The 48790-nt window shown below is 57.7% G+C and carries 51 protein-coding genes (1 of these 51 cut by a window edge); 24 read left to right on the forward strand and 27 right to left on the reverse strand.

Annotated features, from left to right (window positions below):
• From GV827_RS09160 to GV827_RS09170, 3 genes are all read right to left on the reverse strand, one after another.
• Nucleotides 1-97, reverse strand: the 5' end (the start) of a protein-coding gene (locus tag GV827_RS09160) for an efflux RND transporter periplasmic adaptor subunit (RefSeq protein ID WP_164353482.1). Its footprint begins 1355 nt before the window's first position; the window shows 97 of its 1452 coding nt (coding positions 1-97); the start codon lies at nucleotides 95-97; its stop codon lies off the left edge, out of view.
• A gap of 119 nt (nucleotides 98-216) precedes the next feature.
• Nucleotides 217-759, reverse strand: coding sequence for a molybdenum cofactor biosynthesis protein B (gene moaB, locus GV827_RS09165; RefSeq protein WP_164353483.1), 543 nt, complete (start codon nucleotides 757-759; stop codon nucleotides 217-219).
• A complete protein-coding gene (locus tag GV827_RS09170; protein ID WP_164353484.1) occupies nucleotides 756-1541 on the reverse strand; it encodes a uracil-DNA glycosylase in 786 nt (261 codons plus the stop codon). The genes moaB and GV827_RS09170 overlap by 4 nt, the downstream gene beginning before the upstream one ends.
• A gap of 131 nt (nucleotides 1542-1672) precedes the next feature.
• On the opposite strand from GV827_RS09170, the gene GV827_RS09175 reads away from it, so the two are divergent.
• From GV827_RS09175 to GV827_RS09210, 8 genes are all read left to right on the forward strand, one after another.
• Complete coding sequence (locus GV827_RS09175) at nucleotides 1673-2620, forward strand: aspartate carbamoyltransferase catalytic subunit (protein WP_164353485.1); 948 nt, start codon at nucleotides 1673-1675, stop codon at nucleotides 2618-2620.
• Between the two features lie 13 nt (nucleotides 2621-2633).
• Nucleotides 2634-3161: a hypothetical protein gene (locus GV827_RS09180; protein ID WP_164353486.1), complete on the forward strand. Its 528-nt coding sequence runs from the start codon at nucleotides 2634-2636 to the stop codon at nucleotides 3159-3161.
• Nucleotides 3162-3364: 203 nt separating this feature from the next.
• Nucleotides 3365-3736, forward strand: a complete 372-nt coding sequence (locus tag GV827_RS09185; protein ID WP_164353487.1) for a hypothetical protein — start codon at nucleotides 3365-3367, stop codon at nucleotides 3734-3736.
• Nucleotides 3737-3812: 76 nt separating this feature from the next.
• On the forward strand, nucleotides 3813-5093 hold the full coding sequence (gene pyrC / locus GV827_RS09190; protein ID WP_164353488.1) for a dihydroorotase: 1281 nt from the start codon (nucleotides 3813-3815) through the stop codon (nucleotides 5091-5093).
• On the forward strand, nucleotides 5093-5701 hold the full coding sequence (gene plsY, locus GV827_RS09195) for a glycerol-3-phosphate 1-O-acyltransferase PlsY (protein ID WP_164353489.1): 609 nt from the start codon (nucleotides 5093-5095) through the stop codon (nucleotides 5699-5701). The genes pyrC and plsY overlap by 1 nt, the downstream gene beginning before the upstream one ends.
• A 14-nt stretch (nucleotides 5702-5715) precedes the next feature.
• Nucleotides 5716-5976: a hypothetical protein gene (locus GV827_RS09200; RefSeq protein ID WP_164353490.1), complete on the forward strand. Its 261-nt coding sequence runs from the start codon at nucleotides 5716-5718 to the stop codon at nucleotides 5974-5976.
• On the forward strand, nucleotides 5973-6596 hold the full coding sequence (locus tag GV827_RS09205; RefSeq protein WP_164353491.1) for a LysE family translocator: 624 nt from the start codon (nucleotides 5973-5975) through the stop codon (nucleotides 6594-6596). The genes GV827_RS09200 and GV827_RS09205 overlap by 4 nt, the downstream gene beginning before the upstream one ends.
• A gap of 96 nt (nucleotides 6597-6692) precedes the next feature.
• The gene (locus GV827_RS09210; protein ID WP_164353492.1) at nucleotides 6693-7613 is read left to right on the forward strand and encodes a DUF805 domain-containing protein; all 921 of its coding nucleotides are present in this window, start codon (nucleotides 6693-6695) and stop codon (nucleotides 7611-7613) included.
• Here GV827_RS09210 and GV827_RS09215 read toward each other — a convergent pair.
• From GV827_RS09215 to GV827_RS09225, 3 genes are all read right to left on the reverse strand, one after another.
• Nucleotides 7610-8980, reverse strand: a complete 1371-nt coding sequence (locus GV827_RS09215; protein ID WP_164353493.1) for a glutamate--cysteine ligase — start codon at nucleotides 8978-8980, stop codon at nucleotides 7610-7612. The genes GV827_RS09210 and GV827_RS09215 overlap by 4 nt on opposite strands.
• Nucleotides 8981-9042: 62 nt before the next feature.
• Complete coding sequence (locus GV827_RS09220; RefSeq protein WP_164353494.1) at nucleotides 9043-9570, reverse strand: hypothetical protein; 528 nt, start codon at nucleotides 9568-9570, stop codon at nucleotides 9043-9045.
• Between the two features lie 39 nt (nucleotides 9571-9609).
• Nucleotides 9610-10341, reverse strand: a complete 732-nt coding sequence (locus GV827_RS09225) for a 16S rRNA (uracil(1498)-N(3))-methyltransferase (protein WP_164353495.1) — start codon at nucleotides 10339-10341, stop codon at nucleotides 9610-9612.
• Between the two features lie 11 nt (nucleotides 10342-10352).
• On the opposite strand from GV827_RS09225, the gene ubiA reads away from it, so the two are divergent.
• From ubiA to GV827_RS09240, 3 genes are read left to right on the forward strand one after another with little or no spacing between them, the layout of a single operon-like run.
• Nucleotides 10353-11315, forward strand: coding sequence for a 4-hydroxybenzoate octaprenyltransferase (ubiA, locus tag GV827_RS09230; RefSeq protein ID WP_164353496.1), 963 nt, complete (start codon nucleotides 10353-10355; stop codon nucleotides 11313-11315).
• Between the two features lie 60 nt (nucleotides 11316-11375).
• A complete protein-coding gene (locus GV827_RS09235; protein WP_164353497.1) occupies nucleotides 11376-13283 on the forward strand; it encodes an OmpA family protein in 1908 nt (635 codons plus the stop codon).
• Nucleotides 13270-13632 (forward strand): hypothetical protein, encoded by a 363-nt coding sequence (locus GV827_RS09240; RefSeq protein ID WP_164353498.1) that lies wholly within the window; start codon nucleotides 13270-13272, stop codon nucleotides 13630-13632. The genes GV827_RS09235 and GV827_RS09240 overlap by 14 nt, the downstream gene beginning before the upstream one ends.
• Before the next feature lie 3 nt (nucleotides 13633-13635).
• Here the strand turns inward: GV827_RS09240 and GV827_RS09245 are convergent, their stop codons facing one another.
• The 13 genes from GV827_RS09245 to GV827_RS09305 form a co-directional block, all read right to left on the reverse strand.
• Nucleotides 13636-14076 (reverse strand): molybdenum cofactor biosynthesis protein MoaE, encoded by a 441-nt coding sequence (locus GV827_RS09245; RefSeq protein WP_164353499.1) that lies wholly within the window; start codon nucleotides 14074-14076, stop codon nucleotides 13636-13638.
• A 1-nt stretch (nucleotide 14077) separates the two neighbouring features.
• Nucleotides 14078-14326 carry a molybdopterin converting factor subunit 1 gene (gene moaD, locus GV827_RS09250; protein ID WP_204325816.1) on the reverse strand — a complete coding sequence of 83 codons (249 nt, stop codon included), beginning with the start codon at nucleotides 14324-14326 and terminating at the stop codon, nucleotides 14078-14080.
• Complete coding sequence (gene pgsA / locus GV827_RS09255; RefSeq protein WP_164353501.1) at nucleotides 14323-14988, reverse strand: CDP-diacylglycerol--glycerol-3-phosphate 3-phosphatidyltransferase; 666 nt, start codon at nucleotides 14986-14988, stop codon at nucleotides 14323-14325. Before pgsA ends, moaD begins: the two co-directional genes overlap by 4 nt.
• Before the next feature lie 121 nt (nucleotides 14989-15109).
• Nucleotides 15110-16975 (reverse strand): excinuclease ABC subunit UvrC, encoded by a 1866-nt coding sequence (gene uvrC / locus GV827_RS09260; RefSeq protein WP_164353502.1) that lies wholly within the window; start codon nucleotides 16973-16975, stop codon nucleotides 15110-15112.
• Nucleotides 16976-17262: 287 nt separating this feature from the next.
• Nucleotides 17263-18042: an SDR family oxidoreductase gene (locus GV827_RS09265; protein ID WP_164353503.1), complete on the reverse strand. Its 780-nt coding sequence runs from the start codon at nucleotides 18040-18042 to the stop codon at nucleotides 17263-17265.
• Between the two features lie 10 nt (nucleotides 18043-18052).
• On the reverse strand, nucleotides 18053-18994 hold the full coding sequence (locus tag GV827_RS09270) for a calcium/sodium antiporter (RefSeq protein WP_204325817.1): 942 nt from the start codon (nucleotides 18992-18994) through the stop codon (nucleotides 18053-18055).
• Nucleotides 18995-19164: 170 nt separating this feature from the next.
• Nucleotides 19165-19962: a S49 family peptidase gene (locus GV827_RS09275; RefSeq protein WP_164353505.1), complete on the reverse strand. Its 798-nt coding sequence runs from the start codon at nucleotides 19960-19962 to the stop codon at nucleotides 19165-19167.
• A gap of 50 nt (nucleotides 19963-20012) precedes the next feature.
• Entirely contained in the window at nucleotides 20013-20774 is a 762-nt protein-coding gene (locus GV827_RS09280) for an ABC transporter permease (RefSeq protein WP_164353506.1), read from the reverse strand.
• The gene (locus tag GV827_RS09285) at nucleotides 20771-21715 is read right to left on the reverse strand and encodes an ABC transporter ATP-binding protein (protein WP_164353507.1); all 945 of its coding nucleotides are present in this window, start codon (nucleotides 21713-21715) and stop codon (nucleotides 20771-20773) included. Before GV827_RS09285 ends, GV827_RS09280 begins: the two co-directional genes overlap by 4 nt.
• A 59-nt stretch (nucleotides 21716-21774) precedes the next feature.
• Complete coding sequence (locus GV827_RS09290; RefSeq protein WP_164353508.1) at nucleotides 21775-22290, reverse strand: CoxG family protein; 516 nt, start codon at nucleotides 22288-22290, stop codon at nucleotides 21775-21777.
• 69 nt (nucleotides 22291-22359) lie between these two features.
• Nucleotides 22360-23322 (reverse strand): NADPH:quinone oxidoreductase family protein, encoded by a 963-nt coding sequence (locus GV827_RS09295; protein ID WP_164353509.1) that lies wholly within the window; start codon nucleotides 23320-23322, stop codon nucleotides 22360-22362.
• A gap of 86 nt (nucleotides 23323-23408) precedes the next feature.
• Nucleotides 23409-24758, reverse strand: coding sequence for a sensor histidine kinase (locus tag GV827_RS09300; RefSeq protein ID WP_164353510.1), 1350 nt, complete (start codon nucleotides 24756-24758; stop codon nucleotides 23409-23411).
• Nucleotides 24755-25426 (reverse strand): response regulator, encoded by a 672-nt coding sequence (locus tag GV827_RS09305; protein ID WP_164353511.1) that lies wholly within the window; start codon nucleotides 25424-25426, stop codon nucleotides 24755-24757. The genes GV827_RS09300 and GV827_RS09305 overlap by 4 nt, the downstream gene beginning before the upstream one ends.
• 152 nt (nucleotides 25427-25578) lie before the next feature.
• Between GV827_RS09305 and GV827_RS09310 the strand changes: the two genes are divergently transcribed.
• The 8 genes from GV827_RS09310 to GV827_RS09345 all read left to right on the forward strand — a co-directional run bounded on the left by GV827_RS09310 (nucleotide 25579) and on the right by GV827_RS09345 (nucleotide 33747).
• On the forward strand, nucleotides 25579-26682 hold the full coding sequence (locus GV827_RS09310; RefSeq protein WP_164353512.1) for a Do family serine endopeptidase: 1104 nt from the start codon (nucleotides 25579-25581) through the stop codon (nucleotides 26680-26682).
• A 256-nt stretch (nucleotides 26683-26938) separates the two neighbouring features.
• On the forward strand, nucleotides 26939-27535 hold the full coding sequence (locus GV827_RS09315) for a hypothetical protein (protein WP_164353513.1): 597 nt from the start codon (nucleotides 26939-26941) through the stop codon (nucleotides 27533-27535).
• Nucleotides 27536-27793: 258 nt separating this feature from the next.
• A complete protein-coding gene (locus tag GV827_RS09320; protein WP_164353514.1) occupies nucleotides 27794-30667 on the forward strand; it encodes a monovalent cation/H+ antiporter subunit A in 2874 nt (957 codons plus the stop codon).
• Between the two features lie 7 nt (nucleotides 30668-30674).
• Nucleotides 30675-31028, forward strand: coding sequence for a Na+/H+ antiporter subunit C (locus GV827_RS09325; RefSeq protein ID WP_164353557.1), 354 nt, complete (start codon nucleotides 30675-30677; stop codon nucleotides 31026-31028).
• Nucleotides 31025-32575, forward strand: coding sequence for a monovalent cation/H+ antiporter subunit D (locus tag GV827_RS09330; protein ID WP_164353515.1), 1551 nt, complete (start codon nucleotides 31025-31027; stop codon nucleotides 32573-32575). Before GV827_RS09325 ends, GV827_RS09330 begins: the two co-directional genes overlap by 4 nt.
• 1 nt (nucleotide 32576) lies before the next feature.
• The gene (locus tag GV827_RS09335) at nucleotides 32577-33077 is read left to right on the forward strand and encodes a Na+/H+ antiporter subunit E (protein ID WP_164353516.1); all 501 of its coding nucleotides are present in this window, start codon (nucleotides 32577-32579) and stop codon (nucleotides 33075-33077) included.
• A complete protein-coding gene (locus GV827_RS09340) occupies nucleotides 33074-33361 on the forward strand; it encodes a K+/H+ antiporter subunit F (protein ID WP_164353517.1) in 288 nt (95 codons plus the stop codon). The genes GV827_RS09335 and GV827_RS09340 overlap by 4 nt, the downstream gene beginning before the upstream one ends.
• A complete protein-coding gene (locus GV827_RS09345) occupies nucleotides 33358-33747 on the forward strand; it encodes a Na+/H+ antiporter subunit G (protein WP_164353518.1) in 390 nt (129 codons plus the stop codon). Before GV827_RS09340 ends, GV827_RS09345 begins: the two co-directional genes overlap by 4 nt.
• Nucleotides 33748-33870: 123 nt before the next feature.
• On the opposite strand, the gene GV827_RS09350 is transcribed toward GV827_RS09345, so the two are convergent.
• From GV827_RS09350 to GV827_RS09365, 4 genes are all read right to left on the reverse strand, one after another.
• Nucleotides 33871-34638: an SDR family NAD(P)-dependent oxidoreductase gene (locus tag GV827_RS09350; protein WP_164353519.1), complete on the reverse strand. Its 768-nt coding sequence runs from the start codon at nucleotides 34636-34638 to the stop codon at nucleotides 33871-33873.
• A 75-nt stretch (nucleotides 34639-34713) separates the two neighbouring features.
• Nucleotides 34714-36165, reverse strand: a complete 1452-nt coding sequence (locus GV827_RS09355) for a glutamine synthetase family protein (RefSeq protein ID WP_164353520.1) — start codon at nucleotides 36163-36165, stop codon at nucleotides 34714-34716.
• 32 nt (nucleotides 36166-36197) lie between these two features.
• Nucleotides 36198-37517 (reverse strand): aromatic ring-hydroxylating dioxygenase subunit alpha, encoded by a 1320-nt coding sequence (locus GV827_RS09360; protein WP_164353521.1) that lies wholly within the window; start codon nucleotides 37515-37517, stop codon nucleotides 36198-36200.
• Between the two features lie 115 nt (nucleotides 37518-37632).
• Nucleotides 37633-38502, reverse strand: coding sequence for an alpha/beta hydrolase (locus GV827_RS09365; RefSeq protein ID WP_164353522.1), 870 nt, complete (start codon nucleotides 38500-38502; stop codon nucleotides 37633-37635).
• A 166-nt stretch (nucleotides 38503-38668) separates the two neighbouring features.
• Between GV827_RS09365 and GV827_RS09370 the strand changes: the two genes are divergently transcribed.
• From GV827_RS09370 to GV827_RS09390, 5 genes are all read left to right on the forward strand, one after another.
• On the forward strand, nucleotides 38669-39829 hold the full coding sequence (locus tag GV827_RS09370; RefSeq protein ID WP_164353523.1) for a sensor histidine kinase: 1161 nt from the start codon (nucleotides 38669-38671) through the stop codon (nucleotides 39827-39829).
• Complete coding sequence (locus GV827_RS09375; protein ID WP_235930295.1) at nucleotides 39826-40257, forward strand: response regulator; 432 nt, start codon at nucleotides 39826-39828, stop codon at nucleotides 40255-40257. The genes GV827_RS09370 and GV827_RS09375 overlap by 4 nt, the downstream gene beginning before the upstream one ends.
• A 64-nt stretch (nucleotides 40258-40321) precedes the next feature.
• Nucleotides 40322-41368: a pyridoxal-phosphate dependent enzyme gene (locus tag GV827_RS09380; protein ID WP_164353524.1), complete on the forward strand. Its 1047-nt coding sequence runs from the start codon at nucleotides 40322-40324 to the stop codon at nucleotides 41366-41368.
• A complete protein-coding gene (locus GV827_RS09385) occupies nucleotides 41365-42528 on the forward strand; it encodes a M24 family metallopeptidase (protein WP_164353525.1) in 1164 nt (387 codons plus the stop codon). Before GV827_RS09380 ends, GV827_RS09385 begins: the two co-directional genes overlap by 4 nt.
• Nucleotides 42525-43268 (forward strand): maleate cis-trans isomerase family protein, encoded by a 744-nt coding sequence (locus GV827_RS09390; RefSeq protein ID WP_164353526.1) that lies wholly within the window; start codon nucleotides 42525-42527, stop codon nucleotides 43266-43268. The genes GV827_RS09385 and GV827_RS09390 overlap by 4 nt, the downstream gene beginning before the upstream one ends.
• Here the strand turns inward: GV827_RS09390 and GV827_RS09395 are convergent.
• From GV827_RS09395 to GV827_RS09410, 4 genes are all read right to left on the reverse strand, one after another.
• A complete protein-coding gene (locus GV827_RS09395) occupies nucleotides 43265-44158 on the reverse strand; it encodes an ABC transporter permease (protein ID WP_164353527.1) in 894 nt (297 codons plus the stop codon). The two genes, GV827_RS09390 and GV827_RS09395, sit on opposite strands and share 4 nt — an antisense overlap.
• 3 nt (nucleotides 44159-44161) lie before the next feature.
• Entirely contained in the window at nucleotides 44162-45679 is a 1518-nt protein-coding gene (locus tag GV827_RS09400; protein WP_164353528.1) for an ABC transporter permease, read from the reverse strand.
• A 100-nt stretch (nucleotides 45680-45779) separates the two neighbouring features.
• Nucleotides 45780-46886 (reverse strand): extracellular solute-binding protein, encoded by a 1107-nt coding sequence (locus GV827_RS09405; RefSeq protein WP_164353529.1) that lies wholly within the window; start codon nucleotides 46884-46886, stop codon nucleotides 45780-45782.
• A 90-nt stretch (nucleotides 46887-46976) separates the two neighbouring features.
• Nucleotides 46977-48071 carry an ABC transporter ATP-binding protein gene (locus GV827_RS09410; protein WP_164353530.1) on the reverse strand — a complete coding sequence of 365 codons (1095 nt, stop codon included), beginning with the start codon at nucleotides 48069-48071 and terminating at the stop codon, nucleotides 46977-46979.
• Nucleotides 48072-48790: the final 719 nt, after the last annotated feature.

The raw sequence follows: 48790 nt of genomic DNA on the forward strand, positions 1-48790 counted from the left end.
GCACCGCGTCACCAATCAGCGTAATAGCAAAAACCAGCAGGCCCAGCGTCATTGCCGCCAGGAAAAGGCCAATCATGCTTTGACGCAGAAACCGCATCTTCGTCCTATCTTTCAAAGAAGTCTCAGCAAACTAACTTAATAGCCCGTCAGAAAATACCAAGTCATAGCTATTGAACGGGGATGGGGCATTTTTCCGTCGCCGCATAGCAAATTTTATTATTTGCGACGCCGATGTTCATCCAGTCGCGGCATGATTTCCACGAAATTGCAGGGGCGGTGGCGGTAATCAAGCTGCTTTTGCAGGATTTCATCCCACGCGTCCTTGCAGGCACCCGGCGATCCGGGCAAGGCAAAGAGGTAGGTGCCGTTAGCGACGCCACCGGTAGCGCGACTTTGTACCGCAGAGGTGCCGATCTTTTGCATGGAAACGATCGTGAACACCGTACCGAACGCGTCGATCTCTTTCTCATAGACATCACGGTGTGCCTCGACCGACACATCGCGGCCCGTCAAACCGGTGCCGCCTGCGCTGATCACCACATCGATACCGTCATCCGCACACCACAAGCGCAATTGATCAGCGATCTGATCCCGCTCGTCAGGCAGAATGTGCCGTTCAACAAGCGTGTGACCCGCGTCCTCGATCCGCGATTGCAGCACATCGCCAGATTTGTCCTGAGACCGGTCGCGCGTGTCTGAAACGGTCAGAACCGCGATGCGGACCGGAATGAATTCCATCGTTTCATCAATGCGGCTCATGGGGTCTCCTTCTCATTCAGTTTGGCCTGAAGGTTCAGCAAATCGGCCCATGCCTCGCGTTTGAACTCTGGTGAGCGCAGCAGGTAGGCCGGGTGGAACATCGGTATCGCCGGGCGGCCTGCCGCTTCGGTCCAGATGCCGCGCAGGCGGGTGATGCCGCGTTTGCCCAGCAGGGCCTGACACGACCAATTTCCGACGATGACCAGCACCTCGGGCGCGGCTAGTTCAATATGGCGCAGCAGAAACGGTTTCATCATCGCGATTTCATCAGGCTTGGGATCGCGGTTCTGGGGCGGGCGCCATGGCAGGACGTTGGTGATATAGACCGGGGCCTGTTCATCGGCACGACCCATGTTGATCGCGGCAAGCATCTTGTCCAGCAGTTGTCCGGCCCGGCCCACGAAAGGACGGCCTTCGCGGTCCTCATCGCGGCCCGGCGCTTCGCCCACCAGCATGACGCGCGCGCCCGGCACACCATCAGAGAAAACAAGATTGCGCGCGCCTTTCTTGAGGTCACAATGCTCGTAAGCCGCCATCGCCGCACGCAGTTCCTCTAGTGTTTGTGCAGCCATTGCAGCCTGTTCGGCAACGGCGACAGCATCCACCTTTGCGGGCTCAGCATTCATCGGCGTGGCCGCAGGCGAGGATGCTTTCTTTGGCTTTTCCACTGCCGCGGGCACATCATAGCGGTTGACTGGTGCATCCCCGATCGCCTCGGTCGCGCCAAGTTCAATCTGCCAGTCAAGCAGGGCAAGGTCATGATGAAAACTGGTTGATTCCATACATGCAGCGTACCGCCCAACGCAGCCGAGCTAAATCCCTCATCGCGCGAGACCGTAAACTGTCGCGGCGCCTTGCCGCCGCTGCATCCGGACCTTTATAAGACCTCAACAGCATCAGGGGTTGCGCTTTCATGACTTTCGCTCACCGCCATCTGCTTGGCATCGAACACCTTAGCCAAAGCGATATCACCGCGATCCTTGATCTGGCCGATACCTACGCCGATCTGAACCGCCGCCCCGATAAACATGCGGACGCGCTGACGGGGCTGACGCAGATCAACATGTTCTTTGAGAACTCCACCCGCACGCAGGCCAGCTTTGAAATCGCGGGCAAACGGCTGGGCGCGGATGTGATGAACATGGCGATGCAGGCGTCCTCCATCAAGAAGGGTGAAACTCTGATCGACACGGCCCTGACGCTGAACGCCATGCACCTGGACCTGCTGGTGGTCCGCCATCCGCAGTCGGGTGCAGTGGACCTGCTGGCGCAAAAGGTAAATTGCGCTGTGCTGAATGCGGGCGACGGGCGACACGAGCATCCCACGCAGGCGTTGCTGGATGCGCTGACAATCCGGCGTGCGAAGGGCCGTTTGCACCGCCTGAGCATCGCGATTTGCGGCGATATCGCGCACAGCCGGGTGGCGCGGTCAAACATCATGTTGCTGGGCAAGATGGAGAACCGCATCCGGCTGATTGGTCCGCCGACGCTTATGCCATCAGGCATTTCCGAGTTCGGCGTAGAAGTCTTTGACAATATGGAAGAAGGCCTGAAGGACGTCGATGTGGTCATGATGCTGCGCTTGCAGCGCGAACGCATGGATGGCGGGTTTATCCCGTCAGAGCGTGAGTATTACCACCGCTACGGGCTGGACGCGGAAAAACTGGCCCATGCGGCGGATGACGCGATTGTCATGCACCCCGGCCCGATGAACCGCGGGATTGAGATTGACGGAACGCTTGCCGACGACATCAATCGCAGCGTTATTCAGGATCAGGTAGAAATGGGTGTGGCGGTGCGTATGGCCGTTATGGACCTTTTGGCCCGCAATCTGCGTTCCTCTACGATGGAACCAGCCTGAAAGGACCACGGCCATGATAAAGATACCGCGTCACGAACAAGGGACCACCCGGCTGTTCAGCCTATCTATGCCAGAAGACAAGGCGCGTGCCCTGGGAGATGACCCGGACCAGCAGCAGGCTCTGCTGGGGGTCGAGACACTGAACAGCAGCGGTGTCGAGGTTTTTTCCCTTTCAGATTTGGGTGATTTGGGACTGGCGGGATACCTGCGCGAAGGAATTGATGCGCAGGAAGAGCAACTGAAGCGTGACCGAACCAAGCTCTCTGCGCTGAGCGGTTGGGTGATGCTGGTGCATTCATCTGCTTTCGGTGGTCAGGGCGTCACTCTGTCCCCTGCACCGGAGCTCACCTTGATCGGGACCTACTCGCAAACGCCTACGAATGATGACGTCATCGACCTGCAAGCCGAAAGCGCCCAACCCTACACCGGAGAGCCAGACGTCACACCGGCAAAGGCACCGGATCGTCGTGGCAAAGGGTCGTTGGTTGTCGCGGTGCTCGCACTGCTGTTCATCCTTGTTCTGTGGTGGGCATTCTTTTGATAGGTTATGCGCAGTGTAGGTCACGAACAGCAAAGGACACATGTGATGCAAGAACCAAAGCCTGATCCAAAGATGTCCGGTCGCATCGCGATGATCGCGCTTATCGTCGCTTTCGGAATCGTGGGCCTGATGCTGTGGATTGGATAGCGGCGGACGGCATTACCTGGGCACCATCGCGTACTGTTTTCCTAAGGCGCGTGCTTTTGTCATCTGTATTGACCTTCGCTGGCCTTTCCGCCGTTGCCATTACGTTTTCTGCCTTCGCCAGTCTGCCCATAGGCTGGGCCTTTACAGTAGCCTTCATCCTGACCCTTGGCTTTGTGATCGAAGACGTGATGCGTTGGCGCAATGCACGAACAGACCGGTGGCAACTTAGCGAAGGGCAACTGATCCATGACGGTCCGGACGGACGGTCGCACGTCCCCCTGTCCGAGGTTGTATCCGCAAAACACCAATTTGGCGGGCGGGTGATTGTGAAACTCAAATCCGGCCAGCGTATTGCGATCCGCTACTTGCCCTTCCCGATCCAGACAGCCGAGCAGATTGACGCGGCACGGGGACCGCGCGCAAGCTAAGATCAAAACCCCCCTTGGTTCGCCGCGTCATTTCAGGCAAGAGGATGTAACCAGCATTCCAGACCGAAGGCCCGCCATGACGCTGCATTTCATCAATGCCAAGCTGATCGACCCCGAAGCGGGCCAGATCGTCACTGGCACCCTGAGCATTGCGAACGGCAAAATCAGTCAGATCAGCACAGACATGGCTCCGCTGCCTGAACAGGCACAGACCATTGACTGCAACGGGAAATACCTCGCACCCGGCATCGTCGATCTGGGTGTAAAGGTGTGCGAACCGGGCGAACGGCACAAGGAAAGCTATCGTTCAGCTGGCCTTGCCGCTGCGGCCGGGGGCGTCACCACGATGGTTACCCGGCCTGACACGGCGCCGGCTATCGACAGCCCCGAAGTGCTGGAGTTTGTCACCCGCCGCGCCAATGAAGTGGCCCCCGTCAACGTGGTGCCAATGGCCGCCCTGACCAAAGGCCGCGAAGGCCGAGAGATGACCGAAATTGGTTTTCTGATGGACGCAGGTGCGGCAGCCTTCACCGATTGCGACCGCGTGATCAGCGATACCAAGGTGTTTTCACGTGCGCTGACCTATGCGCGCAGCCTTGGCGCGCTGGTCATCGCGCATCCGCAAGAACCGATCCTGAGCGAGGGCGCGGCTGCAACATCGGGCAAGTTTGCCTCGCTCCGGGGACTGCCTGCCGTGTCGCCTATGGCAGAGCGAATGGGACTGGACCGGGACATTGCGCTGATCGAAATGACCGGTGCAAAATACCACGCAGACCAGATCACAACAGCACGCGCCCTGCCCGCATTGGCGCGGGCCAAGAAAAATGGGCTGGACATCACCGCAGGGGTCGGGATTCACCATTTGACGCTGAATGCGCTGGACGTGGCCGATTACCGAACGTTCTTTAAATTGAAACCACCGCTGCGGGATGAGGATGACCGACTGGCAGTGGCCGACGCTGTCGCATCCGGTCTGATCGATATCATATCGTCGATGCACACGCCGCAGGATGAGGAATCCAAACGGTTGCCCTTCGAAGAAGCGGCCTCCGGTGCGGTCGGACTTGAAACGCTGTTGCCTGCGGCCATGCGTCTTGTCCACGCTGAACTGATGGACCTGCCCACGCTATGGCGCGCGTTATCGCTGAACCCGGCGAAACGTCTGGGCCTGCCCAGCGGTCGGCTGAGCGTTGGTGCACCAGCCGATCTTGTCCTGTTTGATGCCGATGCCCCGTTTGTTCTGGATCGCGCAACACTGAAGTCAAAATCGCGCAATACCCCGTTTGACGGCATGCGCATGCAAGGTAAGGTGCTGCAAACTTTTGTTGCCGGAAATCGTGTTTTTGAGAGACCCTGATGCCACCAATTGAATCCTCTACGACTGTCCTGATTATTTGGGCTGTCGTGGGATATCTTATGGGGTCGATCCCTTACGGCATTCTGCTGACCCGGGTGATGGGTCTGGGCAATCTGCGCGATATCGGTTCTGGCAATATCGGCGCCACGAACGTTCTGCGGACAGGCAGCAAAAAGGCCGCCGCGCTGACGCTGCTGCTGGATGCGGCCAAGGGGGCCGTGGCGATTCTGCTTGCCAGGATGATCGCCGCTGAGGATGCCGTGCAGGTTGCAGCCCTCTTCGCGATGCTGGGGCATTGCTATCCGGTTTGGCTGCGGTTTCAGGGTGGCAAGGGCGTAGCAACGTTTCTGGGCATTATGCTGGCGTTGGCATGGCCCGTGGGAATCGGCTGCTGCATCCTGTGGCTTCTTGCGGCGGCAATTACCCGGGTGTCTTCCATGGGGGGATTGGCCGCTGCCTCCGGTTCGACAATTCTGCTGGTCGTGCTGGGCTATGGCTACGCCCTGCTGTTGGGCATTGCTTTGACCATCATCCTTTACGTCCGCCATCGGTCTAACATCATTCGGATCAAAGCAGGGACCGAACCCAAGATCGGCCAAAAAGGGTGACACCCCCACAAGACGTGGCTGACCGCATCAGGACTTTCCCGCCCGGAACTTGTACGGGTCGTGCTGCGGGAAAACGCTATGTTGCGACCCGTAGCCAGTTCAGCGCAGGCCGTGCGATCAAGCTTGTGGCCGAAGAACTGGGCGGACAGGACTACATCAGCGTCAACCTGTACGATCTGACCTCCGGACCGCAGCTTAATCCATGCGAGATGCCAAGCGCCAAGATTATTGCCTTCGTACGCGCCTTCATCGTCGACGAAAGCGATGAACCATGACCGATGTCAATTTCCCAGTTATCCTTTTTGCGGCATTTCTGGCCGCAGGCAGCCCCGGACCCGCGACGCTTGCCATCGCGGGTACGTCTATGTCGTCTGGCCGAAACACAGGACTGGCTCTCGCGTCAGGTGTTACAACAGGATCATTCATATGGTCCGTCTCAGCCGCTTTCGGATTGGGTGCTGTGATGGCCGCGAATGCCTGGGTGTTCGAGGTCATCCGCTATTTTGGCGCAGGATACCTCATGTGGCTTGCCATCAAAGCCGCGCGGTCTGCTTGGGCTGGCAACAGACTGGCAACCAAACCCTTGCCCCCGACCACGCCGCGACGCGCCTACACCAAGGGGCTAGCATTGCACCTCACGAACCCCAAGGCAGTGCTCTTTTTTGGCGCTCTTTACGCCATCGGTGTACCACCAGGGACGCCCCCAAGCGCGCTGATTATGGTGATCCTGGCTGTTGGTGTGCAAAGCATGATCATGTTTCACCTCTATGCGGTCATCTTTTCCTCAAGACCGATGACCGCCGCATACACCCGTGCAAAACGGGTGTTCGAAACTTTCTTTGCGCTCGCGTTCGGGGCGATTGCATTCAAGGTTTTGACTGCAAGAGTTAGCTGAACATCGGGATACGCAAAACTAAGACCAAGGAAACGCCCAAATCTCGCCGATTTTCCCGGAGACTTTGATTTCTGCTACAGATCGGGGGCACGGGCCGTGCGTAAAGTCTTTTCCTATTTCGAAAACTTCGTTTTTCGGTCGTTCAATTTCTGGGACCGCGCCACGCCCTTAGAATACTGGTGTGTGATGCCGGTGATCTGGGCCACAATCATTTTTGCCTTTGTCGGTGATTTGAAAGAATTCTGGGAATTCTTGCTGCGGCGTGAAGTGCCGCCTCTGAACCCGCTTTATTACGATTCCATCCTTCTATTTGGACTGACTGCGGTGCCGCGTCTGTCCCTGACGGTGCGACGGTTGCATGACAGCGGACGCAGCGGGAAATGGGCGAACTTGCCCCTCATCTCGCTTGTTTCCGGCCTTGTATTGATGATGGGAATCGGATCGACCGTTTTGTCGTCCAGTTTTGCCAGTGGCGGTTTGGGCACCGGAGGAGAAGTCGTAACGCTGATGGCGATTGGTGCCGCTTTGGTTCTGGGCGACACGAGCAACGTCTGGCCTGCGGCTTTCGCCTCCGCTGCGGTTTTGGACGCGATTGGCTGGGACGCAATATGGGGCATGCTTTCGGAAGTTATGGCGCGCACCGAAAGTGTCGAAATGGGAACCGCCGCATCGCAGTTCGGTCAAAGCCTGAAAGAGCAACCCTTGATGGGCGGCCAACTCCTGATTGCGATGATAGGCACAGTTGCGACCCCCTTCGTTGCAGCCTTCATGCACCTGTTTTTCATGCTGCTGCCCTCGGATCGCGACTATAACAGCTATGGTGAAAGCAGTGTTACGCCCGTCACCGGCGCACCCAAACGCAAAACGTCAGAAAACTCTTTGGCAGCCTACGCATGCCTGTTTGAGAAAACGCCTGAAGAACAAGCACGCCTGAAAGAAGCACAGAAAGCTGAGCTGAAAGCGCTCTATCGTAGCCGCGTGCTGGGTCAGACTGATACGCCTGACGCGCCCGTTTAGTAACTGTAATCGGCGTAGATCTGGGTCAGGTCGCCGTTCCATTTGCCATGATAATCTTCGAGCAGTTCGTCGGCGGGGACTTTACCCGTCTCAATGCTTTCCTTCAGCGCGCTGAGGAAATGGGTTTCGTCTGGGACCATGCCACCGGCTCCCGGCTTCGCGCGTGCTTGCAGCCCGGCTTCTGACAGGGCCACCGCCTCGCGCGCGATATCGTGCATGTTGATGCCTGTGACCTTGGCTTGCAGCCCGTCGATAGATGCCGCCACCCGCAACGCATCGTGTTGTGCCGGCGTCCAGTCTTTGACCAGATCCCATGCGCCATCAAGTGCGGTCTGATCATACATCAGTCCGACCCAGAACGCAGGCAGCGCACAAAGACGCCGCCACGGGCCGCCATCCGCGCCGCGCATTTCGATAAACTTTTTCATCCGAGCCTCGGGGAAGGCCGTGGTCAGGTGGTCTGCCCAGTCGCTGAGGGTCGGAGTCTCACCAGGCAGCGCAGGCAGCTTGCCCTTGAGAAAATCGCGGAAAGACATGCCAAGCGCGTCGATATATTCGCCATCGCGGTAGACAAAGTACATCGGCACATCGAGCGCGTATTCCACCCACCGCTCAAAGCCGAAGCCGTCTTCAAAAACGAAAGGCAAGGTACCGGTGCGCGCGGCATCCAGGTTGCGCCACACCATTGAACGGAGGGATTTGTAGCCGTTTGGCTTGCCCTCAAAGAACGGTGAATTGGCGAAAAGCGCTGTCGCCACAGACTGCAGGGCCAGTGCCACGCGCATCTTTTGGACCATGTCCGCCTCTGTTCCGAAATCAAGGTTCACCTGTACGGTGCACGTCCGGCGCATCATGACCCGGCCCATTGAACCGACCCGCGTCATGTAATCATTCATCAATTTGTATCGGCCCTTGGGCATCAGATCCATCTGCTCGTGGGTCCAAATCGGGGCCGCACCAAGACCAATGAAACCCGCTCCGATTTCATCCGCCACATCCTTGACCTCGCGCAGGTGCACGTTCACCTCATCGCAGGTCTCATGAATGGTTTCCAAGGGGGCGCCGGAAAGCTCAAGCTGACCACCGGGTTCGAGCGATATGTTCGCACCCTCTTTCTCAAGCCCGATCAATTTGCCTTTTTCTTCGACCGGGGCCCAATTGTGCCGGTCGCGCAGCCCTTCCAGCATCACCCGGATCGATCGCTCGCCCTCGTAAGGCAGCGGTTTCAGCGTATCCTTGCAGTAACCGAATTTCTCGTGCTCTGTCCCGATGCGCCAGTCTTCGCGGGGTTTGCATCCGTCAGCCAGATATTCCGCAAGCTGTTCGTGACGCTCGATAGGGCCGCCGCCGGACTGAGGAATGGACATGACAAATGGCTCCGGGATCGCTTTGGTTGAATGGTCAGGGATGGGCGGAATTCACCGGGGTGTCAATGCAGCAACGCACCCTCGGGCCGCAAGGGACCACGCTGCCAGATCACGACCGCCTGATGTGGGTTCGTTCTGAGGGTGCTGAGCATCCTTTCGGTTCTGAGCCCCGGCAGGGTGGCGAAAGCATCAAAAAGCGCATCCGCCCCAGCGGCATTAATCGGGATCAACAAAGGCGGTTGCCCCTTTTGCGCCAGACGCCAATGCGCGGGAAACATAGCGCCTTCAAGGGTAAGGCTTTCCATCTCCCGCAGCGCCACTGTACCGCCTGTCAGTGGTCCGAAATAGGTCACCTGCCCTTCGTCCACCTGAACCGCACCCGCGCCGCCATCCGGACCACGAAAGCGACCACGCTGAATGCCCAACCAGATCAGGACGATCCCGCCAAACAAAAAGGCATAACCGGGAACGGCCAGCAGGAAACCGGGACCAGAGATCAGCCAAAGTCCCGCCAAGGTCACCAGAGCGCCAGCAATGGCTTCGCGCCACCGCCAGACAGCAGCTTTGGCTTCAGGCCTGAAAAAGGTCATCGGCACCTCTATTCGTAACAAACAACATCACAAGCATCTTCAGTTTTTCCAATCGCCCAGCGCCTGTTGCCAGACCGTCATGGCCGCAACTGCAGCGGTATCCGCCCGTAGGATGCGCGGCCCAAGAGTGACCGCATGGGCATGTTCCAATTTGTCCAGGCGGGTGCGCTCCCGTTCTGAAAATCCCCCTTCTGGTCCGATCAGGATTGCCCAAGGTGCCACCAGTTCGGAGCTGGTTGGAAGGCCAGCATCCGCCCCTGCAAGCGCCTCGTCACAGAACATGATCTGACGGGCTGTGTCCCATCCGTCCAACAACCGGTCAAGTTTCACAGCCTCGGCCACCTCAGGCACAAATGTCCCGCCACATTGTTCTGCCGCCTCTATCGCGTGTGCCTGCAGACGGTCCCGCTGCACCCGGCCTGCATTGGTGAATTCGGTCATGACGGGAATAATGCGTGTGGCACCCATCTCGGTCGCTTTTTCAACGATAAAGTCAGTGCGGGCCTTTTTGATCGGGGCGAACATCAACCACAGATCCGGGGGCATCCGCAGCGGCGCCGTCTGCGCCGCACAGATCAGCGTCCCGCCGCGCTTGCCAGCCTCGGCGATTGTGGCCCGCCATTCCCCATCCTGCCCGTTAAAGAGCAGCACGTCGTCATCAACCGTCTGACGCATCACACCAAAAAGGTAATGCGCCTGCCCCTTCTCCAAAGGAACCGATTGCCCCCCACCCAAAGGGTGCTCTACATACAGTCTGATCTTCGCACTCATGAGCCTGATATATGCAAGACATGCCGCCATCACCAGACGCGCCGGTTGCAGATGCGCCTTCCGACAACTGGGTGGACCTTTATGCGCCGTCCTTTGCACGGCCCTACCTGCGGCTCAGCCGGGCGGACCGGCCTATCGGGACATGGCTATTGCTTCTGCCCTGCTGGTGGGGTCTGGCACTCGCGATTCTTTACGACCAGAGCCCACGCTGGGAAGATCTTTGGATCTTCATCGGCAGCGGGATCGGCGCTTTCCTGATGCGCGGCGCGGGCTGCACATGGAATGACATCACGGATCGCAATTTCGACGCACAAGTCGCGCGGACACGGTCGCGGCCTATTCCGTCGGGTCAAGTTTCGGTCAACGGCGCGCTGGCGTGGATGGTCATCCAGGCGCTTCTTGCCGCCTGCATCCTGTTCACATTCAACATCGCGGCGATATCACTGGGGGTGCTGTCTCTCTTGCTGGTAACGGTCTACCCGTTTGCCAAGCGCTTTACCTGGTGGCCACAGGTCTTTCTTGGCCTTGCTTTCAATTGGGGCGCGTTACTGATCTGGACAGCACATACGGGCAGCCTGGGCGCCCCTGCCCTTCTGCTCTATGGCGCGGGTATTGCATGGACGCTGTTCTATGACACCATCTATGCGCATCAGGATACCGAGGACGACGCGCTGATCGGTGTGAAGTCCACCGCACGGCTTTTTGGGGACAAATCGCCGCAATGGCTGCGCCGTTTCCTTATGGTGACTGTCGGGCTGATGGGGCTTGCCGTGATCTTTTCGGCGATGCCAAACGCCTCTGCCCTTGCGCTGGTGATCGCGCTTGCAGGCCCTTGGGCCATGGGCTGGCACATGGCGTGGCAGCTGCGCGGTCTCGACCTCAACAATCCGGGCAAGATGCTGCAATTGTTTCGCGCCAACCGCGACACCGGCATGATCCCGCTGCTGTTTTTCGCTGGCGCCCTTCTGGCGTGATTGCGCGTCGCGGTGCGCAGGCGTACAAACACCGCAAAAGAACAGAGAACATCTCAGCACATGCGTCTTTCCTCCATCCTGATTATCGCCCTTACGTTTTTCGCGGCGGCCGTGGTATCCCTTGTGGCTGCCAATTTCAGCGTGAAATTGATCGAGGAAACGTCAGAGATCGGCGTGCGCGACGCGCTGGATGATGCCGGCATGACATGGGCTGAAGTGCAGGCCGATGGTCTGCAGGTGACCCTTGCGGGCATCGCCCCGACCGAAGCGGTGCGTTTCAGAGCGCTCACGACAGCGGGCTCCATCATCGATGCGGCCCGTGTGATCGACGAAATGGAAGTGCAGGCACAAGCCGCAATCGCGCCACCGCGATTCTCGGTCGAAGTGCTGCGCAATGACAGTGGCATATCGGTGATTGGCCTGATCCCGACCAGCACGGACCGCGACGCTGCCATTGAACGTTTTAAGGATGTGGCGGGCGATACCAGCGTCGCGGATCTGCTTGAGCAGGCGAACTATCCTGCGCCCGATGGTTGGGAGGATGCCCTGTCTGTCGCGATCTCGGCGATTGGGCAATTACCTCGTGCAAAGGCATCGGTGGAGGCTGGCCGTGTGACGATCACGGCGATCGCCGACAGCCCCGAAGAAAAGGTGCGGATGGAGAATAGCCTGACCCGCAGAACGCCCCCCAGCGTTGAGCTGACATTGGACATCGCCGCACCGCGTCCTGTGATCACGCCGTTTACCCTGCGCTTTGAATTGGACGAAGAAGGCGCGCGTTTTGATGCCTGTTCAGCGGATACCGAAGCCGCGCGCATCCGCATACTTGCCGCGGCAACGCGCGCTGGCGTGATCGGCACAGCGCGCTGCACGGTCGGACTGGGCGTGCCCAGCCCAAAATGGGCAGATGCCGTTGAAAAGGCCATTGATGCAGTCAAGCGGCTAAATGGTGGATCGGTGACCTTCGCGGATGCGGACATCAATTTCGCGGCGCTGCCCGGCACAGATCAGGACACCTTTGACCGCGTTGTGGGCGAGTTAGAAACCAGCCTGCCAGAAGTTTTCGCCCTGCGTGCCAAGCTGCCAAAAGTTCAGGACCCCAACGAAGGTCCACCCGAATTCACAGCCACGCTGAGCCCGGAAGGCCAGGTGCAACTGCGTGGCCGCGTCAGCGATTCTGCTTTGCGCGACCTTACCGACAGCTATGCCAAGGCGCGCTTTGGCTCTGACAAGGTATATACCGCTACGCGGCTGGTCGAAGACTTGCCAGCAGACTGGGCACCGCGTGTCCTGACCGGGCTTGAGGCCTTGGCCGCGCTGAGCAATGGTAAGGTTCTGGTTACTCCCGATACGCTTTCCGTGACGGGTAATACCGGCAACCCGGATGCAAGTAATGCCATCGCCTCGCTGTTGTCAGGCAAGCTGGGTGAAGGCGCCGAATACGACATCGACGTGACCTATCAGGAAAAGCTTGATCCGATTCTTGGCCTTCCCACTCCCGACGAGTGCGAGGCACAGATCGAAGAGGTGCTGAAGGGTGGCAAAATCAACTTTGAACCCGGTTCGGCCACAATCGATGCCTCTGCGCTTAACATCATGGATGAAATCGCAGAAATCCTGAAGAAATGCGGCGACCTGCAACTGGAAATCCAAGGGTACACGGACAGTCAGGGCCGGGAGAGCATGAACCTTGCCCTAAGCCAGAGCCGCGCCGAATCCGTCCTGAACGAGCTGCGTGCGCGTCGTGTCCTAACCGGATCGTTCACAGCGAAAGGATACGGCGAAGAAAACCCGATCGCCGACAACAAGACCGAGGAAGGACGCGAGGCCAACCGCCGGATCGAGTTTCGTTTGATCCGCCCCGATACCGTTGCAACACCGGAACAAACAACGCTGGAAAGTGCCGCACAATCCGGCGATACAGACAGCGAGACGACCCAAGAAGGCCCCACTGATGAGCAGAACTGAATTCGTCCTTGCCACCGCGATCATCCTCTTTGTGGCGTTTTGCCTGGGGTGGTTCGCGAACTGGCTGCTGCACCGTTTCACACGTGTGGCGGCGGGGGATGTCGCGCAGCTGGATAAGATGAGCCAGGAGCTTCACGAGGCTGAGGAAACACGCGATCAGGCGATCACCTATCTGCAGCAACGCGAGGCGGAATTGACCAATCAACTCGCGCAAACCGAGGCAGAACTGTCGGCGGCAATGGAAGGTCTGCGCGATGCGCGCCACGAGGCTGAGGAAATGCGTGCCTATATCGAGAGTCAGTCGAAATCCGCGGACGGCGCTGACGCGGTCTTTGCCAGCAAGCGCTGAGCGCTACCAGCGTTTGAGTGCGTCCTCGTCCTCGTCCTTCGCCGCAACCCATTCCGCACCGTCCGCAGTCACTTCCCGCTTCCAGAAGGGGGCGCGGGACTTCAGGTAATCCATCAGGAATTCCGCCCCCTTGAAGGCGTCCGCCCGATGCGGTGCGGCGGTCAGCACCATCATGATCACCTCGTTGGGTGCAAGGCGCCCGTAACGGTGAATGATCCGCGCGCCGGTCAGGTCAAACCGCGTGATCGCCTCCAGCCGGATATCGCCGAGCGCTCGCTCGGTCATGCCGGGATAGTGTTCGATCTCCATATGCCGCAGGCCGCCCGCGATATCACGCGTGATCCCCGTAAAGCTGACCACGGCCCCGCTACCCTCCGCCGTCTTGGCGAAGGCATTCAGCTCCTGGCCCACATCAAAGGTGGCTTCCTGAACCCAGACCTCCACGTCAGCCCCCGGTCATCGGCGGAAAGAACGCCACTTCGCGCGCGCCCGCGATCGAGGCATCGAAATCCGTTAGCCTTTGATCGACCGCAACGCGCAAGGCCGACAGGTCGGAGAATGCCATCTCGTAGCGGTCCTCGCGCGCGCGCAACTCCTCGACCAGCGCACGCACGGTCTGCGCCTCGGTTTCGACCCGCTCACGAGGCAGGCCAATTCTTTCCCGCACCCATGCAAAGTACAAGACATCCATCAGCGTCCCTCCCTTAAATGCGGCAGTGCCTTTGTCAGGTAGTCAAAGCCGGTGATGGCCGTCAGCGCCGCCGCCAGCCACAAAAGCCAAAGGCCGATCAGCCCGGCCCATTCCATTCCTGCCAGCTTCCATCCCAGCCCGAGCACGTCTTCCTCATCCCCGTTCAGAATGGCCGAAATCATGGTTTCATCCATCCCGAAAACAGACATACCAAGGTAGTGCTCGAACACGCCTTGGCTGAACAGCACCGCAATCGCGATCATTTGCATCGTCGTCTTCCACTTGGCCAGTTTGGTCACCTTCAGCGTGCCCGCAACATCACCCAGAAACTCTCGCAGGCCGGAGACAAAGACCTCTCGAAAGAGGATGACCGTAGCGGGTAACACCAGCCAGGGCGACCAGCTTGAGAACCCGACAATCACCATCAGCGCGATCACCACCATCGCCTTGTCCGCGATGGGATCCAGCATCGCGCCCAGCTTGGTTTCCTGTTTCCAGGCGCGGGCGAGGTAGCCATCGAACCAGTCGGTGATTGCGGCCAGCAGGAATAGAACCAGCGCGAACCAATCCGCATAGGGCCGCGTGAAGTAAAGAAACATCACCGCCACCATCGGTGCCGCGAGCAAACGCAGAAGCGTCAGGATATTGGGTAGATTCCACTTCATCTTGGCCGCACCCTACAGCGCGATGCGGGGGTGTGAAAGCGCGAACCCACGTTGAATGTCGTGACCCGCCAAACGCTCGGTGTGCCATGCTGGCGTGCGCCTGCTCCACCCTTGCATCTGCCTAGCCGCGCTCGTGAAAATACGCGTAGATCGTCTCGGCCAGCGCATCTGAAACGCCATCGACAGCCTTGAGATCCGAGAGGTTTGCCCGCCCCACCGCCTTTGCCGATCCAAAATGGGCAAGCAATGCACGCTTGCGCGCCGCGCCAACGCCGGGCACGTCGTCCAACGGTGTAGCACCCACGGCCTTGGCCCGTTTCGCACGGTGTGTCCCGATGGCAAAACGGTGCGCCTCGTCCCGCATGCGCTGAACGAAATAAAGCACCGGATCGTTGTGGCGCAGCGCCATCGGTTGCTTGCCGACGCGGTGGAATTCCTCTTTGCCGGCATCACGGTCAATGCCTTTGGCGACACCGACCATCGGAATGTCCTCGACCCCGTATTCACGCATGATCTGGGCCACGGCACTGACCTGACCCGCGCCACCGTCGATCAGCAGCAGGTCGGGCCAATGCCCTTCCTTGCGATCGGGATCTTCCTTGAGCAGACGCTTGAACCGCCGGGTCAGCACCTCTTTCATCATGCCGAAGTCATCGCCGGGGGTCAGGTCATCCCCGCGAATATTGAACTTGCGGTACTGGTTTTTCATCATCCCATCGGCGCCCGCGACAATCATCGCGCCCACGGCGTTGGTCCCCTGAATATGCGAGTTGTCGTAAACCTCGATCCGGTCCGGCGTCTTTGGCAGATCGAACGCCTCGGCCAACCCTTGCAGCAGCTTGGCCTGTGTCGCCGTCTCGGCCATCTTGCGCGCAAGACTTTCGCGGGCGTTACGCAGCGCGCCGTCCACCAGCTCCGCCTTCTCACCCCGCCTTGGCACCAGCAATTCGACCTTGCGACCCAGTTTGCCTGACAGCGCCTCGGCCATCAGGTCGGGGTTCTCGATCTCATTCGAAAGGATCAGCTGGCGTGGCGGCTCGCGGGTGTCGTAAAATTGACCGATAAAGGCCTCCAGCACCTCGGCCGCATCGACGTCAGCACCAACGCGTGGGTAGTAATCCTTGTTGCCCCAATTCTGGTTGGCCCGGATAAAGAACACCTGCACACAGGCTTGTCCGCTGTCCATGTGAAGCGCGATGATGTCAGCCTCGGTCACGCCCTTCGGGTTGATGCCTTGCGCTGTCTGCACTTGGGTCAGCGCCTTGATCCGGTCGCGCAGGGCAGCCGCGCGTTCAAATTCCATCGCATCTGAAGCTGCATTCATTTCCGACGCAAGCCGCGCCTGGATGTCTGTTGTCTTACCGCAGAGAAACCGTTCTGCGTCCTTCACGGTCTGCTGGTAATCCTCTGGGCTGATCTTGCCCACGCAGGGGGCCGAGCAGCGCTTGATCTGATATTGCAGGCAGGGCCGCGTGCGGCTTTCGAACATTGCGTTCGAACAGTCGCGCAGCAGGAACACCCGTTGCAGCTGGTTCAGCGTCCGATTTACCGCGCCCGCGCTGGCGAAGGGGCCGTAATATGCCCCACGCTCTTTCTTGGCGCCACGGTGTTTCTTGATCTGAGGATAGTCGTGATCCGCCGTCACAAGGATATTGGGAAAGCTTTTGTCATCGCGCAGCAGAACATTGAATTTCGGTTTAAGCTGCTTGATCAGATTCTGCTCTAGCAGCAGCGCCTCTGTTTCGGTCTTGGTGGTCAGGAACATCATCGACGCTGTGTTCGAGATCATCCGCGCGATACGTGGCGAATGCCCTGCGGGACGTGCATAGTTGCTGACCCGAGCGCGCAAATTGCGCGCTTTTCCAACGTAAAGCACACGGCTCTCGGCATCCAGCATGCGGTACACACCCGGCGAGGTATCAATGGTCTTGAGATACCCCTGAATGACCTTGTGGCCAGTCTGCTGTGTCTGCGTCTTTTCTGCCATACTCGCCTGTGATTCTTGTGTTGCGCTGCAATATGCCGCCTTCGGTAACAAGAGTTAACCTGTCCACGGATGTTGTGGATAACTCTGCGGGTAAGTTTGGGCGCTTCTGAATTTGTTGTTGTTTTCGGCCCATTTCCACAGTTTGCCCAAAAAATAGGCGCACTTTCAAGTTATTGATTTTACTTATTATTTTCTTACACGCCTCTCAACGCTATGAAATCAAAGAGAAATTATGACACAAATGTGACCGCGACTCATAGCAGTGCAGAACTCTGATGTGTCAACCTTCATTCTACTCCAAGGACATCCGGAGTTTGCCACCCAAGGTGTTGTCCCCCGTCTACGCACAAAAGCTGACCTGTGACGCCCGGAGCATCAAGGAAGTAGCCGAGTGCCGCAGTAATATCACCGGTGTTCGCCCCACGGCCCAAGACCGTGCTGGCCCGCTGATCAGCAAAATGCGCGGCGCTTTGGCGACTACCCTGTAATGTCGGACCCGGTCCAATGGCGTTGACCCGTATGGTCGGCGCAAGTGCTTGGGCCGTCGTCTGGGTCATCGCCCAAAGCCCCATCTTGGCCAGCGTATATGTCATGAATTCAGGTGTCAGCTTGCGCACCCTTTGATCTATCATGTTGACGATCAGACCGGAGGCGACTGGCTCGCCCGCTGCATCCTGATCTGCGACCAGGTCCTGCGCTGCCATGGCCTGCGTCAACACGAACGGCGCGCGCAGATTGCTGACCATGTGCCTGTCCCAACTTTCCCGCGTGGCCGTCTGAACATTGTCATATTCAAAGATCGACGCGTTATTGATCATGCAATAGATTGGCCCACCCAATCCTTCAGCCGCGCTTTTGAACAGCGCCTGCGTTTGTGCATCGTCTAGAAGGTCTGCCTGCAACGCTACGGCATTGCGTCCCTTGGCCTTGATCTGTGCGACAACGTCTTCGGCGCCCTGCGCAGAACTGGCGTAGTGCACCGCGACGTCAAAACCGCGATCCGCAAGGTACAGCGCCATTGCTGCGCCAAGGCGCTGACCTGCGCCTGTTACAAGTGCCCGTTGCATGGCATGCCTCCTAGATCAGGACCACGAATAGATAGAGGGCATATAGTGCGCTCAGGATAATCCCCCAGAGCCGCGTGATATCCATTTTCAAAAAGACGAAGGGGATCAGCAGCAAAGACGCACCCAGCATGACCCAAAGGTCAAAGCGAAGAAATTCTGGATCGACACCAATCGGGCCGACAAGGCTGGCAATGCCGATAATGGCCAACAGGTTGAACATGTTCGAACCGATCACATTCCCCAACGCCACATCCGCCTGACGGCGCAACGCCGCCATCACCGTCGTAGCAAGTTCCGGCAACGACGTGCCGATGGCCACCAGTGTCAGGCCGATCACCGTGTCACTGACACCATAGGCCTGTGCAATAATCGTTGCGTTATCAACCAAAAGGCTGGCCCCAAGCGGCAGACCAATAAGGCCCAGCACCAGAAACACCGCGATCTGCCATTTCGGCATATCCGGGTCTGCGCCTTCAGGTTCTTCTTCGCCCTGATCCGCTTTGCGATGGTTGTGTGCGTCGCGAAAAGCGTCACCAAGGACGTATGCCAGACCGCCCAGCAGAACGAGCCCCGCAATCCAATCAAACACACCCCTGAACGCCAGTGCGATGAACAGCACCGACGCGGCAATCATGAAATTGAAGGTCTTTCTGGTCTCACACTCCGACGTGTGCATCGTCGCCAGCAGCGCCGGAATGCCCAGCACCAGAAGGATATTCGCTGTGTTTGAGCCAACCACGTTCCCAAGCGCAATGCCCGGCGCATTGTCCAACACAGCCTTGATAGAGATCAGCAACTCTGGTGCAGAGGTTCCAAAGGCCACAATTGTCAGACTGACGATCAATGCAGGCACACCAAGGCGTAGGGAAAGGTTCACTGCGCCCTTGACCAGCGCGTCGCCCGCCAGCAGCAGAATGACCAGTCCAAGCCCCGACAGAAGCCATGGCATCAGCATTACCCTTTACCTCCGCAGGTGCAGGGACCTTTGCCGATACGGTACCGTCCGCAAGCGTTGCATTTGGTCTGGGTCAGGCGTTTTGAGCCAAGCCAGTGCATCTTGCCGAACCACGCAAGCAGACCCATGAAAACCAGAAAAAGGAGGACAATCTTTGCAACCATGCGTCAGAGACCGAACCGGGCAAAAGCTGCACGTTCTTCAATGCCCTGCACGGCATCTTGAACCATCTGCGCACCCAGCCGGGACAGCAGTCCCTTCTTGGTGTTGTATTCGCGGAAGCGGACTTTATCGCCGAAACGCTCTTTCATCATCGGGCGCAGGTGACCGATGCCGTCGATCAATCCCAGTTCTACCGCCTTCTTGCCCAGCCATACCTCACCGGTGAACAGGTCTTGGTCTTCGGGCAGCTTACCGGGACGGTGGCCGCGGATATGATCCTTGAAATTGACGTGGATGTCTTCCAGCAGCGTTTTCAGCCGCGCCACATCTTCGGGGTTTTCAGGGCGGAAAGGGTCCAGCATGCTTTTGGATTTGCCTGCTGTGTAAACACGCCGCTCCACGCCATGGTTCTTGATAAACTCATCCAGCCCAAAAGATGCGGATATCACCCCGATAGAGCCAACCACCGACGAGGCATCAGCGAAAATCTCATCCGCCGCTACAGCCAGCCAATACCCCCCCGAGGCCGCCACGTCTTCGACAAAGGCGATGACAGGTACATCTTTTTCCTTGGCCAACCTGCGGATGCGCGCCGCAATCAGCGACGACTGCACCGGGCTGCCACCGGGCGAATTGATCTCAAGCGCAACAGCATCGGGCTTGCCCCGCGAGAAGGCTTTTTCAATGATCGGCCCAAGGGTCGCGTCATTCAACGTTGCACGTCCCTGACCGCCGATCATGCCGGCAAGGCGGATAACGGCAACGGTCGGGTCAGATTTGAGGAAAGGCAGCCAGTTTTTCATGTGTTCCCATGTAGAGTGCGCATCGGGTGCAAACAAGGCAAAGCCAAGCTTTATTCCCGGATGCGCCAACCGGTGCGGAAAATCCACCAGATCACAGCCAGGCAGATCCCCGTGAACAACCCGATGGCCAGCAGGCTGGTCAGGATGGGCACGTCCGCCGTGTCAAAGAATGCCCAGCGAAAGCCGGAGATCAGATAGACCACAGGGTTGAACATCGAAATCGTCTGCCAGATCGGCGGCAGCATGGAGATTGAGTAGAACGACCCCCCCAGAAAGACGAGCGGCGTCACAATCAGCAAGGGCACGATCTGCAATTGCTCAAAGTTCCCGGCCCAGATACCGAGAATAAAGCCAAAGAGCGCAAAACTGATCGCGGTGAGGATGAGGAAGGCGACCATCGCCAGAGGATGGGCAATGGTAAAATCAACAAAAAAGAACGCGGTGATCAGAATGATGATCCCTATGATCAGCGCCTTTGTCGCGGCTGCACCGACATAGCCAATGACGATCTCAAGAAAGCTGATCGGCGCGGCCAGAAGCTCAAAGAAGGTGCCGATGAACTTGGGGAAATAGATCCCGAAGGACGCATTGGAGATCGATTGAGTGATGACCGTCAGCATGATCAGCCCCGGCACGATGAATGCGCCATAGCTAACCCCTTCGACCTCTTCGATACGGCTGCCAATGGCAGCGCCAAAGACGACGAAGTAAAGCGAGGTGGAGATGACCGGCGCCAGAAAGCTTTGCGCAATGGTGCGGAAAAAGCGAAACATCTCGAAGACAAAGATGGAGCGGATGGCGGTCCAGTTCATGCCGCATCCTCCGCGTTGTCGCCGTTATTCACGAGGTTGACGAAAATCTCTTCAAGGCTGGATTGTCGCGTGACCACGTCACGCAACACGAGCCCTTCCTTGGCGACATCGCTCAGCAGTTTTGTGATGCCCGTCCGTTCAGCCCGCGTGTCATAGGTGTAGATCAATGCACTGCCATCGTCAGACAGACGCAGGGCATCGGACTGCAACAGCATGGGCACTTCACTGATCGGTTCAGTCAGTTGAACCTCCAGCTCCTTCTGCCCCATGCGGGCCATCAGCGTGTTCTTTTCTTCGACCAGCATCAATTCACCCTTGGCGATCACGCCCACACGGTCGGCAATCGCTTCAGCCTCCTCGATGTAATGGGTCGTCAGGATGATTGTCACACCGTCAGCTTTGAGGCCTGCAACAACGTCCCACATGTCCTTGCGCAACTCCACATCCACACCAGCGGTGGGTTCATCCAGAAACAAAACCCGTGGGTCATGCGACAGCGCTTTCGCAATCAGGACGCGACGCTTCATTCCGCCGGACAGCTCCCTGATCTGGCTGTCCTTCTTGTCCCAAAGCGAAAGCTGCTTGAGCACTTTCTCAATCGCCGCGTCATCGCCGCGCTTGCCAAAAAGTCCGCGTGAGAAACGCACCGTGTTGATCACGCGCTCAAAGGGTTCAAGATTGATCTCTTGCGGGACAAGCCCAATCATCGACCGGGCGGCGCGGTAGTCATTCACAATGTCATGCCCACCGACGGTCACGGACCCAGATGTCGAAGTAGTGATCCCGCAAATAGTTGAGATCAAAGTAGTTTTGCCTGCACCATTCGGTCCAAGCAAAGCGAGGATTTCGCCCTCACGGATATCTAGATCGACACCCTTAAGCGCCTCGAAACCGCCTTTGTAGGATTTCTTGAGGTCCCGGATTTCTACGATGTTTTGCATGGTCTTTGCCCTTATTTGACGGGCAACCTAGACCATCTGCGACAAAGTAACAGGCCGTTTCAGCCCTTTGACCGTCCGAACCAGCCCTTTTTTGCGGGCGCTTCTTCTGTCACTTCTTCCATCTCTCCGTCGGATGGACCTTCAAGAGCGTCTTGCAGGTTTTGAAAAAACTGGTCCGCCATTTTCTTGGCAAAGCCGTCAATGATCCGGCTGCCAAGTTGCGCGAGCTTGCCACCGACCTTTGCCTCCACATCGTAGCTCAGTTCGGTACCGCCATCTTTTTCAACCAGTCGGACCTCGGCCCCGCCTTTGGCAAAACCGGCAGCTCCGCCCTTGCCCGATCCGTCAATCTTGAGCGATGTGTCAGGTACCAGATCAGAGATCGTCACCTCTCCCTTGAAGGTCGCCTTCACCGGCCCGACCTTTTGGACAACCGTCGCTTCGTAGCCCTCTTCGACCGATCCAGTGACCTCTTGCGCACCGGGTACGCATTTCTTGAGCATCTCCGGGTCCAGCAAAGCCGCGTATACTTCGGACGGAGGAACAGAAATCTGGCGGGTGTCGGACATTTGCATGAGGGGCGCTCCTTGAATGACGTGGTGGCCTAGTTAACGCGGAGACTGCCCCAGCGGCAAGGCCTGCACTCAGGACACCCGCACAACGACTTTTCCGGTCGCTTTGCGCGTGCGCAAAAGATCAAGCGCATCGTTTGCCTGATCGAGTGGCACAACATTGCTGACATGCGGTTTGATTTTGCCCGCAACATACCAGTCGATCAAAGTTTTGAAGCTGTCAGTCAGTACCGAGGGTCTGATCTTGGCGTATCCGCCCCAGTAAAGGCCCATGACGGTCAGGTTCTTGACCAATAGGATATTCGCAGGGATCTGCGGCACATCACCGGAAGCAAATCCCAGCGGCAAAAGCCGCGCTTCAGAATTGCAGGCCCGCATCGCCGCCTTGAACTGATCACCGCCCACCGGGTCATAGACGACATCCGCGCCACCCAGCCCCTTGACGATCTCCCGGATGTCATCCGTTTCGGAATCGATCAGGTGATCGGCTCCTGCGGCGCGGCAGACCTCAAGCTTTTCTCTGCCCCGTGCACAGGCGATAACCTCGGCGCCCATGACCTTGCCCAATTCGACCGCCGTCAAACCGACGCCCCCCGATGCGCCCAGCACCAACAGACGTTCTCCGGGTTGCATCTTCGCCTTGTAGTCAAGTGCGACATGGCTGGTGCCGTAGGCGATCAGGAATGCTGCCGCATCTACCGCGCTCATTTCATCCGGGATCGGAACACATGCCTTGGCAGGTATTGCCGCGTATTCCGCCAGTCCACCCGAGCCTACATAAGCCGCCACCCGCTGACCGCTTTGCAAATCGGAGACACCTTCGCCCACCGCTTTCACCGTTCCGCAAACCTCCATGCCCACGGCGAAGGGCAGCGGGGGTTTTTCCTGATAGGTACCCTTGATCATCAGCGTATCGGCAAAATTCATCCCGCAGGTGTCGATCTTGACCAGCACTTCTCCGGCGGCGGAGATGGGCATTTCAAGCTCCTGCATGCTGAGCGGAGCGTCGTAGGCGGTAACTTGCATGGCGCGCATGGATTGGATCCTCTCGTGATGTTGGGCGCCAGATGCCCCCATGTCGGCTGGGAAAACAAGGCCGCGCGTGACAGAAATTGCGGTGCCTATCGCGGGAAACTCAACTCAACGCGCAAGCCTGGTGCATTGTCGGCAAGTTCTACCGTCGCACCATGCAACCCGGCGACCGCCTCGACCAGGCTGAGGCCAAGCCCGTGTCCGGGCGTATGCCTGCTGCGGTCCAGACGATAGAGCCGCTGCACAACCTTGTCCTTTTCGTCTGCCGGGATGCCCGGACCATTATCTGCAACGATCAGCTTGAGCTGACCGTCCTGCGCTGTCAGTTGCACCGAAACATGGCTGCCATCGGGCGTGTGGCGCAGGGCATTTTCGATCAGATTCGACAGCATCTGCCCCAAAAGCGCACGGTCCCCCTTGATAAATGCCTCTTCAAGGTCTGCTGTCAGGGTAAGGTGATGATGGCTGGCCACAGCACTTGGTTCAAAAACCTCAACCACGGTGCGGCAGACCTGTGCCAGATCCACCTTTTCAAATCGGTTTCTGGGCGATCCTGCCTCGACCTGCGCCAGTTGCAGCAAGGACTGAAAGACACGTGTCATATCGTTCACTTCGTCTTGCGTCTTGCTGACCAGAGCGGCGACCTCTCCGTCCTCATCAACCTTCGCTTCAAGCTCTTCAAGATAGACCGCAACACGCTGAAGGGGTGTTTTCAGATCATGCGCGATGTCTGACGAGACGCCCTTGAGCGCCTTCATCTGCGCTTCCTGAGCGCCTGCCATCTGGTTGAGCTTGCCGCCGATGCGAACGAGATCGTCAGACCAGCGCGGCCCGATCGTGACGCGCGCGCCCAAGTCACCGCTGGTCATGCGGTCCAGCGCCGAGCTGACAACTTCCACATGCCTCTTTGAACGACGCGCGAGGATTAACCCCCCGGAAAGAGCGATAAGAACCGTGGGAAGCAGGCTGATCAGCAGAATGTTCACGAACACATCCCGCAATGCGACGATCTCGGCCCGGCTGCGGGCCACCGTGATCAGACCACCGTAAAGCGTATCTGTCAGGGACAGGTAGTCGCCTGAAAACTGGGCCCGCTCAGGGTTCAGTGAAAAGATATGGAAACCTTCATCGTCCTGCGCAATTGCACCGTTGCCGTAGATGCGCCCATCCGGTCCGATATAGCTGAGGATCAATCGGTTCGGATCAGCCTCACGAGATTCCGCATCGACCAGCAATGCGACAGCGCGTGCGTTTGGCGCGGCACGAAACCCCGCCAAGTCCTGACGCAGATCAGCGCGAATGGTTTGTTCGAAGGAGGATTGTGTCACCGCATAGCTCGCTGCGAGGCTGAGCAGCGAAACGACAGCAAAAAGAGCCACCAAAAGGATGGCCAGCCGGATCGGCATGGACCGCCAAAGCTGCCGGATCCGATCCTTCACGCGGCAATCCTGTAGCCCGCACCACGGACAGTCTCGATCAGTTCACGATCAAAGGGTTTATCCACCTTCGCCCTGAGGCGGCTGATGTGGGTCTCGACGACGTTCGTACCGGGGTCAAACCCGATGTCCCACACGCTTTCCAACAGCATGGTCCGCGTTTGAACACGTCCCTTGCGCCGCAAGAGATGTTCCAGCAGCGCAAATTCTCTCGGCAACAGGTCAAGCTCAACGCCGCTGCGCGTCACCTTGCGTGTGATCAGGTTCATTTCCAAATCGCCGGTTTTCAGCACCGTTTCGTTTTCAATGGCTTGCGGCCGCCGCGCCAGGGCACTGACACGCGCCGACAATTCGCCGAACACGAAAGGTTTGGCCAGATAATCATCCGCTCCGGCATGCAGGCCTTCGATCCGGTCATCCACGTCGCCCAGCGCGGTGAGCAACAAAACCGGCGTCTTAATACCTGCGCCCCGAAGTGTCTTGAGCACGGTCAACCCATCCACCCCGGGCAACATCCGGTCTAAAATCATCACGTCATAGCTGGTCGACGTGGCGGCAATCAGCCCGGACTTCCCATCATCGAACAAGTCCACCACATGTCCCTCCTCGCGCAATCCTCGCGCGATATAGGCCCCGGTCGTGGCGTCGTCTTCTACAATCAGCAGCTTCATCTTGATCCGTCGGCAGTTATGTCTCGCCACCTATATAAGACACCGGATGCGATCAGGACCCCTCGTTACAAATTTGTATACCGCACCCCAGCGCTTTGTAAGGCAGGCCCGCCATATGGGCATGGTAACGAAATTCCTGAAAGAGGCATAACATGCGTTCACTCCTTCCCCTTACCTCCCGCACGGCGACGGCGGCACTGACGGCGGCCATGCTGTCCGCGTCGGCGCTCACGCTTGCCCCATCGGCCGCGTTGGCGGTGCCAGCGGGCGGCTATGCTGATCTGGTCGAGGAAGTCTCGCCCGCGGTGGTCTTTATCGAAGTCACCGGCAAAGCGCAGCTGGCATCGACGGACCTGCCCCAGAATATCCCACCACAGCTGCGCGAATTCTTTGGCGATCGGGGGCCAGGTCAGCGCGCGCCAAGCCAGGGCATTGGCTCCGGTTTTATCATTTCTGAAGATGGCCAGATCGTGACAAACCACCATGTCGTTGCTGGCGCGGAAAGCGTGAAGGTCAAGCTTGCAGATGGCCGCAGCTATGACGCCGAAGTTGTTGGCAGCGACCCAATGACCGATATCGCGCTGCTAAAGCTGGACGCGGACGAGACATTTCCAACTGTCGAGTTTGGCGCGTCACAGGATCTGCGCGTCGGCGATGAGGTGGTTGCAGTTGGCAACCCCTTCGGGCTTGGCGGGACAGTAACATCCGGTATCGTATCCGCCCTTTCCCGCGATATCCGTTCGGGTCCGTTTGACGATTTCATCCAGACTGATGCGGCAATCAACCGGGGCAACTCCGGCGGACCGCTCTTTAACAACGAGGGCGACGTGATCGGCGTGAATACGGCCATTATCTCACCCGGCGGCGGTTCTGTTGGAATTGGCTTTGCGGTGCCGTCAGATCTGGTTCAGACGGTCGTGGCCGATCTGGCCGATGATGGTCAGTTGGCACGTGGCTGGCTGGGTGTGAACATTCGCCCGATGACAGAGGAAGTAGCCTCCGTGCTTGGCTACGACGCGCCCAAGGGTGCCGTCATTGAAGCGGTAAGTGACGATAGTCCGGCGGAAAAGGCCGGTCTGAAAGAAGGTGACATCATCCTGTCCTTTGGCGAAGTCGAGGTGAAGGAACTGCGCGATCTGACCCGCGCCGTTGCGACCACAAAACCTGAAGACAGCGCAGTTATCACTGTTCTGCGAAAAGGCAAAGAAGTCGTGCTGGACGTGACCGTGGGAACGCTGAAACCACAAGAGGCGTAACCGATCTGCGCGCAGCCTGTCCCCCTCTTTAAGGCCGCGCTCACTGGCCCCGCACATTCCTTGTGCGGGGCTTTTTCGTGCAAGGGCACCACTTTTTCTCTCTGTCCGCCCTGCGTACGCGGGCAAGATCAAACAAAAGCATTTTGAGATGCTTCGGGAATTTCCGGAGGAGAAGCTGGAAATGGCAGTGGCCCTGTAGTAGACAGAGTCCACTACCAAAAGACTCGTCAGCAATTTCGATAAGGAAATACTCAAAGTGTTCCAGAATGCTCAGACGATCTCACCGCTTGCTGCCTTTCTGGCACTGGGTACCTCAATCTATGCACTGCTCGCACTGGCATTGGGTTGGGGTCTGAATGTTGAACTGTTGATTCGCCATCCAGCCACTCAGTCTGCGATGGTCCCAGCAACGGCAGCAGGTTTTTTGGTGACCGGAACAGCCGTGATCGCGACCGGGGTCGGCCTTTCGAAACTGGCGCACATACTGACCGGGATCGTCCTTGTAATCATTTGCATGACAGCTCTTGGGCAGCTTTATGGATGGTACAGACCTGCCGAGCTTTTTGTCACGCAATTAGCAGGCACTGAGGGTATGGCACCGGCAACGGAATTTGGTTTCATTTTGGCAGTTTTTGCGCTGAACCGGCTTATTGCAGGGTCAATATTCATCGTCGAAGCCATCAGCATTTTTGGTCTTTCCAGCGCGATCATGATTGCCCTTCTTAACCTGTCCGGCACGACGGGAGAGTTTGGGCTGGGATTTCTGATCGGGATCTCGTTGCAGACATCAATCCTGTTCGCACTGCTTTTCACAGCGCTTTGCCTTGTGTCCAACACTCACAAACCGGACTGATCGTTCCGGCTGGGTTCAAAGTCCTGACATACCAAAAGTGACGAATGGCAGGGTTCAAACACCGATGCCTTTGGGATGCTTTGTCATAAGACGCCAGCCAAGTGTGGACGTGCGTCCCGACCGCAACCGGTAGTCCCGGACAGCTAAAACAGCCGGTTCACACAATAATTATAACAATCCCGTCCGGTTTCCCTTGAGAAACCCCGTCATTTAGCACAGATATGTCCGAACCTTTCAGGCCTTTGATCAGGAGTTCGCGTGTCCCTCTTCCTTGTCGTCGCCTTGCCCTTTTTAGGCGCTTTGCTGCCCGGTCTGATGAACAATGCAGGCCGACAGGCCTGTGCGGGTGTCACATTTACCGTTTCTTTGGCCGCCTTCATCGGCTTGCTGACGAACTTGCCTGCCGTGCTGGCCGGTGAGGTTGTCATGACCGGGGTAAATTGGTTGCCGTCACTGGGGCTGAACGTGAACCTGATGCTGGACGGTCTTGGGTTTTTCTTTGCCCTGCTGATTCTTGGTATCGGCCTGCTCATCATAACCTACGCGCGTTTCTACCTGTCGCGTGATGACAACATGGGTGAATTCTTTACCTACTTGCTGCTGTTTCAGGGGGCAATGGTCGGGATCGTCCTGTCTGATAACATCCTGCTATTGCTTGTTTTCTGGGAACTTACCTCTCTCTCATCGTTCCTTTTGATCGGGTATTGGAAACACTTGCCGGCGGGCAGACAAGGTGCGCGGATGGCGCTTGCCGTGACCGGCATGGGCGGTCTGGCCCTGATCGGTGGCATGCTGATCCTTGGCAATATCGCGGGCAGCTATGACCTGAGCGTGATTTTACAGAACCGCGAGCTGATTCAGGAAAGCCCGCTTTACCTGCCCGCGCTTTTGCTGATTTTGCTGGGCTGTTTTACCAAATCAGCACAATTCCCGTTTCATTTCTGGCTGCCACACGCCATGGCAGCGCCAACGCCGGTGTCCGCCTACCTGCACTCTGCAACCATGGTGAAGGCTGGCATTTTCCTGATGGCACGCCTCTGGCCGGTGCTGTCTGGCACGCCTGAATGGTTCGTAATCGTCACGTCAGCGGGGCTGATCACGATGGTGCTGGGCGCGGTAATCGCGCTCTTCAAACACGATCTCAAGGCGCTGCTGGCCTTCTCAACTGTCAGCCATCTGGGTCTGATCACGATGCTCTTGGGCACCGGGACTGCCTTTGGCGCGATGGCTGCCGTCTTTCACATCCTGAACCACGCAACATTCAAGGCAGCGCTCTTTATGTCCGCTGGCATTGTGGATCACGAGGCGCATACCAGAGACATCCGTCGCCTTGGTGGGCTGCGGCATTTGATGCCGATTACCTTTGTCATTGCCACTTTGGCAGCCCTGTCAATGGCCGGCATTCCGTTTCTCAACGGCTTCCTCTCAAAGGAAATGATGCTGGAGGAGGCCAACCATACGATCCTTTTCGACACTCCTTGGCTGGTGCCCACGCTCGCGGTTATCGGATCACTTTTCTCTGCTGCGTATTGCTTCCGCCTGATCGGCCACACCTTCCTCGGCAAGGTGCGCGACGACTACCCTGCCACGCCGCACGATCCCGGTTTCGGCATGTGGGGCCCTCCAGCGCTGCTGGTCGTTTTGGTTGTCATGATCGGCTGCGCACCTTTCCTTGCAGAACCTTTCGTGAAACTGGTCACGGCCGCTGTGCTGGGTGAAGCCGCCGAAGTGCCGAAGGCGTACTTCAAGATCTGGCATGGTCTGGTGCCCGCGCTTTACATGTCCATCGCCGCAGTTGTCGGCGGTTTGATCGTGCTCACGCTTTTCAAGCCCCTGCTCAGGGTTTGGGATGCCGCGCCAAGGCCCGAAGCCAAAACCATCTTTGAGGCAATCATCGCCGCCTCCGTTTCCCTCTCGCGAGGCCTGATCCACGGTCTGCACAACGGCGCCTTCTCTCGCTATGCCGCGATTGCAGCCGTAACGATCACCGCCGCTGGCTATCACGCCTGGAGCACAGGAACTATCGGTGCACCGACGCGCAGCCCACAGCCTGCGGGGGCGGTAGAAATCGCCGGTTGGATAATGCTGGTCGCGGCGACTTGCGGGTTGGTGTTCCTGCACCGCAACCGTTTGCTGTCGCTGATCCTGATCGGGATCGTCGGTCTGATGGTTTCCATCGGCTTTGTTTTCTTCAGCGCACCGGACCTTGCCATGACACAGATCACAGTCGAGGTGGTCACAATTATTTTGCTGCTTTTGGCGCTCAACTTCTTGCCGAACCGTACGCCAATCCAAAGCTCGGTGTTGCGGCGTGTGCGCGATGTCGCCGTCGCCCTTGCCGCCGGTGGTGCGACCTTTGTAATGGCCTATTACTTCTTGCTGCGTGAGGCCGTGACGACACCGATCTCGGAATTTCATTTGGCCAACTCTTACAAGGGTGGTGGTGGCACGAACGTGGTGAACGTGATCCTCGTCGACTTCCGTGGCTTTGACACCTTTGGCGAAATCATCGTGCTGGGGATCGCAGCGTTGCTGATCTACGCGCTGACCGAAACCCTGCTGAACGGCCCCGTGCGGGCACGGCTGCTGAACCGAAAGCCTGATCAACCGCGCGCGGGTGACATGCACCCGATGATGATGGTCGTCCTGACACGCGTGATCATGCCTGTCGTTCTATTGGTCGGTTTCTACATCTTCCTGCGTGGCCATAACGAGCCTGGCGGCGGTTTTATCGCGGGTCTTATCGTTTCCATCGGAGTGGTCATGCAGTACATGGCAAGCGGCTTTGCATGGACAAGCGCCCGGCTGCGGTATCCCTATCATGGCATCATCGGAGCGGGTGTGCTCATTGCAGGGCTGACCGGGATCGGGTCTTGGTTTGTGAACAAGCCGTTCCTGACTTCGGATTTCACTTACGTCCGCATCCCACCCTTCGAAAAGTTCGAGCTTGCCACGGCGGCGCTCTTTGATCTTGGCGTTTTCCTTGCCGTGGTCGGGGCTGTGATGCTGTCGCTTGAGAGCTTCTCGCGGCTTGCGCGACGCGCCCATGTCAAAGACAGCGAACACCCCATGGATATCGACCCCTCCCGAGATCCGGCTGATCCGACCAGCCCCAAGACGGAGGGCGTGTGATATGGGACTGGAGCTTCTTGTTGCATCGGCCATTGGTATTCTGACAGCGGCGGGTGTGTACCTGACACTGCGGCTACGCACTTTCCCGGTCATTTTGGGTATCTCGCTACTGACCTATGCAGTAAACGTCTTTCTCTTCGCATCCGGGCGGCTTTCAGTGGGGGCACCACCCATTCTGACAGACGCGACGGTCTATACCGATCCGCTGCCGCAGGCGCTTGTGCTGACAGCCATCGTGATCTCATTTGGTATGACCGCCGTCGTCGTAATGATCGCGTTGGGGGCCTATCTTGGGGCAAATGACGACAGTATAGATGACCCCATCGCGACCGCTGATGATCAGGTGGAGGATCAGGCATGACACACTGGATCATTGCCCCCGTCATCCTGCCTGCCCTTCTGGCGCCGTTCATCGTCCTGGCCGCACGCTATCACATCGGCATCCAGCGGGTCTTCTCGGTTGCAGGTGTTGTTGGCCTGATCGCCATTGCGGCGGGGCTTGCATGGCAGGCCGCGGACGGGACTGTCACGGTTTACCAACTTGGCGATTGGGCCGCGCCCTTTGGCATTGTGGTTGTAGGGGACAGGCTGAGCACGATGATGGTCCTGCTGACCTCTATACTTGCGCTGTTTGTCCTGCTCTACGCCATTGGCTCTGGTTGGGATGACCGCGGACGACATTTCCACGCTCTTTTCCAGTTCCAGTTGATGGGTATCCTCGGGGCGTTTCTGACCGGAGACCTTTTCAACCTCTTTGTTTTCTTTGAAGTTCTCCTGATCGCATCCTACGGTCTGATGATACATTCAGGCGGCGATGTCCGATTACGCGCAGGCGTGCAATACGTTCTGTTCAACTTGATCGGGTCAACCCTGTTTCTGTTCGCACTGGGTGCGCTTTATGCACAGACCGGCACGTTGAACATAGCTGATCTGGCCGAGAGGGTCGCGCTGATTGACCCGGCCGATACGGTCGGCATCCGTATGGCAGCGGCCCTTTTGCTGTTGGTTTTCGCAATCAAGGCGGCCCTTGTGCCACTGCATTTCTGGCTTCCGTCCAGCTATGCAGAGGCACCTGCCCCCGTTGCGGCCCTGTTTGCGATCATGACAAAAGTCGGTGCCTACGCGATCATCCGTGTCTACACGATGATCTTTCCACCGGAACTGGATGTTACTGCGGGACTTCACAGCACATGGTTGATGCCCGCAGCGTTGATCTCGCTGGGCATAGGGATGGTCGGCGTGCTGGCTGCCAAGAAACTGGACCGACTGGTCGCTTTCTCGGTCATCGGGTCGATGGGCATGGTGATGGTGGCCATTTCACTGTTCACTCCGGCAGGCATTTCGGCCGCATTGTACTACATCATCCACTCGACCCTCGCGGCAGCAGCCCTGTTCCTGATTGCCGATTTGGTCCGGGCAGGTCGCGACAATTTGAACCTCGTCGCGATGCCTCCGGTATCAGGCGCAGCACTGACATCGGCCCTGTTCTTTGTCGCGGCGATTGCCATGACCGGCCTGCCGCCCCTCTCGGGGTTCGTCGGTAAGCTTTTGATCCTTGACGCGGGTTTGAAAAGTGATGCTGCAGTCTGGGTCTGGGCCGTGATCCTTTGTTCCAGCCTCGTGAGCGTGGTCGGTTTTGCGCGCGCAGGATCCGTTCTGTTCTGGAAAGCCAAGAGTGTCGAAGCCGAAGTAGGCGCAGTCGTGGCACCGGCACCCTCCACGCTGTCTTACGTTGCGGTTGGTGGCCTTATTGCACTTCTGGTCGCGCATACCGTTTTTGCCGGGCCCGTTTACCGGTATGTTGAAGCCACCTCAGCGTCGCTGTTCGCCCCGGACCCTTACATCAGCACAGTACTCGAAACACCGGGCAAGCTCAGCAAACCGACCGAAGACAAGGAGGAGCACTGACATGACACGTGCCTTCAATTGGCTTTTCCCGCATCCGCTTTTGACAGTGCTGCTGACAGTGGTCTGGATCCTGCTGCAAAATGACTTCTCTGCCGGGATGGCGGTATTTGGTCTGATCTTGGGCGTCATCATCACCAAGGTCACCGCTGTGTGGTGGCCGGAGCGGCCGGGTGGGGTTTCTGTCATAAAATTCCTCAGCTACGCGCTGATCGTGATCTGGGACATCATGGTCGCCAACATTCAGGTAGCCTGGATTGTGCTGACCAAACCCAATTCGAAACTGCGGCCCGCATGGATCGTCATCCCGCTTGATCTGGTACAGCCCGAAGCGATCACGATCCTCGCTGGTACCATCACCCTGACCCCCGGTACGGTTTCGGCTGACCTGTCGGACGAAGGGCACAGCCTGCTTGTGCACGTGTTGCACACCGATGACCCCGACGCTGACAGGGACGGGATCAAAGAGCGATACGAGCGCCGCCTGAAGGAGATTTTCGCATGACCGTCGCGACAGACTTCATGAACATTGCCATCATCCTGGCCTTTATCGCCGTGGCACTCGCGCAGGTGCTGTCGATGGTCCGGCTTGTGATCGGCCCCTCTGTCGGCGACCGAATTCTGGCACTTGATACGATGGTCGTGAACGCGATTGGCCTGATCGTGCTGTTGGGTATCGCGCAAGGCAGCCGCATCTATTTCGAGGTCACGCTGATCATCGCCATGCTGGGGTTCGTTTCGACCGTGGCCTATGCGCGGTTCATTCTGCGGGGGGATATCATCGAATGAGTATCGAGGTGATTGGCACATATGCCGTAGCGATCTGCCTGTTGATCGGGGCCGCGTTCGCCCTGATTGGCACCATTGGCCTGCTGAAATTCAACGATTCAATGACACGCCTGCACGCACCGACCAAGGTGGGAACCATCGGAATCGGGGCGCTTTTGCTGGCCTCGATGATACACGCCCATGTCTTTGCCGACGGGTCGATGCATGAACTGCTGATCATGGCGTTTCTTTTTGTCACGGCCCCCATCTCGGCCAACTTCATTGCCAAGGTGAACATCCACCGTCGGTCCTGCGATGCACCGCCGCCGCCACCGAAAGATGATACATGGTCGACGTTGAACGTACCTGAAGCTGATCGGGAACTGGCCGAACCGGAAAAAGTCTGACCTCGCAGAAGCAGACCATCTGCACAGGGGCCGCCACATCCTGCGGCCCACGGACACACCATAATTTCTGTAGCTCTGGCTACGCGCTTTTCACAAGCGCGTGGCCTTTCTTTTCACGCTTCCTCAGCGCGGTGCCATGCGGATGGCCCCGTCCAGACGGATCACCTCGCCATTCAGCATCGGATTGTCCACGATGTGGCAGACAAGCTTTCCATACTCGGCCGGATGACCCAGACGGGATGGGAACGGCACCTGCTTGCCCAGCGAATCCTGCACATCCTGTGGCAACCCCTCCAGGAGCGGAGTCAGAAACAGGCCCGGTGCAATGGTACAGACCCTGACCCCCTTGTCGGCAAGGTCGCGGGCCATGGGCAAGGTCATCCCGACAATGCCCCCCTTTGATGCGGCATAGGCCACCTGCCCGACCTGCCCCTCGTAGGCAGCGACCGATGCTGTGTTCACGATCACGCCGCGTGCCCCATCGGGCGCCATGGGCTCTGCCGCGACCATGCGCGCTGCCGCCTCGGACGCACAGATGAACGACCCGATCAGGTTGATGCCGATCACCTTGCTGAACATGCCGGGATCATGTGGCTCCCCGCGCGAGACCGTCTTGGATGCAGGCCCGATCCCCGCGCAATTAACCAGAACACGGGGCACACCCATACCGTCCACAACCGCATCCATCGCCGCCTTGACGCTGGCAGCGTCTGAAACGTCAACGCTGTGAAAGCTGCCACCAAGCTCTGCGGCTATTGCCTCGCCTGCCTCTGCATTCAGATCAAAAACCGCAACCTTAAGGCCCGCCTTCGCAAGCGCCTCTGCTGTCGCCGCCCCCAGTCCGGACGCTCCTCCCGTGACGATCGCCACGCTTCCTGACCACATCTCCATTAATCGAACTCCTGTTCATTTCCTGAGCGCGTTTAGACACTGAAAGGAACGCTTCGCGCAAGGGTTCGCCCGCTGTCAGTAGATGCCAAAGTATTCCTGCTGCTCCCACTCAGAGACAGTCAGATGGTATCTGTCCCACTCCGCGCGACGCATCTTGCAAAGGTAATCGACAAAATCTTCGCCCAGCGCGGCGCGATAAAGCGTTGACCCCGCAAACGCATCGACAGCGGCAAGCAGGCTTTGCGGCAGCGGTTCCGCCGTCCCGTCATAGGGGTCTTCCACGGAAGCGGGAGCCTGCAAATTCCGCGTCAAACCATTAAGTCCCGCGATGATCTGGCTTGCGAAAAACAGATAGGGATTTGCGGTCGGCTCAGCGACGCGGTTCTCGATGCGGCTTGACGGATTACCGGGCGCCGTCAAGGCACGGATCATCGCCCCGCGATTGTCGCGTCCCCAGACGATTTTGTTCGGTGCCAACTGATGGGGGAGGTAGCGCTTGTAGCCGTTGACGGTCGGCGTGCTGAGCAGACAGCTTTCGGCCGCATGGCAAAGCAACCCGGCGATCCACGCGCTGCACGCAGGAGAAAGCGCATCATCCTGCGGCAAAAACAGGTTCTCACCCGTCTTGGTGTCGATCAGGGATTGATGCAGATGCCAGCCACTGGCCGCCACGTTTTCAAGGTTCGGCTTGCACATGAACGTCGCGTGCAACCCCTGCCGTGCGCAGACCTCTTTGACCGCCGTGCGCAACATCACCATGTTGTCCGCATGTGTCATCGGATCAGCGGGGTCGAAGGTAAATTCGATCTGGCTTGGTCCCATCTCGACTTCCATCGACCGGATCGGCAAACCAAGTCCCTGACATGTAAGGCGCAATTCATCCATCACCGGTTCCATCGCATCGTAATACCGTTCGGTCAGGAACTGATAGCCTTGGGCGATGTTCTCGGTCTGGACCGGCTGGCCCGGCATCGTCGCCCCGGCGTGATCCAGCCTCGGGTCGGCTATGCGAAAGACGTGAAATTCGACCTCCAGACCCACATTGAGCGCCATGCCCTGCGCGTTCAACCTGTCTGTTTCCTTGCGCAAAATGCCACGGGTCGAGAGCGGCATCGCCTTACCATCGCTGAACGCCAGATCGCACAGGACCCACGCCGAATGCCGCGACCAGGGCAGCACCCGAAATGTTTCCGGGTCGGGCACCATCAGAATATCCCCTGCACCGCGCAGGTCGCCTGCCACGTCTCCTTGTGCTGACCAGACCGGAAAGACGGTGCGGTGCGAGGTGTCCTTAAGGAGCAGCGTCGAAGGAGCCGCCATGCCATCCGCAAGAAGCGCGGGCAAGGCGCTGGCAACAATGGTCTTTCCGCGTAGGATACCGTGCTGATCGGTAAACAGAACGCGGACTGTCTCAAGCTTGTCCGACACCTCTGACAGCAATGCAGCGCAACGATCTATGGTGGCCTCGGTCAACAAGCCCGCACGGGCAAGTGCGCCGTTTGCTATCTGATCCCTGACGCCGCTCATCTAGCGTCTCTGGCTACTTATGAAAATCACCGTCAAACCGTGGCGTCCCAGCCTTTGCAGGCCGCCCGGCGCTCTGCGTCGCTTTGGGCCGATACCTCGCGCCATTTTTCCTTGTCCCCGATCGTGTCATTCGAAATCGGGCCAAACAGCGTGGCGGGGTCGGTCCCGTTTCGCATTGGCAGCGCATCCTCCTTACCGTCCTTCAATGCCGCAATTGCCGCGCGCAGCATCCGGCGGTACTTGATGATGCCGACATCGGTCTTGCCAAGATGCTCGCGCGTGCGGTCAAAGATCGGACCGGGGCTTTCCACCGCCCATTGGTCGTGCACGTTGATGTCCATACCCATGCCCGTATAGGTCTCGGTCGCCTGTTCATCCGGGTCAAAACCATAGTTATTACGTTTGTTTTTCAGCGGCGCATAGTCCGGCAGGCGGTGCTCCTTGAGCCGCTGGGCACGCATCTTTTCCTTGTCGACCGGATCGGTAAAGCTTGTGAACATCGAATACCAATAGCAATGCTCATCGTCGATCGGCACATGCCACTGGGTGATGATCATCTCCCGGCTCATCGGGATCGAGATCGCTTCGGGGAAAATCTGGTTGGTGATCCGGATATGCGTCTGGCCATTCTCCAGATGGCGCAGCGCAATCAGGCGCAAGCCGTAGTCGGTTTCCTCAACCGTGATCTCGGGGCGGGTGTATTCACGCAAGAGCCGGGTCATCGGGATATTGGTATCAGCCGCCGCATCCCGGAACTGCTTGCCATAGCTGTCGGCGGGGTCTTCGTCCTTGAGGAACCTGTGCAAAAAGGATGCATGCGCGGGGTCTATGCCGACCTCCAATGCCTGCAACCAGTTGCATTCCCACAGCCCCTTGAACGCGAAGACATGGGTATCAGGGGCCCGAAAGCAATCAAAGTTCGGAAACGGCGGCGGATCGTCCGGCCCCATATAGGCAAAGATGATGCCGTTTTTTTCCACCACCGGGTAGGAGGTGTTGCGGATGCTTTCATGCATCCGGCTGCCTTCAGGTTCTCCGGGTTGTTCGACGCATTGGCCGGTACGATCAAAATGCCAGCCATGAAACGGACACCGCAAACCATTGTCGTCCAACCGGCCAAGGCACAGATCCGCGCCGCGATGCGGACAATGCCGGTCAATCAGACCAAGGTTGCCGTCATTGTCACGAAACAGCACCAGCTTTTCTCCCAGTAGGGTGACCGGCACGACCGGACGGTTGGTCGCCAGCTCATCCGACAGGGCAGCAGGTTGCCAATAGCGTCGCATGACCGCGCCCGCGTCCGTACCCGGCCCGGTGCGCGTGATGGTGTCGTTAAGTTCCTGACTGATCATGTTGGCCCTTCCTCGCTCAGCACCCGAAGCTATCGATCACGGCTCGTCCCGCATCCTGCGCAGGTACGGCATTGAAATCAATCATTCTTGTCCGCTTTGCCATCACAGGTAGAGTTCAGACCATGGCATTGATGGCCCGCATTGTAGGCGACGTGGCGTTGTTCAATTCCTCCAACACGTCAAAGTGGTCTCGACCCGGTGCAACATGAGATGTCAATTGCGACAGGTGCGGGGCCCAGACGTCCCTCAATACGTCGGATTGCAGGTGAAATGCCTCCGGCTCTTCTGCGCCAATCAGCACATGCACAGGGATGTCGGACGCTGGAACGTGTCGAAGAGGGGAAAGAATCTGCATCTCTCGCGCGTCGATACCTGCCATGTCGTTCACATAGGATTTGGCGATCGGTGCCAGCTCAAAGACCCCGCTGATCAGTACGGTACCGGCAAGCCGGTCTCCAATGCCACGGTCCAGCACATCGGCCAGCACGCAGGCCGCAAGATGACCGCCAGCTGAATGCCCCGCCAGCACGATCCGCTGCGGATCAATGCCCCATCCCGACGCGTGGGTGTTCAGACAGGCAAGCGCCTGATAGATTTCTTCGGTCAGCGCGGTAAGGCTGATGTCTGGCGTCAGCGTGTACCCGATCGACACATATGCCCAGCCCAGGTCACAAAAGGTTTTGGCCGCAAATCCCGAAACGCTTTTGTCCCCTTCCTGCCAGAACCCGCCATGGATGAAGACCAAACAAGGCAGAACCGAATTTTGAGCTGATGCAGGATGGTAAAGGTCAAGCCGCTGACGGGGCCGCGTACCGTATGCAATATCGATCCTTGACGTGATTGCAGGATCGGCTCGCACACTTTCGGTCCGCGCCACCATACGGGCCAAATCTCCGGCGGCATCTTTTGCCGATCGGCTGGGCGAAAGCTGAAAATCCAGCTCTTCCTGTGCCAGTGACATACTGGCCGTAAACCTCGGATGCATTGCGTGCCTCTTTGTGTCGTGCCGATGGGCCACCTTTTGGATGTCTACCGACCGATCTCAGCAAGGCCAAGCCTTGCGAGCCCGGCATTGATAACCTTTGATTGGCGGTCGTTTACCCTTCGTTAACACCACAATTCTAGTGTTTCAAAGCGATCAGGAGGACGGGATGGCCAGCAACGCAGTCATTTTGAAAGACGTGGCTGTTGTCGGCCTTTCCCACTGGGATGCAGCCCCGTTCCTGAAAAAGGTCACGGACATCGTCCCCAGCATTATCTACATCTTTAATCAAACCACGCAATCGAATGAATACTCGAACCGCTCATTGGGCGAATCTCTGGGCTTTAGTGCGCAAGACGTTCAGGAGATGGGTGCGGAATTGATGCCAACCCTCTGTCATCCCGATGATCTGGCGCGGGTCGGCGCGCATTTTGCAGCCCTGTCGAATGCGCAGGATGGCGAAGTGTTGCAGGTTGAATATCGCGTACGACACAAGGATGGCAATTGGGTTTGGCTGCTCTCTCACGACACAGTATTTGACCGTGATACATCAGGGCAGGTTGTGCGGCATATCGGCGTCGCATCTGACATCACAGCGCAAAAAACCGCAGAGGAACGTGCCCGCGCGGAACACCTCAAGGCACGGACCGTCAATGACGAACTCCGCACGTTTTCATATGCCATGTCGCATGACATGAAAGCGCCCTCGAACACGCTGAACCTCTTGCTGACTGAACTGCTTGAAACGCACCGCGATACGCTTGACCCAGACGCCATCGAACTGACGCAACTTGCCCTTGGCACCGTCGCCCATATGGGAAACCTGGTTGACGACGTGCTGAATTACACCCGCGTCATAAATCAGGATTTTGTGCTAACCACAGTCCCCCTGAATGCGCTGCTCAATCAGGTGACCGAAGAACTTGACGGTATCATCCGGCACCAAAGAGGCGTCGTAGATATTGCGGATCTGCCCTTGGTCGCGGCAGACGCCACGCAACTGCGGATCTATTTTCATGCGCTGATCGAAAATGCGATGAAATTTCATAAACCCGAAACCATTCCAAGGGTATCAGTCACCTGCTCAATGACAAAAGACCTCAAAAACTACGATATCACGGTCCGCGACAATGGGATTGGGATTGAGACCAGCAAGCACGAGCAAGTCTTCAAAGTATTCAAACGGCTCAACACCGCGCCCGGACATTCGGGAACAGGGCTTGGCCTTGCCATATGTCGCAGGATTGCCGCCAATCATGGCAGCACCATCACGTTGGTCTCCTCTCCTGCACAGGGGTCCGCATTCACAATAAGGCTGCCCAAAGCATGAAAGACACGGAAACCCATCCAATCGGCACGCTTATGCTGATCGATGATAGCGAGATTGATCAGATGATTTACCGTCGGATCGCAATCAAATCCGGGTTGGTCCGCGATCTGTTGCAATTCATGGATGCGGTGAAGGCATTTGAATATCTTTCCGATCTAGATAACCAGCGGCCAGACCTTATCCTGCTCGACATCAATATGCCGGGCATGGATGGCTTTGAATTTCTTGAGGCAGCGACCGAAAAACTTGGTGCAGAACTCTGCCCCATCGTGGTCATGCTGACCACATCGCTCAACCCCAAAGATGAGGAACGTGCCATGAGTTTCTCTGTCGTTCGCGAATTCCTGAGCAAACCTCTTACCTTAAGGCAGTTGCAGGCCCTAGGTGCCGTTGTTGGCGCCAAAGGGCCAAACATGCTCGGCCAATAAGTGCAGGCAACGGTGTGCATCAAAGTGGTTCCTGAGCCTCTTGGCCCGTGCTAGCACTTGAACCATGAAACACCTTATCAATACGTCAGAACACCGCGAGGCTGTTCTCAAACAACTCCCCGATGTGCCTTGGCCCAGCATTGACGTTGGTCTTCCAAACAGCTTGCTCGAGCGATGCCCTGCGGCCAGTCAGACACCGCTCACATCATCGCCTGCGCTTGCTGACAGGGCCAGCGTGGCGAGCGTTCAGGTCAAGGATGAGCGGAAAAGAATGGGCCTCGGCAGCTTCAAGGCGCTTGGAGCGGCCTACGTCATTGCGCATGACGCCCAGCAAAATCTGGCAAAAGGTCGGACCTATGTGACGGCGAGTGCGGGCAATCACGGCATGTCGGTCGCCGCAGGGGCCGCAGCCTTTGGCGCCAACGCCGTCATCTTTCTGGCTGACACGGTACCCGAAAGCTTTGCAGATCGGCTGCGCGCGCAGGGCGCTGAAGTCCGTCGGCACGGATCGATCTACGAAGACAGCATGAAGGGCGCTGCGGAGGCGGCGGAGGCTCATGGCTGGACCTTGCTTTCCGACAGTTCCTGGCCGGGGTATTTCGACCGCCCTCATCGGCTGATGGAAGGGTATCTGGTCTTGATGCACGAGGCCGTCGCGCAGATGCCAGAACCGCCAACGCATATCTTCCTGCAAGCGGGTGTGGGCGGCTTGGCTGCGGCTTGCGCGGCATATGCCCGCCAAAGTTGGGGCGATGCGCCACGCATTATTGTGGTCGAGCCGGAAGCCGCACCCGCGTTGTATGCCTCAATCGAAGCAGGTGCCCCACAAGTCACCACCGGGCCAGAATCCGCGATGGGGCGTCTGGACTGCAAGGAACCGTCTTTGATTGCGCTGAAGGGGTTGGCCCGAGACGCGGATGATTTCATGACCATATCGGAAGCGACAGGTGCAACCGGCAGCGACGCCTTTGCGGACGCAGGCCTGCCCTCCACCCCGTCCGGTGCGGCCGGTGTAGCCGGGCTGATCGCAGCATCAGCTGCGGCGACTGATTTTGGGCTGAATGAGACTTCTCGCGTTTTGGTCATTTTGAGCGAAGGCCCAGAGGCATGAGCCTGCCCATGCGCGGTTTCGCGGTTGAGGAATTCAGATCCCGAACCGCGCGGGCGCAGGTGCTGATGCAGGACGCGCAGCTTTCCGCTCTATTACTGACAACAGAGCCGGAGGTCCGGTATTATACCGGGTATCTGACCCGGTTCTGGGAAAGCCCCACGCGCCCTTGGTATCTGGTTATCCCGCCAGCGGGTGATCCGATTGCAGTGGTCCCCTCCATCGGGGCGCACCTGATGGGGCAGACCTGGGTTCAGGATATTCGCACGTGGCAGGCCCCTGATTATCAGGATGACGGCGTAGGCTTGCTGTTGGATGCTTTGAAGGAAGTGACACCGTCAGACGGTCAAATCGGTGTCGCCGACCAGATGGAAAGCCATTTGCGCATGCCACTGGCAGACTTCCGCACGCTTGAGGATGGATTGGGTGCACGGCGGATCGTCAGTGACGCGCAGATCACCCAGCGCCTTCGGCTCGTCAAATCTGACGCGGAAGTATCCAAGATCAAGACGGCCACAACCATCGCAAACCGCGCCTTCGACCGCGTGCCAGAAATCGCGTTGGTGGGCAAACCGCTCGCCACCATATTCCGTGATTTCCAGAGGCTTTGTCTTGAGGAGGGAGCGGATTGGGTGCCTTACCTCGCCGGTGGCGCAGCCCAGGGTGGATACGGTGATGTCATCTCACCCGCGACGGACAGCCCGCTCAAACATGGTGATGTTCTGATGCTCGACACCGGTTTGGTCTGGGACGGATATTTCTGCGATTTTGACCGCAACTACAGTCTGGGTGAGCCATCCAGAGAGGTGGCCAACGCCCATGCGACCCTCATTGAAGCCACGCAAGCGGCCTTTGATGAGGCGCGGCCCGGCACCCTGATATCGGATCTCTTTCATAAGATGAACACTCTCGTGAACCCCGGAGAAAACGGTTCAGACGCGGGGCGTCTGGGCCATGGGCTGGGCATGCAACTGACCGAATGGCCTTCGATCATTCCTCAGGACCAGACCGTGCTGGAGGCAGGGATGGTCCTGACGTTGGAGCCGGGCATAGCCATGCCCGACGGCAAGATCATGGTGCATGAAGAAGACATTCTGATAACCCCTGAGGGCGCTGAATTCCTTTCGTCGCCACAGCCCTCAGACATTCGGATACTGTCATGAACCTGAGCTACGAGCTGACCACAGAACGGCAGATGCAGCTTGGGCTTGTGGTGCTGCAATCGGATGAGACACTGGAATACGACATGCGTCGGCTTTTGCCGGAGGATGTTGAATTGCTGGTCAGCCGCGTGGCGTCTGGCACTGAGCTTAGCACTGATATGATCGCCGCGATGGAAGGCAGGCTGACCGATGCCGCAAACCTGTTGCCGCGGGATGCGGTGATCTCAGCGGTTGGGTATGGATGCACATCTGCCTCTGCCCAGATCGGGTCGGCACGGGTTGCCGAACTGATCAAGCGGGGGGTTCCCACGCCGCATGTCACGGACCCGGCCGCCGCGCTTATTGCCGCATGCCGCGCGCTTGGGATTAGCCGGATTGGTCTGGTCAGCCCCTATATCGCCAGCATCTCGGACAGGCTCCGCACCGTGATTTCAGATGCCGGGATCACAGTCGCGCAGTTTGGCAGCTTTAACGAACCGATTGAAGGAAATGTTGTGCGGATCACTGCGCAGTCCTTGCGCGACGCTGCCATGACGATGGCAAAGGGTCAGACCTGCGAGGGCGTATTCCTGTCCTGCACAAACCTGCGCACACTGGATGTGATCGAGGACATCGAACAGGCAATTGGGAAACCCGTGCTCTCGAGCAATCAGGTTCTGGCCTGGCATATGCTACGCCTTGCGAAAAAGGCACCCGCCCAGACAGCGCCAGGGCGGCTTTGGCAGGTGCGTCAGGACTAGCTTGGGGTAATGCCGCGCAACCGCTCAGACCGGCGGCGCAATAGTTCAACCACGAACAGAAGTACGACAGAGACAGCGATCAAAATGGTCGCCACGGCCAGAATGGTCGGGCTGATCTGTTCACGCAGACCGGTGAACATCTGCCACGGCAGCGTCTTCTGACCGGCAGAGCCGACAAAAAGCACGACCACCACCTCATCAAAGGACGTGATGAAGGCAAACAGACCACCGGACACCACACCGGGCAGAATCAGCGGCATCTGCACGCGGAAGAACGTTGTCACTGGCCCCGCGCCCATGTTCGCCGCCGCCCGCGTCAGCGAGTTGTCAAAACCTACAAGCGTCGCCGTCACCGTGATGATGACGAACGGAATACCAAGCGCCGCATGGGCCAGCACCACACCCAAATAGGTACCCGTCAGCGTGAAGGGCAGTTCAATCGCGCCGAAAGGTGTCGGGATGTAGGGGTTGGAATAGAAGAAATACATGCCGGTCGCCGAGATGATCAGTGGCACGATCATCGGCGAGATAAGGATCGCCATGATCGCACGCCGGAATGGCACATGGCTCTGGCTGAGGCCGATGGCCGCAAGGGTACCCAAAGACACGGACAGAAGTGTCGCGACTGGCGCGATCTTGAGCGAATTGCGCAAGGCAAGCTGCCAGTCTGAGTTCGTGAAGAAATCTTCGTAGTGTTTTGTCGAATAGCCCGCCGGGTCAAAGGCCAGCATTTCCGGCGTGAAGGTAAAAAAGTCTTCGGCATTGAACGAAAGCGGGATGATCACGAGGATCGGTGCGATCAGGAAAAAGAAAATCAGTCCGCAAATCACGCGAAAACCGTAGTGCCAGATACGCTGGCCCGTCGTTGCATATGGTGGCAGTGCAGACATGGATCAGCCCCCCAGTTTCACGTTATCGATGCCCACGATCTTGTCGTAGACCCAGTAGAGGAGCAGCACGATCGCCAGCAGGATGGTACCCAGCGCCGCCGCCAGACCCCAATTCAAAGAGCTGGAGATATGGTACGCAATCCGGTTCGAGATAAAGACACCCTTGGTGCCGCCCACCAGTTCCGGCGTGATGTAGTAGCCGATGGCAAGGATAAACACGAGGATACAGCCCGCCCCGATGCCTGGCACCGATTGCGGAAAGTAGACGCGCCAAAAGGCGGTCCAGTTCGTCGCGCCCAAAGACTTGGCCGCGCGCAGATAACTGGGAGGTATGGTTTTCATCACGGAATAGAGTGGCAGGATCATAAAGGGCAGAAGGATGTGCGTCATCGCAATGATCGTACCAGTCTGGTTGTTGATCAACTCCAGCCGGTTCCCGTCTGATACGATACCGATCCAGACCAGCGTGTCATTGATCACCCCTTGCTGTTGCAAAAGCACTTTCCATGCTGATGTCCGTACCAGCAGTGAGGTCCAGAATGGCAGCAGTACGAGGATCATCAGCATGTTCGCCGTGCGGTCCGGCAAGTTCGCCAGTAGCCATGCGATGGGATATCCCAGTAACACGCACATCCCCATAATCGACAGTGACATGATCATCGTTCTGATAAACAGGATGATATAAATGCGTTCGTTCTCGGGACGTGCTTCGATGCCTTCGGCCCCTTTCATCAGGTCGACCGAGTTCAGGAAATAGCCATTGGTGTACGTGGGTGAGTACGTCTTGATCGTGCGCCAGACATCGGGATCCGTCCAATTTTCATCGATGTCCTCGAACTGAGCCCGGATCGAGACACGTTCGACACCTGACAGGTCGGCGGCAATGGGCAGCGTGCCGCCTGCAGTCGCGTCCTCGTAAAGCGCGGTATAGACAAAATCCCACGGTTGTTCTTCCAGCGGGTCGTCGCCTTCGGCATTCACGATCATTTCCGCCCAGCCATCATAGGCAGAGGCCGTGCGCGGCAACGCCCCGCGGATGCTGTCATCCGCCATCCATTCCGACCATTTTACCGGATCGGCATAAGCGGGGTCAGCTGCCTCAAACGCCTTGGTATAGACATCCGTATCGAACCGGCCCACACGGCGACCCGATTTGCGGAACAGCGACGAAATTCCAGTAGTCTCGTAGTTCAGGCGGCTTCCCAGCCGGGTGTGCGATTTGTACTCAACCGCGAGGGCCATGTCAGTATAGAGGGCTGAAAAGACCTCCTCCGAGGGGGCTTCACCACTGGCCGCGTCCCAGTCTTGAAGCGTATCGACCGTCCGCGGGAGCGTGTTTTCGACAATTTCGTTTTCAACCGAGCGGAACAACATATCCGCAATCGGCATTACGAAAGAAATCAGAATAAAAAAGAACAAGGGGGCGATCAGCGCCAGTGCCCGCAGCTTTTGCCGCCGCAATGCGCGGTTCAGCGATGCCTTGAGCGGGCGGCCATCTGCGGCCAGCATCTGTTCAGCCATGATTTGTCCCCTGTTGGTCAGTCACGCCTGCCGGTTGATCCGGCTTTTGCGGGTCGTTCTGTGAAAAGGGGCGCAGCAGTGCCGCGCCCCGATGTCAATCTTACTGGCTCAGCCACGCCTGGAATTTCGCATCCAGATCGTCACGATAGTCCGCCCACCACTCGTAGTTGTAGAGGAAGGTGTTCTTGGCGTTCTCTGGATCGGTCGGCATGTGTGGTGCCATTTCGATACCCAGCGATGCGTGCTTGCCGACCAGCGGTGCGGACGACTTACGTGCAGGACCGTAAGAGATGTACTTGGCCTGATCCGCCAGACGCTCTGTGTCTGTCGCGAATTTGACGTAGTCCAGCGCGCGTGCTTCACGCTCCGGGCTCAGACCTGTTGGGATGATCCAGCCATCAAGGTCAAACACCTGCGCGTCCCAAAGCATGGCGACAGGCTGCTTTTGCTCTTCGATCAGAGAGAAGAGGCGACCGTTGTAGGTGGAGCCCATGACAACTTCGCCATCAGCAAGCAGCTGTGGTGTGTCGGCACCAGCGGACCACCAAATCACGTCATCCTTGATGGTATCGAGCTTGGCAAACGCCTGCGCCTGGCCTTCTTCGGTCTCCAGCACATCATAGACGTCGTCTTTGGCAACGCCGTCACAGATCAGTGCCCACTCCATGTTGTTGATGGGGCGCTTTTCCAGCGAACGCTTGCCGGGGTACATCTCTGTGTCGAACAGCGAACAGATTTCGGTCGGTGCGGTGCCGCCGACCATGTCTGTCCGGTAGCCTACAGTTGTGGAATACACGATCTGCGGAATGAAGCAGTCAGAGACCAGCAAGTCGCCAAAATCGTCAGAGGCCTTGGAGCCATCATCGCCATCGGCCAACTGCTCGTCCGCGTCGATTTCCATCGCCAGACCTTCATCGCACAGGCGGATCGCATCAGACGCAACAACGTCGACCACATCCCATGTGACGTTGCCTGCTTCGTTCATCGCGCGCAGCTTGGCGACAGCCTCGGCAGAGGATTCATCGTTGATGATGTTGACGCCTGTCTTTTCCATATAGGGGTCGTGATAGGCCGCCTGCTGCGATGCGGAATAGGCACCGCCCCAGCTGACGATTGTCATCTCATTGGCCATGTGACCGTCCGCGAACGCCATTGAGGCTGTCAGCGTCAGGCACGATGTGGCCATCAGTTTCATAGTGGTTTTCATCGGATTCTCCCGTTTATTTACCCGGATTGGTATTCCAAGGACGCCGCCCGGGCGGCCACGCCCTCTAGCTCATGTCAGTCGCGGTTTCGCTTAGGCATCCAGCGCCCGACAATCTTGTGGCAACCACCCGATCTCGATCATTTCACCCGGCTTCAGGCGTTTTTGATCGGGGGCGTTGCGTGTTTTGATAACAAACTCATCCGTGCCCGCAACCCTAAGGCGTGTGCGGAAAATGTCGCCCATGTAGATGAATTCGAGGACTTCGGCCTTCAACGTATGCGTGCCCTCTTGCAAACGCTCTGCGTTAAACTCTACCCGTTCCGGGCGGATCGACACTGTGGTACGCTCACCGACTTGACTGACGTTCACGGGCACAGCGTCAATGATGTCGCCGCTGTCCAGCTTGACGATACAGGTGTCGCCTTTGATTTCCTCAACGACGCCATCAAGGGTATTATTCTCACCAATGAATTGCGCAACAAAGCTATTCTCGGGCTTTTCATAAAGCTCATCTGGTGGCGCCAACTGCTGAATGCGCCCATCATCGAACACAGCCACGCGGTCAGACATGGTCAGCGCCTCTGTCTGGTCGTGCGTCACGTAGACAGTCGTGATGCCCAACTCGTGCGCCAGATTGGTGATCTCGAACTGCAAGGTTTCGCGCAGTTGTTTATCAAGTGCGCCCAGCGGCTCGTCCATCAGAACCAGTTCAGGCTCAAACACCAAGGCCCGCGCCAGTGCGATCCGCTGCTGCTGACCACCGGACAATTGTGCTGGCCGGCGGCCTGCAAAACTACCCATCTGAACCATGTCGAGAGCGCGTTTTACTTTTTCGTCCCGTTCGGATTTGCCCATTTTGCGCACTTCCAGAGGGAACGAGAGGTTCTCTGCCACACTCATGTGCGGGAACAGCGCGTAGTTTTGGAAAACCATTCCGATGCCACGCTTGTGCGGTGGAATGTTGTTGATCGACACACCATCAAGCAGGATATCACCGTGAGTTGCTGTCTCAAAACCTGCCAGCATCATCAGGCAGGTTGTCTTGCCCGATCCCGATGGCCCAAGCATCGTCAGAAACTCGCCTTTTGGCATGGAGAGGTTTAGATCTTTGACGACGAGCGTTTCGCCGTCATAACTTTTTTGCACACGATCAAATGCGACGAAGGCTCCGTCGGCTGTGGTCATTGCGTTACATCCCCGTTTTGCCCGCCAGATTTCTTTGCACCCGGTCAGACTTCATATTTTCTGCACTGACTGTGAAACGTTGCGCTGCGTTTTACAATCAGAAAGTCCATGTCGCTTGCCAACCGGGGATCAATTCAAAAGAAATCACTGCCTGAGGGCAATTTTGCAAGGAAAATGGTCAATCAGAATGGAAATTGAAGTCAATATGCCTTCAGTTAACTAGGCATCCCGGTCGCGAACAAGGGACTCTTGCCGCCATAACGCTCTGGTTTCATGATCTCTGAGATACGCCCAAGGCAAAAATGCGAAAGTTCTAATTCAAAAGAATGATCAATCAAACATCGCAATGTGGGGAAGTGGCGGACCGAGGATCACCTACACTAATCTCTCAATTTCCTGTTTTTAAATAGTTGTTGAGAATATCAAAATTTAGATACCACACAAAGTACCCCACAGAGTTGTCAGACTACGGGTCCAACCATGTGAAGCACCCTAGATGTATCAGACTAGCGCTGCTTTGGTAGGATCTGGTCACTGACGGCCCAAAGCCGCCGTCCGCCGAAGATATCAGATGCTGCGATGCGGCCCGTCGAACCAGCTCTCTGTTTGCGTAAGTGTCAAGCGCGGGTTTCTCGGTCATTCGGGGACCTGGTTCTCTACGAAGTCGGCAGTGCCGCTTCCTGATGGCGTCCGGGAGCTGATCGGCCAAAATGTCATTC

It is taken from the genome of Sulfitobacter sediminilitoris (assembly GCF_010667575.1).
GTDB classification, from domain to species: domain Bacteria; phylum Pseudomonadota; class Alphaproteobacteria; order Rhodobacterales; family Rhodobacteraceae; genus Sulfitobacter; species Sulfitobacter sediminilitoris.

Excerpts from the sequence above, each read along its gene's own strand:
- moaB (WP_164353483.1), bottom strand. The coding sequence starts at position 759 with ATGAGCCGCATTGATGAAACGATGGAATTCATTCCGGTCCGCATCGCG.
- GV827_RS09330 (WP_164353515.1), top strand. The coding sequence starts at position 31,025 with ATGACACACTGGATCATTGCCCCCGTCATCCTGCCTGCCCTTCTGGCG.
- GV827_RS09390 (WP_164353526.1), top strand. The coding sequence starts at position 42,525 with ATGAACCTGAGCTACGAGCTGACCACAGAACGGCAGATGCAGCTTGGG.
- GV827_RS09360 (WP_164353521.1), bottom strand. The coding sequence starts at position 37,517 with ATGATCAGTCAGGAACTTAACGACACCATCACGCGCACCGGGCCGGGT.
- GV827_RS09175 (WP_164353485.1), top strand. The coding sequence starts at position 1,673 with ATGACTTTCGCTCACCGCCATCTGCTTGGCATCGAACACCTTAGCCAA.
- GV827_RS09365 (WP_164353522.1), bottom strand. The coding sequence starts at position 38,502 with ATGCATCCGAGGTTTACGGCCAGTATGTCACTGGCACAGGAAGAGCTG.
- GV827_RS09305 (WP_164353511.1), bottom strand. The coding sequence starts at position 25,426 with ATGAAGCTGCTGATTGTAGAAGACGACGCCACGACCGGGGCCTATATC.
- GV827_RS09350 (WP_164353519.1), bottom strand. The coding sequence starts at position 34,638 with ATGGAGATGTGGTCAGGAAGCGTGGCGATCGTCACGGGAGGAGCGTCC.
- GV827_RS09295 (WP_164353509.1), bottom strand. The coding sequence starts at position 23,322 with ATGCGCGCCATGCAAGTTACCGCCTACGACGCTCCGCTCAGCATGCAG.
- GV827_RS09375 (WP_235930295.1), top strand. The coding sequence starts at position 39,826 with ATGAAAGACACGGAAACCCATCCAATCGGCACGCTTATGCTGATCGAT.
- GV827_RS09180 (WP_164353486.1), top strand. The coding sequence starts at position 2,634 with ATGATAAAGATACCGCGTCACGAACAAGGGACCACCCGGCTGTTCAGC.
- GV827_RS09395 (WP_164353527.1), bottom strand. The coding sequence starts at position 44,158 with ATGTCTGCACTGCCACCATATGCAACGACGGGCCAGCGTATCTGGCAC.
- plsY (WP_164353489.1), top strand. The coding sequence starts at position 5,093 with ATGCCACCAATTGAATCCTCTACGACTGTCCTGATTATTTGGGCTGTC.
- GV827_RS09355 (WP_164353520.1), bottom strand. The coding sequence starts at position 36,165 with ATGAGCGGCGTCAGGGATCAGATAGCAAACGGCGCACTTGCCCGTGCG.
- uvrC (WP_164353502.1), bottom strand. The coding sequence starts at position 16,975 with ATGGCAGAAAAGACGCAGACACAGCAGACTGGCCACAAGGTCATTCAG.
- pgsA (WP_164353501.1), bottom strand. The coding sequence starts at position 14,988 with ATGAAGTGGAATCTACCCAATATCCTGACGCTTCTGCGTTTGCTCGCG.
- GV827_RS09215 (WP_164353493.1), bottom strand. The coding sequence starts at position 8,980 with ATGTCCATTCCTCAGTCCGGCGGCGGCCCTATCGAGCGTCACGAACAG.
- GV827_RS09345 (WP_164353518.1), top strand. The coding sequence starts at position 33,358 with ATGAGTATCGAGGTGATTGGCACATATGCCGTAGCGATCTGCCTGTTG.
- GV827_RS09220 (WP_164353494.1), bottom strand. The coding sequence starts at position 9,570 with ATGACCTTTTTCAGGCCTGAAGCCAAAGCTGCTGTCTGGCGGTGGCGC.
- GV827_RS09225 (WP_164353495.1), bottom strand. The coding sequence starts at position 10,341 with ATGAGTGCGAAGATCAGACTGTATGTAGAGCACCCTTTGGGTGGGGGG.
- ubiA (WP_164353496.1), top strand. The coding sequence starts at position 10,353 with ATGCAAGACATGCCGCCATCACCAGACGCGCCGGTTGCAGATGCGCCT.
- pyrC (WP_164353488.1), top strand. The coding sequence starts at position 3,813 with ATGACGCTGCATTTCATCAATGCCAAGCTGATCGACCCCGAAGCGGGC.
- GV827_RS09380 (WP_164353524.1), top strand. The coding sequence starts at position 40,322 with ATGAAACACCTTATCAATACGTCAGAACACCGCGAGGCTGTTCTCAAA.
- GV827_RS09265 (WP_164353503.1), bottom strand. The coding sequence starts at position 18,042 with ATGCAACGGGCACTTGTAACAGGCGCAGGTCAGCGCCTTGGCGCAGCA.
- GV827_RS09280 (WP_164353506.1), bottom strand. The coding sequence starts at position 20,774 with ATGAACTGGACCGCCATCCGCTCCATCTTTGTCTTCGAGATGTTTCGC.
- GV827_RS09285 (WP_164353507.1), bottom strand. The coding sequence starts at position 21,715 with ATGCAAAACATCGTAGAAATCCGGGACCTCAAGAAATCCTACAAAGGC.
- GV827_RS09385 (WP_164353525.1), top strand. The coding sequence starts at position 41,365 with ATGAGCCTGCCCATGCGCGGTTTCGCGGTTGAGGAATTCAGATCCCGA.
- GV827_RS09170 (WP_164353484.1), bottom strand. The coding sequence starts at position 1,541 with ATGGAATCAACCAGTTTTCATCATGACCTTGCCCTGCTTGACTGGCAG.
- GV827_RS09205 (WP_164353491.1), top strand. The coding sequence starts at position 5,973 with ATGACCGATGTCAATTTCCCAGTTATCCTTTTTGCGGCATTTCTGGCC.
- GV827_RS09335 (WP_164353516.1), top strand. The coding sequence starts at position 32,577 with ATGACACGTGCCTTCAATTGGCTTTTCCCGCATCCGCTTTTGACAGTG.
- GV827_RS09410 (WP_164353530.1), bottom strand. The coding sequence starts at position 48,071 with ATGACCACAGCCGACGGAGCCTTCGTCGCATTTGATCGTGTGCAAAAA.
- GV827_RS09310 (WP_164353512.1), top strand. The coding sequence starts at position 25,579 with ATGCGTTCACTCCTTCCCCTTACCTCCCGCACGGCGACGGCGGCACTG.
- GV827_RS09400 (WP_164353528.1), bottom strand. The coding sequence starts at position 45,679 with ATGGCTGAACAGATGCTGGCCGCAGATGGCCGCCCGCTCAAGGCATCG.
- GV827_RS09275 (WP_164353505.1), bottom strand. The coding sequence starts at position 19,962 with ATGAAAAACTGGCTGCCTTTCCTCAAATCTGACCCGACCGTTGCCGTT.
- GV827_RS09240 (WP_164353498.1), top strand. The coding sequence starts at position 13,270 with ATGAGCAGAACTGAATTCGTCCTTGCCACCGCGATCATCCTCTTTGTG.
- GV827_RS09340 (WP_164353517.1), top strand. The coding sequence starts at position 33,074 with ATGACCGTCGCGACAGACTTCATGAACATTGCCATCATCCTGGCCTTT.
- GV827_RS09405 (WP_164353529.1), bottom strand. The coding sequence starts at position 46,886 with ATGAAAACCACTATGAAACTGATGGCCACATCGTGCCTGACGCTGACA.
- GV827_RS09235 (WP_164353497.1), top strand. The coding sequence starts at position 11,376 with ATGCGTCTTTCCTCCATCCTGATTATCGCCCTTACGTTTTTCGCGGCG.
- GV827_RS09370 (WP_164353523.1), top strand. The coding sequence starts at position 38,669 with ATGGCCAGCAACGCAGTCATTTTGAAAGACGTGGCTGTTGTCGGCCTT.
- GV827_RS09290 (WP_164353508.1), bottom strand. The coding sequence starts at position 22,290 with ATGCAAATGTCCGACACCCGCCAGATTTCTGTTCCTCCGTCCGAAGTA.